Raw genomic sequence first — 43378 nt, forward strand, 5'->3', positions numbered from 1 at the left:
CGTCCCGGCCCAGTGCCGCACCCAGTTCCGCCCGGTCGAAGACATCGACCAGCGGCACACCCAGCGCCTGCGCCAAGGCATGCAACTTCGTCCGACCATCGTCGGATCCGTCGCACGCCTCCAACCACAACCCTACACTCTTTTGGCCCGCACCGCCCGCCCGGCCGATGAAACCGGAACGCAATGCAGCCTGTACCTTCTCGAAACCCGCAATGGCACCCCCGCCCTTGCGGGCGAGACCGATCAGGCCCAAACCCCGCCGACGGATCAGACGGCGCGTCAGCGCCAGCAGATCCGGGACGGGCTTCACGCCCTGCCGGGCGGCCTTGGAGAAAAGCCCCTTGGCCAGGGCCTTTTCAACCAAACCCACATCGGCCGTCAACCACAGCCCGCGACCGGGCAGGGTTTCGTCCACGTCGGGCACCACGCTTTGGTCCGGCCCGATGACAAAGCGGATCATCTCCGCCTTGTCCTGGACCTTCCCGCTGGCGATGCAGCGGCGCAGCGGACTTTTGCGGCCCGCCACGGCCTCGGGTTCATCGGCCTGGGCCTCGGCGTCGAGTTCCGGCGGATAGCCGGGCGTCGTGTCTGTGCCGGTGCTCATGCCTGTTCCCCAATCACTCAAAGGCAGGAAGCCTGAACCTCGCGGCTCAGCCCTCCGCCCCTTCCTCGTCGGCGAACCAATGCGCACGCGCGGCCATGATCAGCTCATTGGCCTCGTCCAGCGTCATCGCATCCTTGCCGATGATATCCAACAGCTCGTCACCGGCCAGGTCGGCCAGGTCGTCGAGCGTCTTCACGCCCTTCTCACCCAGCTTGACCAGCATGGCGGGGGTCAGCGCCTCGAAGGCGGCGACCACATCCTCCACGCCCAGTTCGCGGCGCTTGGTGTCCAGGATCTCGTTCTGCTGTTCCAGGAAGGTGACAGCGCGGTTCTGCAGCTCGGCGGCCACATCCTCGTCGAACGCCTCGATCCGGGTCAACTCGTCCAGGTCGACATAGGCGATCTCTTCCACCGAGGTGAAGCCTTCGTTCACCAGCAGATGGGCGATCATGTCGTCGACGTCCAGGGCCTCCATGAACAGGGCCGACCGCGACGAGAATTCCGTCTGGCGGCGCTCACGTTCCTCGGCCTCGGTCATGATGTCGATGGTCCAGCCAGTCAGCTGACTGGCCAGACGGACATTCTGGCCACGGCGGCCGATGGCCAGCGACAGCTGATCGTCGGGCACCACCACCTCGATCTTGTTACCCTCGTCATCCAGCACGACCTTGGCAACCTCTGCCGGGGCCAGCGCATTGACGACGAAGGTGGCCGGATCGGGCTTCCAGGGGATGATGTCGATCTTCTCGCCCTGCAGCTCGCCGACGACAGCCTGAACGCGGGAACCGCGCATACCGACGCAGGCGCCCACGGGGTCGATCGAGCTGTCCTTGGATATCACGGCGATCTTGGCGCGCGAACCCGGGTCACGAGCCACCGACTTGATCTCGATGATGCCGTCATAAATCTCCGGCACCTCGGCCTTGAACAGGCCGGCCATGAACATCGGATGGGTGCGCGACAGGAAGATCTGCGGCCCGCGCGGCTCCTTGCGTACATCATAGATGTAGGCGCGGACACGGTCGCCGGTCTTGAAATGCTCGCGCGGCAGGCACTCGTCCCGGCGCAGCACGGCTTCCGCGCGGCCCATATCGACGGTGACATTGCCATATTCGACGCGCTTGACCAGACCGTTCACGATCTCGCCCTTGCGGTCGATATACTCGTTGTACTGGCGCTCACGCTCCGCCTCGCGCACCTTCTGCACGATGACCTGCTTGGCGGTCTGGGCGGCGATGCGGCCGAAATCGATGGGCGGCAGCGGATCGACGATGAAATCACCGAGCTGCGCCTTGGGATTCTTGCGACGGGCCTTGGCCAGGGTCACCTGGACGGCCTCGTTCTCCACCTCTTCCACCACTTCCATGTGACGGGTGAGCTGGATGTCGCCCGACTTGCGGTCGATGCGCGCACGGATGTCATGCTCGTGGCCATATTTGGAGCGGCCAGCCTTCTTGATGGCCTCCTCCATGGCTTCGAGCACATGCTCCTTGTCGATGTTCTTCTCGCGGGCGACCGCGTCGGCTACCTGAAGCAGTTCCATCCTGGCGAACCCTGCCTTCTATTCCTGATCGTCAAACCGTACCAACGCCATCGGCGTCGGCATGGCCATCGGTGGTGTCAACATCCTGGTCGTCATTCTGATCCTTGCGGGCAAAACGCCCCGGACCTTTTGTCTTGGGAGCCTTGTCGGACTTCGGCCCCGGATGCGTTTGCTTGGGACGCTTCACCGGCCGGGCCGTGTCGTCCACATCCATCTGCCCGCCTTCGGTCCCGGCCACCAGCCCCTGTTCGGAGGCAGCGGCGGCAAGCAGATCGTCGGTCAGTTCCAGCTTGGCCTTGGCGATCTGGGCGAAGGGGATTTCCGCCACCTCCACCAAGCTGGGATCGATCTCCACCGGCTTGGCCTTGGCTGAAACCTTGGCCCCCGGCTTGCGCTTGGGCGGTTGGGAAGTCTTGGCGTCCAGTGCGATCAGCACATTCCCGCCCTCGACACCATAAAGGGTGCCACGGAAGCGCTTGCGCCCGTCCAGCGGGATATCGGTCTCGATCCGGGCATCCAGGCCCTTGAACCGCTCGAAATCCTTCAGGCGGGTCAGCGGCCGGTCGATGCCGGGGCTGGAAACCTCCAGCGTGTAGGCCGATGCGATCGGGTCTTCAACGTCCAGCAGGGCGGAAACGGCATGGGAGATGTCGGCGCAATCCTCCACCGTCATGGCATCGCCATCGGCGCGGTCAGCCATGATCTGAAGGGTCGGGCGCAGCCCGCCGGAAATCTGCAGGCGCACGATCTCATACCCCATGGCCTCGACCGAGGGGGTGATGATGCCGCCGATGCGTTCCAGCACGTCCATTCGCGTTCCCAACTCCGCCTGCCGCCGGCATGATCCGGATAAGCAAGGCCCAGATAAACAAAAAGGCGGGCCAAAGGCCCACCCGCAAAGCAGACCAGCCTGCCAACGACGTTCGCTGGCCGGTCCGTATGGGATAAAGATGAAGGCTATATAGACCCGTTCACTTCGGGAGGAAAGACTTAATCACACCCGGGGGCGCATCCCTGCCCCCCGGGGCGGATTTCCCGCAGTATCCGGCGGGTGTCAGCCCGCCGGCTTCTCCCCGTCCCCGTCCTTCTCGCTGGCCTGCTGCTGCTGTTCGGCCTTGGCCTGGGCGATCTGGGCCAGACGGTTGCGATAGGCGGTGACGGCGCCCCGCACCTCCCCCTCCACCGCCGACAGGTCGGCACGGCGCGCGGTCAGGGCGGCGATGCCGACGGCCGCGGCGCGTAACGGTTGCACGCCCACCAGCGGCTGGTCGGGCGCCGCCTTGAACTGTTCCACCGCCGCGCGGATGGTGGCGGCATAGGTGTCCGCCTGGCCGCGCAGGTCGCTGTCGGGCCGCAGCCTGCGCATCAGGTCGTCCAGCGCCGTGCCGGCCCGCAGCAGATGGTCGGCCGCCATACGGTCGCTCCCCGCCGCCAGGCCGGGACAGGCGAAGTCGATCAGGAAGGCCACCTGGAAGCCGTTGCGCACGATCTTCTGCACATTGATGGCTTCGTGGGCGTTGGCCAGGGCCTCGGCGGCGCGGCCACGGTCATACTGGCCCGCCGTCTTCATGCGCAGGGTGTTGGGCACGTCGAACAGCGGGATCTGGATGCCCTCGCGCGGCTGGCGGCGGCGGTCGGGGCCGATATAGTCGGCCGTGACCACGAAGCTCTTGCGCGCCTCGATCAGATTGACCAGCCGGTCCTGCACCTGTTTGGCACTGAACGGCTTCACCATCATGTCGTCGGCCCCGGTGGCGTTGAAGCGCAGCAGCAGGGGCTGCGTCGGCTGCCAGGTGGTGGCGATGACGCCCAGGAACGGATTGTGCGGCGGCTGGGCGTGGCGCAGGCCCTGCACGAATTTCAGCCCTTCCGGATCGGGCGCATCGGCATCGATGAACAGCAGGTCCGGCTGGATGGCGATCATGGCCGTGGGCACATCGGCCACGTTGGGAAAGTCCAGGATCCGGTCCACCCCCATGCGCGCCAGGATGCCGCGCAGTAATCGCCGCGTATTGACCTCCCGGTCCACGATGACGACGGCGAGGGAACGGAAATCATATTCAGCCATGAGCCGGCCCTCCCAGGCCGGAAGAAAGCGGCATGCCAGCGCCAGCATCCGCTTCGATCAGTTCATATAGCCAGCAAGTCCGGCCGGGCAAGGATACGGGCTTTCCGGTTACCAAAAGCTTGAAGCCGGGGGAAGCGGTCGGCCGCCCCTCCTCATCCCCCGTATCCAGCAGGCAGCGCCAGGCACCGCCCCCCGGCACGGCGGGCAGGATGAAGTCCGCCGCCGCGTCACCGGCATTGACGATCAGCAGCAGCACCCCGTCCAGGTCGGGCGTACCGTCGGCCGACAGATGCGGCCCGGCCTTGCCGTTCAGCAGCAGGCCCAGGCAGCGGGAATGCCCGTCGCGCCATTGCTCCGCCGCCTTCTCCACCCCCTGGGGGTTGATCCAGGTGATATCCTTCAACCCGTCGGCCGACACTTCCCGCCCATGCAGGAACCGCCCCCGGCGCAGCACGGGATGGGCGCGGCGCAGGCTTGTCAGGCGCGCCACGAACCGGCTGGCCGCCCGCTCATCCGGCCCCAGGCCCGGCCAGTCGATCCAGCTGACCTCGTTATCCTGGCAATAGGCGTTGTTGTTGCCCTGCTGGCTGCGCAGCAGCTCGTCCCCCGCCGTCAGCATGGGCGTGCCCTGCGACAGCAGCAGGGTGGCAAGCATGTTGCGGCCCTGCCGGCGACGCACCGCCTTGATGAACGGGTCGTCGGTCGGCCCCTCCACCCCATGGTTGAAGCTGAAATTGGCGTCGTGGCCGTCGCGGTTGTTCTCCTGGTTGGCCTCGTTGTGCTTGACGTTGTAGGCGGTCAGGTCGGCCAGCGTGAAACCGTCATGGCTGGTGACGAAATTGATGCTGGACCAGGGGCGGCGCCGCGCATTGTCGAAAATGTCCGCCGATCCGGTCAGGCGCGCAGCCAGCTCCGGCAGCATCCCCTCATCCCCGCGCCAGAATCGCCGCACCGTGTCGCGGTAGCGGTCGTTCCATTCGCTCCAGCCCGACGGGAACTGCCCCACGCGATAGCCGCCGGGGCCGATATCCCAAGGCTCCGCGATCATCTTCACACCCGCCAGCACCGGGTCCTGGCGCACCGCGTCCAGGAAGCCGGCCCCATTGTCATAGCCATGGCTTTCGCGCGCCAATGTCGTTGCCAGATCGAAACGAAACCCGTCGACATGCATGTCGACCACCCAGTGGCGCAGGCTGTCCATCACCATCTGCAACACGCGCGGATGAGCCAGGTTAAGAGTATTTCCGGTACCGGTATGATCCTGGTAGAAGCGTTTATCCTGCGGCTGCAGCAGATAATAGCTGGCATTGTCGATACCGCGGAAGGACAGGGTGGGGCCCAGATGGTTGCCCTCGCCCGTGTGGTTATAAACCACGTCCAGGATCACCTCGATCCCCGCATCATGCAGGCGGGCGACCATGTTCTTGAATTCCCGCGTCGACCGCCCCGTCATATAGCTGGGTTCGGGCGCGAAGAAGCAGATGCTGGCATAGCCCCAGTAATTATGCAGCGACCGTTCCACCAGATGCCGGTCGTCGGTAAAGCCATGGACGGGCAGCAGTTCCACCGCTGTCACGCCCAGCGTCTTCAGATGGTCGATCATCGGCTGGCTGGCCAGACCCGTGAAGGTGCCGCGCAGGCCGGGAGCGATGTCGGGATGGCGCAGCGTCTGGCCACGCACATGCGCCTCATAGATGATGGTGTCGGTCCAGGGCACGCGGGGCCGGCGTTCCAGCCCCCAGGTGAAGGCCGGATCGATCACCCGGCATTTGGGCATGCCGCGGGCATTGTCGCGCCGGTCGATGGACAGGTCCTCGCGCGCCGCCCCCATGCGATAGCCGAAATGGGCATCGGACCAGCGCAGCGGCCCTTCCAGCGCTTTGGCATAGGGGTCCAGCAGCAGCTTGTTGGCATTGAACCGGTGGCCCCTGGACGGATCATAGGGGCCATGGACGCGATAGCCGTACAGCAGGCCCGGCCGCGCCTCCGGCAGATAGGCGTGCCAGACATCGTCGGTGCATTCCGGCAGGGTGATACGCTCGATCTCCCGGCTGCCATCGCTGTCGAACAGGCAAAGCTCCACCTTCTCCGCATGGGCGGAGAACAGGGCGAAATTGACACCCAACCCGTCCCAGGTCGCCCCCAGGGGATCGGGGCGGCCGGGCCAGACGACGGTACGGGCGGCACCGGTGGATCGCATGGGGCTGGGGCTACCTTCCTTGCCGGATCAGACGGACAACAGCATGCCAAATTTGCATGGCCCGCGCCAAGAGGTTGCGAATGCTGAGAAACCGCTTGGTTAACGAATTACCCCGGCCCGGGCACCTGTGCATGCGCATCGGGTTCCAGATCACCCTCCTTGACGGCCATCAGAAGCCCCATGCAACTGGCAAAATGCAGGAAGTAGGATATGCCCAGTTCCTTGCGAAGCATGGGCAGCATCTCCTGGTACATTTCCGGCGTCACGTCCTTGAAGCCTGTTTCCGGAAAGTAAAGGAAGCGCATCAGCAGGACAGACCAGTTGAAACGGCCGGATATCTCATGGATCAGACCGGCCCTGTGCATCTCGTAGCACAGGGCCGGCTGCTCATAGAGGCGGGTCTGGCAGCTGTAATCCCGATAGGTTCTTGAAAACAGGTCACGATGATGGGCGGGGCTTACAACCATCACGCCGGTATTGTACATGATGACGTCCTCGTCGACCTTCATGTCCAAGGCACGCTCGAACTGATCCATATCCAGGCGAAGCGCCGCCCGCGGCCAAATTTCCGGCCGCAGCAACGCCCCCCGCATCCGTTCGCACAAGACCTGATAGGCCGGGGATTCGCGCTGGGCCTTGCCGCCCGCCACGCCGATCCGACCCACGTCCGGCACGCTTTCCAGGATGTCCGGGGCTGTGCGATTGATGATGATGTCCGAATCGATCCAGACGATCCGTTCATAAAGCGCCGACCAGGGCTGCTCCAGGATCAGCAGCTTCTGCCAGGCCGGGGAACGGCCCAACCCAAAATCCGACATATCGGGCAGGGCATTGACGAGGATGATATCGAAGCCGTGGGAGGCCGCGTAACTGGCCCAGCTGCTCTGGCAGGCTGTCACCCAGGTACCCACATAACGCTCGCCGATCAGAAGCGTTACAATGGCATTCTTGTTTTGGGGAACGTGGCCTGCCGTTATCTGGTTGGATAAGAAAATCATACCTGCCCCACCGTCACCCATCACAAACGGGTGGCAGGATAGTGGAACTGCAACCCGACGAGAAGCCGCGCCAAGGGGCGGCGAGGTTCCGGTGCGTTATACCATGTCCCGGTGATCGCAACCGATCACCGACCTCAATCGCCGGCACCCACATCCGTGGGCTTGGCTACGCCGCATAGGCGGCGCGGCGGCGGTCGCCGCCGAACCAGATCCCGGTGAGTAGAACTCACCGGGATCTGGTATTACCTGATCGGTTCCCCATCGGCGGCACTGGCCAGCGCCGCCTGGCGATGCAGCACGGTTTCACGGTGGATGATATAGAGGCCGGATGCCGCCACGATGGCGCATCCGGTCCAGATGGCGGCATCCGGCACTTCGGCAAAGAAGATATAGCCGAATCCGGCGGCCCAGATCATGGCGACATATTCGAATGGCGCCAGCAGCGAGGGCGCGGCCAGTCGGAAGGCCTGGGTGAAGATGATCTGCGCCACCCCGCCCACCACGCCGACCAGGGCCAGCAGCAGGAAACCCGTCATGTCGGGCGTCCGCCAGCCGGGGATCATGCACACGAAGCTGACCAGCCCCATGGTGGTGACGAAATAGAAGGTGATGGCACCGTTGCTTTCCGTCCGGGCCAGCGACCGGACGAACAGCATGGACAGCGCATAGAAGAAGGCCGCCCCCAGCGGGATCAAGGCCAGCAGGCTGAACATCCCCTGCCCCGGCCGCAGCATCACCATGACGCCGCCGAATCCGACCAGCACGGCCAGCCAGCGCCGCCAACCCACCTTTTCCTTCAGGATCGGCACGGACAGGGCCGTCATGAACAGGGGTGCGGCGAAGCCCAGGGCATAGACATCGGCCAGCGGCATGACGGAGAAGCCGTAGAAGAAGCCATAGGCCGCCGCCACGCCCATCAGCGACCGCGCGGCGTGCGCCGTCACGCTTTTCGTGCGCAAGCTTGCCGCCCCGCCCGTGCGCGCGATCAGGATGCCGATGGGCAGCAGGGAGAAGCTGGCCCGGAAGAACATGATCTGCCAGGTGCCGTAATCGGCGGTCAGATGCTTGATCAGCGCATCCATGATACCGAACAGCAGCGTGGCCGCGATGAAGAAGCCGATGCCGGCCAGCGCGCGCCCACCCATCACGCGCAATCCCGCTTGGTCGCCGCGGTGACCTGCCGGCCCAGCACCGTTTCGCGATAGAGGATGTAGAGCCCGCTGGAAATGACGATGGCGAGGCCAATGAACAGGGTACGGTCGGGCACATCGCCGAACACCAGCCAGCCGAACAGCACGCCCCAGATGATCTGGCTGTACTGGAACGGGGCGGCCACCGCCGCCGGCACCTTGCGGAAGGATGTCAGCAGACAGACGAAGGCCACGCCGCACAAGGTACCGCCGATCGCCGACAGGCCCAGATCATGCAGCGTCGGCATGCGGCCCAGCCAGGGGGTCATGGCGCCGAACACCGTGCCGCTGGCCAAGGTGGCGTAGAAGGCGAAGGAAACGCTGGTTTCCGTATTGCGGGCCCGGCGCGTCACCAGCATGCCCACCGAATAGAACAGGGCGCCGGCCAGCACGGCCAGCGACCCCGTATTGATCAGCCCGCTGCCCGGCCGCAGCATGATCAGCACGCCGATGAAGCCCACGCCGATCGCCGACCAGCGGCGCCAGCCCACGGGTTCCTTCAAGATGGGCACAGCCAGGGCGGTGATGAACAAGGGCGCCGTGAAGGCCAGCGCATAGGCATCGGCGATGGGCATGCGCGAATAGGCCCAGAAGGCGAAGAAGCTGCTGAACAGGCCGCAGGTGGCGCGGATGACATGATAGATCGGCCGGCGCGTGCGCAGATTATTGTAAAGCCCGCCGAACAGGGCGGCATAGGCCAGGATCGGCCCCAGCGCGAACAGGCTGTTCAGCGCGATGATCTGCGGCACCGCGTAATTCTTGGTCAGCAACTTGATGGTGACGTCCATCCCGCTATAGAGCGCGAAGGCCACGAAGGCGAGCGCGATGCCGGCCGGGAAGCTCTCTTCCCCCTGCTGGGCTTTGGGACGGGCGGTAATGGTGACCATGGGATCTGTATCGGCATCGCGACGGCGGGGGATGAACGGAATGGTACGGGGCCCGTGGGCAGGGGGATAGCCCCGTCCCGCGCATGTCGCCCCTGCTATCGCCCCATGGACATTGGAAAAGGCCGCGATATGGGCGAAAAGCGGAAAGTCCCCCTGTCCGGCAAAGGCGGTATGCGATGAGTGCCTTGACCATCACCCTTCCCCAACCCACCGATTTCGAGGATTGGCGGCGCCTGTGGACGGCGTACCTGGCCTTCTACGATACCAGCCGGGAAGAGGCGCTTTATCACCGCAACTGGGCGGAATTGCTGCGTCCCGAGGGTGTGGTGCGGGGCTTCGTGGCGCGCGGGGCCGATGGCCGGCTGCTGGGCCTGACCCATTACCTGTTCCAGGCCACGGCTTGGTCGGAGGCCCCCGTCTGCTATCTCCAGGACCTGTATGTCGACGAGGCCGCCCGTGGCCTGGGGGCCGGCCGCGCCCTAATCGAGGCCGTGGCACAGGTTGCGCAGGAAGCGGGGGCCGTCCGGCTCTACTGGCTGACGCACGAGACCAACAGCACCGCCCGCGCGCTCTATGACCGGGTGGCCAGCTACAAGGGCTTCGTGCGGTATGATTACGATCTGACGGCGAAACCGTAGGTCAGGTCGAGCGAAGCGAGCCCTGACGGAAAAGCTTTCAGCCTTTGCTGTCAGGGCTCCGGCATTCGCCCTCGACCTGACCTACCGGCTTACAGATCGTCGAAATCCGGCAGCTTCAGATCCTTGGCCCCGGCATGGCGCACATCGGTGGTGTTGGCGCCGTCCAGGGCCAGGGCGGTGCACACCGCCCCGCTCAGGTCGGCGCCGATCAGCACGGCACCGCCCAGATCGGCGCGGGTCAGGTTGGCCTGGGTGAAGACGGCCTGCGTGGCCTTGGCCTTGCGCATATTGGCTCCACCCAGGTCGGCCTTGTCGAAACGGGTGCGGCCCAGATTGGCCGGCCACAGGCGCGTGGCATTGCTCTGTATCTGCACCGGCCCCAGGTCGGCGCGCACCAGCACCGCCCCGGTGCAGGTCGCCCGTTCCAGGCTGGCGCCGCGCATGTCGGCGGCGGTCAGATCCACCTCGCGCAGGTCGGCCAGCGACAGGTCGGCCATGGCCAGGGTGGCACCCGACAGGTCGGCCCCGCGCAGCATGGTCCGGTGCATCAGGGCCGCCGACAGCACCAGCCCCGACAGGTCGCGCCCCGTCAGGTCCACACCCGACAGGTCGGCGCGCAAGCCTTCCCGCCCCTGGCTGTCCACCCAGATGCGGTGATCGGCCAGTATCTGGTCGAAGTCGCGCCCGTCGGTGGACAGGTCGCGCGACAGGATGGCCCCGTCCAGGTCGGCGGCGCGGCGCGTCACATCATCCATGATCACGCCGATCAGGTCCGCGCCCAGGAAACGGGTGGCGTTCAGTTCCGCCCCCGTCAGGTTGGCCCCCGACAGCTTGGCGCCGGACAGGTTCGCCTCCCGCAGGTCGGCGCCCTGCAGGTCGCAGCCCGTCAGGTTGGAATTGGACAGGTTGGCGCGCACGAACTTGGTGCCGCGCAGGATGGCGTCCGTCAGGTCGGTCTGCATGACGAAGGCGTTGGAGATTTTGGCCCGTGACAGGTCGGCCGCACGGATGGTGGCCACCGACAGTTCGGTATTTACCGATATCGCCTCGAACTCGTGCGCGGCGATGTCACCATTCTTGCGCACATGCATGATGGTGCCGTCGCGCAGGTCGCTGTCCGACATGATGGCTTCGGTCAGCACCGCCCCGCGCAGGCAGGCGCCGCGCAGATCGGCCCGGCGCAGGTCAGCCCCCTCCAGGTTGGCCAGACGCAGGTCGGCGGCATAGAAATTGGCCCCGGCAAGGTTCGCCCCCTCCAGCCGCGTGCCGAACAGCTTGGCCCCCGACAGGTCGGCATCGGACAGGTCGAAGCCCGACAGGTCCATATGCGACAGGTCGCGCAGCTTCAGGTTGGCGCGCGCCCCGCCGGCCTGCCGGCGCAGAAAGGCCTGGTGCCGGCTGTGCACCCCCTGCAATTCCGCAACCGTGATCCGCGACCGGTCCGGCCCGCGCCCCAGTTCGCCGCCCATGCCCCACCCTTAAACCTGGCTGAATATTCAGTGTGATCAAAGGACCCGTAAGGATCAGCCTAGCATTAAGATTATAAAAGTGAAAATTCCGTATAGACGGACAGGGTGACTATTACGGAAGAACGTGTCGTTCCTTACACACTCGCCCAAAGATGGCTATGCCCGGCCGGAAGCCCCGCCCCCCGGCCGGGCGCATTGACTCTCCGGGCCGGGGCTTGTATCAACCTGCCACCCTGCAACGGGTATCGAATTCGGCACCGAGGTGCCCCGCCAGTCCGCGAGTGTCGCGCACTGGCGCTTTTGCGTTTGGGCATACCCCATCCGCAAAGGCGGACGCGGGGTGGGTCGGGACCGGGATGGAAGGCTTGGGGTATGTTCGACGGACTGACGGGACGGCTTGGCGATATCTTCGACCGCCTGCGCAAGCGCGGGGCGTTGTCGGAGGATGACGTCAACGCCGCACTGCGCGAAGTACGCATCGCCCTGCTGGAAGCCGACGTGGCATTGCCCGCGGTGAAGGCCTTCGTCACCGGCGTGAAGGAAAAGGCCATCGGGGCGGAGGTGCTGCGCGGCATCAATCCCGGCCAGATGGTCATCAAGATCGTCCATGACCATCTGGTCGAACTGCTGGGCAGCCAGGTCGAGGATCTGAACTTCGACGCCGTGCCGCCGGTTCCCATCCTGATGCTGGGCCTGCAGGGGTCGGGCAAGACCACCACCTCGGCCAAGATCGCCGTCCGTCTGAAGAACCGCGACAAGAAGAAGGTGCTGCTGGCGTCGCTCGACACCCGCCGCCCCGCCGCACAGGAACAGTTGCGCATCCTGGGTGAGCAGACGGGTGTCGCCAGCCTGCCCATCGTCCCCGGCCAGCAGCCGGTGGAGATCGCCCGGCGCGCCATGGAAGTGGGCCGCCTGGAAGGGTTCGACGTCGTCATCCTGGACACCGCCGGCCGCTTGGCCATCGATGACGAGCTGATGGCCGAGGTCGTGGCCATCCGCGACGTGGCCAGGCCGGTGGAAAGCCTGCTGGTCGTCGATGCCATGACCGGCCAGGACGCCGTCACCGTCGCCACCAACTTCAATGAGAAGGTCGGGGTCACCGGCATCGTCATGACGCGCATCGACGGCGATGCGCGCGGCGGTGCCGCCCTGTCGATGCGTCACGTCACCGGCAAGCCCATCAAGCTGATGGGCATGGGCGAGAAGACGGACGCGCTGGAGCCGTTCCACCCCGACCGTATCGCCGGCCGCATCCTGGGCATGGGCGACGTCGTCAGCCTGGTGGAGAAGGCTGCCGAGAGTATCGACAAGGAAGAAGCCGAAAAGCTGGCCAAAAAGCTGGAAAAGGGCGGCTTCGACCTGGACGACATGCTGTCCCAGATGCGCCAGATTTCCAAGCTGGGTGGCATGGGCGGGATGCTGAACCTGCTGCCCGGCATGGGCAAGATCAAGGAACAGCTCAAGGGCGCCAATATCGACGACAAGGTCCTGAAGCGGCAGGAAGCCATCATCCTGTCGATGACCAAGAAAGAGCGCAAGAAGCCCGACATCCTGAACGCATCGCGCCGCCGGCGCATCGCGCTGGGTGCCGGCGTCACCGTTGCCGACGTGAACCGCCTGATCAAGCAGTATCAGGACATGTCGGAAATGATGAAGAAGATGCGCAAGCTGGGCCAGAAGGGCCTGATGCGCCAGGGCCTGGGTGCCCTGATGCCCAAGGGCATGCGCTGATGGCCGGGGCGCTGGACATGGACATGCAGTCCCTCTCGCTGGACAGCCTGTGGTTCGACGCCACGCTGGCGGCGTTGCTGCATGGGGTGAACAGCACGCTGTTCGCCGCTGTCCATCGCGACGGTCCGGTGCTGCGCCGTCTGGCCGGGCTGTTCGGCTTCGTGGCCCTGACGGTGGCGCTGTCGGCGCTGGCCGGGCGGGGCTGGGCCTTGGGCTTTCTGGCCGCATCCACCGCCTTCGTCTTCTATTTCCATGCCGTCTGGCTGCCCAACCATGGCATCAACGGCTGGACCGGGGAACCGCGGGAGCGGTTCCTGTCCCTGACCCGTCGGAAGAACCGGGCATGACCATACAGGTACGCAACCCCACCGCCCCCGAACACGCCACGCTGCTGACGCCGCGTCTGGTGCTGCGCCCCCTGTCCTGGGCCGATACCGACGCCATGCATGCGATTCTCAGCGACGCGGAGACCATGCGCTATTGGTCCCACCCGCCCGTCACCTCCGTCGAGGAGACGAAGGCGTCGATGGAGAAGGCGCTGGTCGATGATGATACCGTGCGGACCTGGGCCGTGACCACCGATGGCCGCGACTGCCTGGGCTGGGTCACCCTGTTCGGCGTGCGCGACGGCATCGGCTGGGTCGGCTATATCCTGTCGCCCACCGCGCGCGGCAAGGGCTATGGCGAGGAAGCGGTGGCCGGCGCGCTGAACCATGCGTTCGGCGCCTGGGGGCTGCACCGCGTCGCCGCCAATATCGATCCGCGCAACCATCGGTCCGCGGGATTGCTGCTGCGACTGGGCTTCACCTGGGAAGGCACGCAGCGCCAGGATTTCGTCTATGGCGGCACCTATCTGGATACCGGCGTCTTCGGCATCCTGGCGTCGGACTGGCAGAAGCGGCGGGAAAACCCGCCCGCGGCACTGCCCACGCTGCGCCACGGTCCGGCCGTTCTGCGCCCGCTGAAGGCCGGCGATGCCGACGCCCTGCACACCGCCTTCTGCGACCGGGAAAGCATGCGCTTCACGACCCTGTCCCATAACGAGGACATCGAGGTGACGCGGGACAAGATCCTGGCCACGGCATCGGGTGCCCGGGGCGGCATGCAATGGGCCATCACCAGCGATGGCGGCGAATGCCTGGGATGGGCCCTGCTGCTGAAGGATACCCCGGCCCAGATCAGCCTCGGCTATCTGCTGGTCCCCGCCGCGCGCGGCAAGGGCCTGGCCAAGGCTGCCACCGCCGCCATGCTGCACTTTGCCTTCACCGTGCTGAAGAAGAACCGGGTCGAGGCGGAGATCGATCCGCGCAACCAGGTCTCGGCCCGCGTGCTGGAGGTCAACGGCTTCACGCGCGAGGGCATCCGCCGCCAGGGCAACCTGCGCCCGGACGGCGAGACCGTGGATAATTGCCTTTACGGAATCCTGGCGTCCGAATGGACGGCAGCGAATGGCGGGGAGACATCATGACCCGCCGACAAGAACATCGTCGCACCGGTCCGATCTGAACCGCGACGGTTACCTTATCCCCCAGATCATCATCAATCGTTTAGCCAAGGAAGACTTCCATGTCCGTTAAGATCCGTCTGGCCCGTGGTGGCTCGAAGAAGCGTCCGTTCTACGCCATCGTCGTCGCCGACAGCCGCGCCCCGCGTGACGGCGCCTTCATCCAGAAGGTCGGCACCTACAACCCGATGCTGGCCAGCGACCATGCCGACCGCGTCGTCCTGAACGAAGAGGCCATCAAGGGCTGGCTGGCCAAGGGCGCCCAGCCCACCGACCGCGTCGTCAAGTTCCTGGCCAAGGCCAACCTGATCGCCGCCCCGGCCATCGTCGAGAGCCCGAAGAAGTCCGCCCCGAAGGCCAAGGCCCAGGAGCGCGCCAAGCTGGCCGCCAAGGCCGCCGCGGCGGAGTAATTCGCCCTCAGGCGCCGGGCGCCGCCGTCCGGCGGCTTGGCTTACGCGACCATGTGGTCGCGGGCCGGCCGTCGCCGGCCTCCAGCGGTCATGTCCCATGACCGCTGGTTTGCGTTTGGTGTTTGACGGGGCGGCCCATCCGGACCGCCCCGTTGTTGGAGTTTCAGGATGACCGATCGCGTTTGCGTGGCCCAGATCATCGGATCGCACGGGGTTCACGGCCGGCTGCGGGTGAAGAGCTTCACCGCCGATCCCGAGGCCGTGTTCGATTACAACCCCCTGACGGACGAGGCGGGCACGCGGAATTTCACCCTGCGCATGACCGGGATGGGCAAGGACCATTTCCTGGTGGAAGCCACGGGCGTGAAGGGCCGCGACGCCGCCGACGCGCTGAAGGGCGTCAAGCTGTTCGTGCCCCGCGACCGGCTGCCCACGCTGGATGACGAGGACGAGTTCTACCATGCCGATCTGATCGGCATGGGCACCGTCACCGAAGGTCCCGAGGGTGATGTGGATTTCGGCATCATCAAGGCCGTCCATGATTTCGGGGCCGGCGACGTGCTGGAACTGGCGCATGTTTCGGGCAAGACGGTGTTCGTGCCGTTCTCCCGCGCGGTCGTTCCCGTCGTGGACGTCAAGGCTGGCCGCATCGTCATCGAACCGCCCGTCAACCTCTTCACCCCGGCCAAGCCGGACGCGGAAGAGCTGGCGGCGATGGGCGGCAAGCTGTCGCTGGATGACGAGCCCGAGGGTGAAGAACCCGAAGGCGACGAGCAGCCCGAGGGTGAGGGCGAGGAGATCGGCGAAAGCCGTTGATCGCCATGTCGGAGTCCCGGCCCCCTTCCTGGCACGTGACCGTGCTGACCCTGTTCCCGGAGATGTTTCCCGGGCCGCTGGGGCTCAGCCTTGCGGGAAAAGCGCTGGAAAAGGGCACCTGGACGCTGGAAAAGCTGGACATCCGATCGTACACGCGCGATAAGCACCGCTCCGTGGACGATACCCCGTTCGGCGGCGGCCCTGGCATGGTCATGCGGCCGGATGTGCTTGATGAAGCCATCCGCGATGCGAAGACCAGGCAGGAGGCCGCAGGCCTGAAACCGGGCCGGATCGTCTACCTTTCACCGCGTGGACGCGTGTTGGACCAGGCGCTGGTGCGAGAGATCGCCAGCGAAGGGACCCTGACATTGCTGTGCGGGCGGTATGAGGGGATCGACGAACGGGTGATCGAGGAACATCGCCTGGAGGAGGTCTCCCTGGGCGATTTCGTGCTGTCCGGTGGTGAACCGGCGGCCCTCTGTCTGATCGACGCCGTGGTCCGGCTTCTGCCGGGCGTCATGGGCAATGTCGAGACGGCGGGGGAGGAGAGTTTTGAACGGGGGTTGCTGGAGTACCCCCATTATACGCGGCCACCCGTCTGGAATGGCCGTGCGGTGCCGGAGATCCTTTTGTCCGGTCACCATGAGAAGGTCCGGGCTTGGCGGCTCGAACAGGCGGAAAAGATCACGGAAGGGCGCAGACCCGACCTCTGGTCCGACTACCTGGCAAGCCGCCCGGCCCCAAAGGTGAAGAAACGCCGAGCCCGTCGGGCATCGGCCGAGCCAACCAAAACCACCGCGATCCCGGACGGGAACGGTGGCAGTAACGAAGGATGAGTACCATGAACATTCTGCAGAAGCTGGAAGCCGAGCAGGTCGCCAAGCTGTCCCAGGGCAAGAAGATCCCCACCTTCTCGCCCGGCGACACCGTCAAGGTGAACGTGAAGGTCACCGAAGGCACGCGTGAGCGTATCCAGGCCTATGAAGGCGTCGTGATCGCCCGCAAGAACGCCGGCATCAATTCCAGCTTCACCGTCCGCAAGATCTCCTACGGCGAAGGTGTGGAGCGCGTGTTCCCGCTGTTCAGCCCGCGCGTCGACAGCATCGAACTGGTCCGCAAGGGCCAGGTCCGCCGCGCCAAGCTGTATTACCTGCGTGGCCTGACCGGCAAGTCCGCTCGTATCGCCGAGCGCACGACCGGCCGTGGCATGAAGAACGGCCGCTCGATCCCCGAGTGATTGTTCCAGCCCCAGGGCTGACATGGAACACCCCGCCGGAGAAATCCGGCGGGGTGTTTTGTTTTGGGGAATGCGACATGCCGTAGGTCAGGTCGAAGGCAAAGCCTGAGCCCTGACAAGCGACGGTGCCAAAAACGTCAGGGCTCGCCTCTGGCTCGACCTGACCTACGGCTCTACCTCACACCTCCGCCGCACTCTTCTTCTCCGCCCAGCGCACGCCCTGGGTGATGGCGAAGGTCATGGCCAGATAGATGGCCCCGGCGATGATGAACATCTCCACCGGCTGGAAGCTGCGCGACGCGATGGTGCGGGCCGCCCCCGTCAGTTCCACCAGGGTGATGGCGCTGGCCAGCGATGTCGCCTGCACCATCTGGATCATCTCGTTGCCATAGGCCGGCAATATCTGGCGCAGCGCCTGGGGCAGGACGATGCGGCGATAGAGCAGCGGGCGGGACATGCCCAGCGCGCGCGCCGCCTCGATCTGGCCGAAGGGCACCGACTGGATGCCGCCGCGCATGATCTCGCCGGTATAGGCGGCCGTGTTCAGCGTCAGCGCGATGATGGCGCACCAGTACGCCTCGCGCAGGACGGGCCACAGGAAGCTTTCCCGGATGCCGGCGAACTGGCCCAGCCCGTAATAGATCAGGAATATCTGCACCAGCAGCGGGGTGGAGCGGAACAGGAAGACATAGGCCCCGGTGATGCCGGAGACCGCCTTGTTGGACGACATCCGGCCGAACGCCACGGCCAGGGCCAGCACGAAGCCCAGCGACAGCGACAGCACCACCAGCTGCACCGTTACCCAGGCGCCCGACAGCAGCGACGGCAGGGAGGAAAGGATCATGTCGATATTCATGCCCCCGCCCCCTCAGTTCGCCACGGCGCGGCGCACGCCGCGTTCGGCCCGCCGCGCCAGGGCGCGGAACAAAGCCTCCGAACAGGTGGTCATGACCATGTAGATCAGCGCCGCCGTCACATAGAACAGGAAGGGCTGGCGTGTCGACTGCATGCCCAGATAGGCCTGGCGCATCAGTTCGGCCAGCGAGACGACGGAAACCAGGGTGGTGTCCTTCAGGGTCATCTGCCAGACATTGCCCAGGCCCGGCAGCGCATAGCGCAGGGCCTGCGGCACCAGGATACGGCGCAGGATCAGGAACCGGCCCATGCCAAGCGCCCGCGCCGCCTCCAACTGCCCCTTGGGCACGGCCCGTACCGCCCCGCGGATCACCTCCGTCGCATAGGCGCCCGACACGATGCCGACGGCGGCCACGCCCACGGCGAAGGCCGACAAATCCACCCGCCCGCCATAGCCGAACAGGTGCGCCACCCAGGTGACCAGCCCCGACCCGCCGAAGAACAGCAGCCAGATGACCAGCAGGGCCGGCACGCCGCGCACCAATGTGGTGTAGAGGGCGGCCAGCCAGCGCAGGGGTGCCGGCCCCGACAGCTTGGCAGCCGCCGCACCGGACCCGACAACGATCCCGATGAGATAGGCGAAGACCGCGACCAGCAGGGTCATGACCGCACCGCTGGCGATCTCGTCACCCCAGCCGTCACTGCCGAAACGGAGAAGATCAAGCATGGGTGCGTTCCGGTCGCGGTTCAGCGGTTGCAGACATCGACGAATTCCGCAGCGAACTGATCCCAGCGGCGGTTGTTCAGCACCCAGTCGGAGCCCTTCAGCCCCCGGGCCCGCGCCTCGTCCCGGTTCTGATAGGCGTGCTCCATGGCCTCCAGTAGTTCCTCCACGTCGCTTTCACCCCAATAGCGGGTGTTGCCGCCATTATCCGGAACCGGGTTCTGCCGCCCCAGGACATAGGTGCGGTCATCGCCGATCAGGTCCAGATGACCGGTATTGGCCGACAGCACCAGCGGCACACCGCAAGCCATCGCCTCCATGGCCACCAGGTTGGTGCCGGGCTCGCACCGGTTGGGGAACACGGCCAGATCGCATTCCCGCAAGACCATGGAAATCCGGTCGCGCGACAGGAAGCCGACATCGATGAAGGAACCGTGCGGCAGGCCATTGTCCTGCAGCCAGCGCACCACATCCACGCCCCCGCCATCCTCCGTCAGTTCCAGGGGCACCAGGCCCAGGCGGCTCGTCCGCATGGTGATGGCGGTGGCCGGCCAGAAATTGCCCCAGACCGTGAGCAGCAGCGCCTCAGGGTGGCGCTGCTGGAAGGTGCGGAAGGCGGCCAGCACGATATCCTGTCCCTTGCGGAACTCGATCTTGCCGCCGGAAAAGATCACGAACCGGTCGGCAAACTGGCCCGATTTCGGGCCCGGCGACACCTCCGCGGGGTCCACGCCCTGGAAGACGCAATCCGACGCGATGCCGTAATCGGCCAGGACCCGCTGGTTGAAGGTGGAATGGATCACGACGCGGCCATAGGAACGGGCGTCGATCTGCGCCTGATCATACAGGTTGGTTTCGGTGAAGGCCCCCACCCCGACATTGCGGTCGCCGAAGATGGGCTGCCTCTCCAGACCCGGCTGCATATTGCCGTCCAGCGCGTAAAGCACCGTGGCGTCTTCCAGATAGAGCCGCCTGCCCTCCGACTGCACCTTCTCCAGATAGGCGCCCAGCCGTTGCGCCGGCTGCTCCAGCCCCTTCAGCCATTCCTGTGTCTGGGGACGCAGCATCATCGTGTCGGGCGGGCTCAGCAGCAGCGGCGAACCACCCGTTCTCAACAGATGCAGGCAGGTATGCAGGCCGACCAGCCCCCAGCCATGCAGTTCGGTCAGCTTCCAGTTCAGGACAAAGGCGCGGAAAGGCTGGTCGGTCACGATATGAACTCCCCCGGCGGCATGCCGTCGCGGATCAAGGCATGGAACTGTCGAAGCCGAACCACTGCACCGACAGGTTCTTCATGGCACCGTCGGCCTTCATGTCGGCAATGGCCTTGTTCAGGGCGGCCAGCAGTTCCGGACGGCCCTTGGCGATGGCGATGCCCTGGCCGCGCCCGAACAGGCCCCCGTCGAAGCCGGGGCCGAAATAGCTGAAATCCTTGCCCTCGGGGCGCTGCAGGAAGGCGTTCCAGGTGATGGCGTCGGCCAGGCCGATCTCCACCCGGCCCGTCTGCAGGTCCAGCGCCAGGTTCTCCTGCGTGTCGTAGCGACGGATATCCACCACGTCGGCCAGATACTTGTCGACGAAATTGGCGTGGATGGTGCTGGTCTGCACACCCAGCACCTTGCCCTTCAGCAGGCCCTTGATCTTGTCGATCGCGGCCTGTTCGTCGGCACTGATCTCGGTCAGGTCGATGCGCTCCAGCCCGTACTCCACATCCTGCAAAGGATTGGCGTTGGCGGAGACCAGATAGGCGGGGGTGGTGGTGTAACCGCTGGAGAAATCCACGGCGGCCAGGCGTTCATCGGTGATGGACATGCCGGCGACGATGGCGTCGAAGCGGCCGGCCTGCAAAGCCGGGATCATGCCGTCCCAGGCCTGGGCCTGGAACTGGCATTCCGTGCCTATCCGCTTGCAGATATCCTTCATCATGTCGATCTCGAACCCGACCAGATTGCCGCCGGCATCGACCATGTTATAGGGGGGATAGGCGCCTTCCGTGGCGACCCGCAGCGGGTTGGGCACGCCGCCCGCCGTCGCGGAAGCCGACGGCTCCTTCTTGGCCTCGTCCTTGCCGCAACCCGTCAGCGCCATCAGGCCGGCCAGCGCCAGCGTCGCCATCAGTTTCTTCATCACGTCCATACTCCCCCGGAACCTCTAAACCATGACCGGATTGCCCGGTTCATTCGGTACTTATGGATTGCCTCAACGCTGCCCCTCACGGGACAGGAACTGCCGGCAGCGTTCCGACCTGGGATTGCCGAACAGTTCCGCCGGCGTTCCCTGCTCTTCGATGCGGCCCTGGTGCAGGAAGACCACTTTGTTGGAAACCTCGCGCGCGAACGCCATCTCGTGGGTGACGATCAGCATGGTCGCCCCCTCCGTCGCCAGATCACGCATGACCTTCAGCACCTCGCCCACCAGTTCGGGGTCCAAGGCACTGGTCGGCTCGTCGAACAGCATGACCTTGGGTTCCATGGCCAGCATGCGGGCGATGGCGGCGCGCTGCTGCTGCCCGCCCGACATCTGCGAGGGATAGGCGTCGCGCTTGGCCGACAGGCCGACCTTGGCCAGCAGCGCCTCGGCCTTGGCGATGGCCTGGTCCCTGGGCTGCTTCAGCACATGTACCGGCGCCTCGATGATGTTCTCCAGCACCGTCATATGGGTCCAGAGATTGAAGCTCTGAAACACCATGCCGCAGCGCTGGCGGATGCGTTCCACCTGACGGGGATCGGCAGGCGCCGCGCCATGGCGGCCGCGCTTCATGGCGATTGCCTCCCCGCCGATGCGCACCAGCCCGTCGTCGGGTATCTCCAGCAGGTTGATACAGCGCAGCAGCGTGCTCTTGCCCGATCCCGACGACCCGATCAGGGCCACCACCTCCCCCTCCGCGGCGGTCAACGACACGCCCTTCAGCACCTCATTGTCGCCGAAGCGCTTGTGCAAAGCCTCCACCTCGACGGCGGGAACGGAACCGGAAACGACGGGAGCAGGCGGCATCGGCATCCATTAAGGGCAAGGCAATGATTTCGTGCCAAACTACCCCGCCAAGGCGTGGCGGCGAAAGGGGAAATCCTGGGTTTCGCACGTTCTTCGATTTGGGCGGCGCGGTGATGGCCCGCCCGTGCTATCTGTTGCACGAAGTTTCAGCAGACTGATCGGATCCGGCCCCGACATGAACCAAGGCATCCAGCCCAGCGCGAATCGCAGCACGCATTTCCTGTTCGACCACAAGGTCTTCACCGTCGATGGCTGCCGTTTCGTCTGGTCGAAATCATCGGATGAGGCGGTGATGCGCTTCATGCTGGGCAAGGTCCAGGCCGAGGTGGCGGTCGACAAGCTGTGCAACGAGTTCAAGATCGACCCCAAGAGCTTCGATGGCCAGCTGCTGGGCATGGTCACCAAGGGGCTGAAATATGTGCGCGAGATCCGCCCCGGCGACACGATCCCCAACGAGTTGATCGACGGGACCGCATCCTGGCGGGTGGATGAACGCCATTTCCTGATCGCCAAGGGCCGGCTGACGGTACAGATGGTCACCTGGCTGACCGGCGGCGAGACGGTGGTGTCCAGCCCGGAGCAGCTGGAACAGGTGGTGGAGGACCCCAACACCAAGGTGCGCGTGCGCGAGGCGTTCCAGATGATCGCCAACAAGCTGTCGCTGTCCGGCAATGCCGAGGAACAGGTGGAGACGCGCATCGACATGCTGGCCAAGGAGCTTTCCTATGTGGAGGCGCTGCGCGAGCGGGCGATGAAGCTGCACAAGATCAGGGACGGGCTGGAGAGCGCGCACCGCATCTACAAGAACGAGCGGAACCTGAAGGAAGAGATCGTGCGGATGCAGACCCTGTCGCTGCCGCCGATCACCGACCTGGAACAGCGATTCGCCCAGGTCGATGCCCAGACGGGCGAGATCCTGTCCATGCTGGCCAAGTTCGACAAGAACATCACCTATGTCCGCGAGATGCGCGACGACCTGCACCAGACGCTGCTGCCCTGGGACGAGGTGATGGAGGATTGGGAAGGCGTGCCGGCAGAGAAGAGCCAGCCGTTCGAGGCCGTGCTGAAAAAGACCTACCAGTTCCTGGCCAGGAACTATTCCCAGGCCAAGCACTGGCGCCTGGCGGCACGGCGGGCGCCCTGATATTCGCTGCGCCCTCAGGCGCCGCGGGCTCCAGCGGCACGACTGCCGCTGGTCTAACGGCGCCCCTCAATGGGTCGGCGGCCCCTTCGCCTCTGGCGCCACATAGCGGAAGCTGATGCTTTTCGCCTGGGTGCCCTGGCGTTCGGGCATGCGTGATTCGAACTTGGTGGACTGGTTGGGGAACAGGCGGCGCACGGGCGGCACGATGCGCCAGGCGTAAAGCTCCTTGCCATCCTCGCCCAGGGCCACGGCCTGGATGTCGGGCACATCGCGCTGGCTGCCCGACTTGTTGGCGATCTCCCCCGTCACGAACAGCAGGTTCACGCCCTCGACATCACGGACTTCCACCTTGGTGGATTTCGGATCGCCCAGTTCGGACAGGCCGGTGCCCGGCAGTTCCGCCAGCCCCGCCATCTCGTACAGCGGGAAGGCGGCGGGCCAGGCCTGGATCACCGCATCCTTGCCGTAATAGAGACCGGCGCCAATGCCGCCCACCACCAGCAACAGCCCGGCCCAGGCCATCATCGCGGCACGGCGCACCCCGCCCTGGCCGGGAATGGCCGGCAGGTTGCTGCCCTTGGGCAGAGGGCGTGGCCGGAAGGGCCGGGCCAGGCCCATATCATCGGCATCGGCATCGAATCGCGTGGATTCGAAACCGCCCTCATCCTTGCCCAGGTCGCCGAAGCCCGACAGATCGTCCGGCGGATCGTCGAACAGGTTGCCGCGCGGCTCCTCCACCGGCGGCGGCGGTGGGGGCGGCGGCGGGGAGACGGCGTTGCGGGCCGGCGGCCGGCTGGCGGGACTGCTGCTGCTAGCGCCACCGGGCCGTTCCACCGTGGCCAGCGGCGCCCTTGCCGGGGCGGCCGCTCGTTGTGGGGCGGGTGCACGGGGCGGCGGCGGGGGTGGCGGAGACACCGCCATATTGGGTTCGGCGAACCAGACATGGCCACACTGGCCGCATTTCACCTTGCGGCCCGCACCCAGAAGACGCCCGTCGAGCATGAAACGTTTGGCGCAGGACGGGCAGGAAAGGATCATCGGGTAGGGGCGCCGGGTGCGGGTGGGACCAATATCGCGGCGACGGGAACTGCATCCCATCGCCATCCTTCCTTATAGGCGGGCGCACGGGTCGGGCGCAAGGATGGGGGCGGAACAAACCGATACCTCCGTCGGACGGGGTCAGCCGGCTTTACGTTCGCGCCGCCGCATGCCATTCCTGTTCGCCGTCATCCGGCCGATGCATCCGGCCGCGTTTAACCGGATCGGGGAAGATGAGGCGCCGCGCCCATTTCGACATACCGCTGAGCCAGGACGCCACGGGCCGCTTCCTGCCCTGGATCATCGCGCTGATGGTCTATCTGGCGGCATTGGCGCTGGCCGTCTCGCTGATCCTGTCCGGCCTGGCCCGGCGCTGGGACAGCGAGCTGTCGTCCGGCATGACGGTGCAGGTCGCCCCCACCGGCACCAGCAATCCCCGTGAGCTGGACGAGCGCGTGCGCAAGGTGATGGACGCGCTGTCGGCCAGCGCCTTCGTCGCCGATGCCAGCCGCCTTTCCGACAATGACGCCCGCGCCCTGGTGGAACCCTGGCTGGGCGACGGGGCGCTGGTGGCGGAACTGCCGCTGCCGGTGCTGATCGACGTGCGTCTGGTCGATGGGGCCGATGTCGCCGACCTGGCCGAACAGCTGAACCGCGCCGCCCCGCATGTGACGGTGGAGGACCCGGCCCGCTGGCTGGGTGACCTGCGCCGGCTGGCGCGCACGGTACAGGTGATATCGGTCGGCATCATCGCCCTGATCGGCGGGGCTGGCGTCATCTCCATCATCTTCGCCGCCTCCGCCGGGTTCGCCGTGCACCGGCAGGAGGTGGAGTTGCTGCATGTCATGGGTGCCACCGACAGCTATGTCGCCGGGCAGTTCCAGCGCCACATGCTGCGCCAATCGCTGCTGGGTGGCGGCGTGGGCTTCCTGCTGGCGCTGCTGACCCTGTGGGGGCTGGAACAGGCGGGGCGGGGCCTGGGCGCGTCACTGCTGCCCGACATGGTCTTGTCACCCCGCGACTGGGCCTGGATGCCGCTGGTGCCCGTGGCGGCAGCCCTGCTGGCGGCGATCACCGCGCGGCTGACCGTCATGCGCGCGCTGGGCCGCCTGCCGTGAGCTGGCATATCGCGTCGCGTCAGTTACGGGGCCTGATCACGCTGGGCACCCTGCTGGCCCTGATCTGGGCGGCGGGCCTGTTCCTGTTCGCCTCCTCCCTGCCCCGTCAGGAACCCGACGACACCATCACCACCGACGGCATCGTCGTCCTGACCGGCGGCAGCGAGCGGCTGTCCGTGGCCTTCGACCTGCTGCGCGCCGGCAAGGGCCGGAAGCTGTTCATCAGCGGCGTCTATCGCGGGGTGGAGGTGCGGGAACTGCTGGCTTTGTCATCCAAGTCGGGCGACCTGGAATGCTGCGTCCAGCTGGGCTATGACGCCGACGACACCGAAGGCAATGCCGTGGAAACCGCGCGCTGGGTGGCCGAGCAGGGCCTGACCAGCCTGCGCCTGGTCACCGCCAATTATCACATGCCGCGCAGTCTGGTGGAATTCCGCCGGGCCCTGCCCGGCATCACCCTGGTCCCCCATCCGGTGATGCCACAGAAGGTGCGGCTGGACGGCTGGTGGAGCTGGCCGGGCACGGCGGAGCTGATCATCGGCGAATATAACAAGTACCTGCTGGCCGTGGCCCGTGCTGCTCTGACCGGGCCACGCCCGGCGGCTTCATAGCGTCCTCAGGCGCCGGGTGCCGCCATCCCTGGACACAGGTACGGCATTCCGGTTAATTGCCCCCGCACGCCGACCATCGGACCAGACGCGCATGATCTTCCTCCGCTCGCTCCTGTTCAACATCGTCTTCTTCTCCTGGACGGCGGTCTATTGCTTCGCCATCGCCTGGACGCTGCTGCTGCCACGCCCGTTCATTCGCGGCGCCGTGCGCTTCTACATGCGCAGCCTGTGCTTGCTGGAGCGCGCGATCATCGGCCTGCATTACGAGATCAAGGGGCGGGAACACCTGCCGACCGATGGCAGCTACCTGGTCGGTGCCAAGCACCAGTCGATGTGGGAGACGATGAAGCTGCACCTCATCTTCCGCGATCCAGCGATCGTGCTGAAGCATGAGCTGACCTATATCCCGCTCTGGGGCTGGTACGCCTGGAAGTCGCAGATGATCCCGGTGAAGCGCGGCAAGCGCGGGGCGGCCATCGCGTCGCTGGTGCGTGGTGCCCGCCGGATGAAGGAGATGGGGCGCGAGATCATCATCTTCCCCCAGGGGACGCGCGTCGGCGTGGGGGAATACCGGCCCTACAAGGTGGGGATCGGCGTGCTGTACGAGAACCTGGATGTGCCGCTGGTGCCCATGGCGCTGAACTCCGGCGTGTTCTGGGGCCGCAAGACCTTCATCAAGCGGCCCGGCCTGATCACCATCGAATTCCTGCCGCCCATCCCGCCGGGCCTGCCCAAGGATGTCGCCCTGTTCGAGCTGGAGGCGCGGCTGGAAAGCGCCAGCAACCGGCTGGCCATGGCCGTCGGCGGGCCCGCCACCCTGAACCCCAATACAGCCACGCCGGGTAGGGCGTCCGTCACGGAAGCCGAGACGGACTGATACCAGCGGCTGAAAATATTGACCGATGGTCAAGATTTTCAGCATCTCAGGCGCCGGCGCCAACATCCGTTGGCTCGGGCTCACGCAGCACGAGCGGCGCGGCGGCAGTCGCCGCCGTACCAACGGTCACACTCAGCTGCCGCCGCCGCTGAAACGGCCCGACGTTCCACCGAAGCCGCCACGGCTGGTGGTGCGGGCCGGCGCCGTCGCCTTGCGGGTGCCTGGAGCCGGCACAGAGGCACCAAAGCCGGTGCTGCTGTTGCGGAAGGTGTCACGGTCGACGCGGCCCAGATCCTGCTGGCCGCTGCGCATGAAGCCATCGCGATCCATATGCAGCGGGCGCGACTGATAATAGCTGCCGTCACGACCCCGGACATAGCCATTGGGGTTCATCGGCGGCTGCATCATGCGCGCCATCATGAAGCCCATCAGCATGGGCATGAAGAAGCTGCCCGTGGAACCGTTGGCCTGCTGCACGACCTGCTGCTGGCATGCCCCGGCGCCCATCTGCTGCTCGCATTCGGCCTGGTTGGTGAAGCGCGGCGCGCTCTGCCGGTGCAGTTGCTGGGCCTGCTGGAAGGCGGATTCGCACTGGCCGGGATCGAATTCCGCCCGGCAGGCCTCCAACCCGTTGAACAGCCGGGCCTCCGTCGTCGTCGGTTCCTCCTGGCCGCAGCCGGCGAGCGCCAGCATGGCGGCCCCCCCGACCAACAGGGTGGAGACATGGGCGGAACGGCGGCGCTTGCGCGGAATGTCGGTCATGGCCTCTTGGCTTCTTGGGTGTGGGCGGTCCTGGCTTTCAGATGGGGTGTCCCCCCTCAAACCGAAAGCGCCCCGGCGTTCAAAATGCCCATGGCGATGGAGAAAGCCGCCAGCGTGATGCCATAGCCGGTCCGGTCGGCCTCGATCCCCTGCCGGAAACCCGGCAGCTTGATGCAGACCAGCACGAACACCGCCAACTGCGACACCAACGCTACCCCGCCCCACAGGGCCAGTTCCAGCACCTCATAGGTGCCGGCTGCCACGGCGGAGAGCGCGATGGCCATGCCGATGGCGGTGCCGCCCAGGCTGATGGCGGCGGCACTGTTGCCCTGCCGGATCAGCGAATATTCATGATAGGGCGTGATCAGCGTGTAGATGGTCAATGCCGCCGCCATCAGCAGCACGCAGACGCCCAGGAAGCTGAAATAAAGCGGCAGCGTCTCGAACATGGTTCCTCCCGGGCTTTGTGTTGCTGGTGTTGACCGGGAAGGTAGGGCGTCGGGATCAGCCCCACAACGAAAAAGGCCGCCGGGTCGCCCCGACGGCCTTTCCTTACTCATATCCCGAAGCGGGAAGACGCGTCGGACTCAGCCCTCCGCACCCTCGGCCTTCTTGGACAGGTCGGCGCCGGTCACCTGATCGACGACCTTCATCGACAGCTTGACCTTGCCGCGATCGTCGAAGCCCAGGACCTTGACCTTGACGCTGTCGCCCTGCTTCACGACGTCGGTGACCTTGGCCACGCGCTCGTTCTTCAGTTCGGAGATATGGACCAGGCCGTCCTTGGAACCCAGGAAGTTCACGAAGGCGCCGAAATCCATGACCTTGACGACCTTGCCGTCATAGATCTCGCCAATTTCGGCCTCGGCGACGATGCCCTTGATCCACTTGATCGCGGCGTCGGAAGCCTTGCTGTCGGTGGCGGCGACCTTGATGGTGCCGTCATCCTCGATGTCGATCTTGGCGCCGGTCTGTTCCACGATCTCGCGGATGACCTTGCCGCCCGAACCGATGACGTCGCGGATCTTCTCCTTGGGGATGTTGATGACGGTGATGCGCGGGGCATTGCCCGACACTTCGCCGCGCGCCGTGTTCAGCGCCTTGTTCATCTCACCCAGGATGTGGATGCGACCCTTCTGGGCCTGCGCCAGCGCGATCTTCATGATCTCCTCGGTGATCGAGGTGATCTTGATGTCCATCTGCAGGGCGGTGATGCCCGCTTCGGTGCCGGCGACCTTGAAGTCCATGTCACCCAGGTGATCCTCGTCACCCAGGATGTCGGACAGGACGGCGAACTTGTCGCCTTCCTTGATCAGGCCCATGGCGATGCCGGCGATGGGGCGGGCCAGCGGGGCGCCGGCATCCATCAGCGACAGCGACGTGCCGCAAACCGTGGCCATGGAGGAGGAACCGTTGCTCTCGGTGATCTCCGACACGACGCGCAGCGTGTAGGGGAACTCTTCCTTGGTCGGCAGCAGCGGGTGGATGGCGCGCCAGGCCAGCTTGCCATGGCCGATCTCGCGACGGCCCGGGCTGCCCATGCGGCCGGCTTCACCCACGGAATACGGGGGGAAGTTGTAATGCAGCATGAAGTTTTCGCGATATTCGCCTTCCAGCGCGTCGATGATCTGCTCGTCCTGGTTGGTGCCCAGGGTGGCAACCACGAGGGCCTGCGTCTCGCCGCGGGTGAACAGGGCTGAACCATGGGCGCGGGGCAGGATGCCCACTTCGGCCACGATCTGGCGGATATCCACGGTGGAGCGGCCGTCGATGCGCTTGCCCGTCTCCAGCACGGCGCCGCGCAGCACGTCGGCTTCCACTTCCTTGAACATCTCGGAAATGGCTTCCGGCGCGAATTCTTCCTTCAGCGCGGTCTTGGCCTTGTCCTTGGCGGCGCCCACGGCGGCGTAGCGCTGCTGCTTCACCAGGATGGCATAGGCGGCCTTCACGTCGGCGCCGGCAACTTCCAGGATGCGGGCCTTGACGGCGGCCTTGTCGAAGGCCGGCGCCGGGATGTCGCGCGGCTCCTTGGCGGCATCTTCCGCCAGGGCGATGATCAGGTCGATCACCGGCTGGAACTGGGCATGGCCGAACGTGACGGCGCCCAGCATCACCTCTTCCGACAGCTCCTTGGCCTCGGACTCGACCATCAACACGCCTTCCTGCGTACCGGCGACCACCAGATCCAGCGTGGCATTTTCCATCTGGTCGGCGGTCGGGTTCAGGATGAACTTGCCATCTTCGTAACCGACGCGGGCGGCACCGATCGGGCCCAGGAAGGGCAGGCCGGAGATGGTCAGGGCGGCGGACGCACCGATCAGGGCGACGATGTCGGGATCGTTCTCAAGATCGTGGCTCAGCACGGTGCAGACGACCTGCGTCTCGCAACGGTAGCCATCGACGAACAGCGGACGGATGGGACGGTCGATCAGGCGGCTGACCAGGACTTCCTTTTCCGTCGGACGGCCTTCACGCTTGAAGAAGCCGCCGGGGATCTTGCCCGCGGCGAAGGCCTTTTCCTGATAGTTCACCGTCAGCGGGAAGAAGTCCACGCCCGGCTTCGGCGACTTGGCGCCAACGGCGGTGCAGAGCACGACCGTGTCGCCATAGCTCACCATGACGGCGCCATCGGCCTGACGGGCGACCTTGCCGGTCTCGATGACCAGCTTGCGCCCGCCCCAATCCATTTCCTTGCGGAACACCTTGAACATTTTCTCGATCCTTCCATCCGAAACCCGCATCACCCCGGATTGGGCGGCCGGGCCGGGGCCCGTTCGGACGGCCCCGCCTGTTTCTTGGCCCCTTCAGTACATCATTTCCGCGCAGCCTTGATAGCGCGCATGGGAAAACGGCCAGCCGGAAGGGGTCCCGGCTGGCCGCTCACCACTTAACTTGACCGCGGGCCACGATGGTCCTGCCCGACATCCCCACCGCCACCGCCGACACCCGTCCCACGGACGCAGGCGCGGCCCTGGGGGTGGGTGGATTTTACGGCTGGGCGGAATGTCACGGGGATGGTCACCCTGTCGATGGGGTTGGGGCTAAGACCGCTCGCGGCCGGCCACGCCTTAGCGGCGCAGGCCCAGGCGCTGGATCAGGCTCTCATAGCGAGCCTTGTCCTTGCCCTTGGTGTAATCCAGCAGACGGCGGCGCTGACCGACCATCACCAGCAGACCACGACGGGAATGGAAATCCTTCGAGTGGCTCTTCAGGTGTTCGGTCAGGTTGTTGATGCGCTCGGTCAGGATGGCGACCTGCACTTCGGGCGAACCGGTATCGCCTTCCTTGGTCTTGTACTCTTCGATCAGCGCGGTCTTGCGCTCAGCCGTGATCGACATCGGATGTCTCCATGGTGATATGTTGAGGAAAGCGCGCCCGACGCCGAAGCGCCCTATCGACCGGTTCCGGTGATCCGGAATGGGTACGCGCCCACAAACCTCGCGGGGCCGGGCCGGGATGTCGTCCAGCACGGTCCCGCGCGGGCGGGCGTCGATATGTCGGGGGTTGATGCGCCAAAGCCGGGGCCGGGTCAAGCGGAAAGCTTGGATTTCCGCGGCCTTTGCGGCATGGCAGACCCTAATTGCCGGTGGGCACCCACGGGATGCGCGCGATGGGTACCCCCTCCTCGCGCAATGCCTCGGCCTGCTCCACCGAGGTCTCGCCATAGATGGCGCGGCCTTCCGCCTCGCCATAATGGATCTTGCGGGCCTCCTCGGCGAACTGTTCGCCGACATAGTCGGCATTCTTCTCCACCTGGCTGCGCAATTCGCGCAACTGGCGCATGATCTCCCCCTGGGCTTCCTGGGCGGCATCGGGAACGGCAGGGGGCGCGGCGGACGCCTCCTCCCGGTCGCGGCTGCGCCCGCCCTTGGCGATGGCAGGCGCCATCGGGGCCTTGTCCACCTTGGCGTCGCCACACATGGGACAGGTGATGGCGTGCGAAGCCGCCTGCGCCTCGTACGCGGCGCCGTTGCGGAACCAGCCTTCGAACCGGTGGCCCTGGCTGCATTTCAGGTCGAACAGGATCATGGGACGGACAATGGATGTTGATGACAGATAGATGGCGCGCCGCGCCGTTCCCCGCAAGCCCGTTGCCCGTGCAGGGTGCCATGTCGGTGAAGCGCGGACCATCAAGGTTTGCATGGCGGGGTGATCGCCCTATGATCTGCCGCATGAGCCATGCCCTGCCATTCGCCCCGCCCTCGCCCTGGATCGCCCGCTTCGCGCCGCTGGTGCGTGCCGGGTCGTCACTGCTGGATGTGGCCTGCGGCGGCGGCCGGCATCTGCGCCATTTCCTGGACAAGGGGGTGCTGGTCACGGGGGTGGATATCGACCTGCGCGGGGTGGTCGATCTGGAGGGGCGGCCGCGTGTCACGCTGCTTCAGGCCGACCTGGAGGGGGCGGGAGGATGGCCCGCCGCCCTTGCCGGGTTCGATGCCATTGTGGTCACCAACTATCTGCACCGCCCGCTGCTGCCGGCCCTGGTCGGTGCGCTGAAGCCGGGCGGGTTGCTGCTCTATGAGACCTTCGCCAATGGCAACCAGCGCCATGGCCGCCCCTCCAGCCCCGCCTTCCTGCTGCGGGAGGGGGAGTTGCTGCGGCTGGCCATCGAACAGGGGATGAAGGTGGTGGCGTTCGAGCAGGGGGAGGTATCCACCCCCAAGGCCGCCATCGTGCAGCGGCTGGTGGCGGTGAAGCCGGCCGGCCCGGCGCCGGATCTAGGGGGCGATCCGGAGCCGACGCCGTTGCCGGTGGGGTGAAAGTCAGTACATCCGCCCGCCATTGGGCACCGGCTGGTCCGGCGACAGCAGAACGACCTCACCGTCGGCACTGGGCACGCCCAGCACCAACACTTCGGAGATGAACTTGCCGATCTGGCGGGGCGGGAAATTCACCACACCCATCACCTGCCGCCCCACCAGCGTCTCGGGCTGGTAATAGGCGGTGATCTGCGCGGATGAGCGGCGAATGCCGATGGGATCGCCGAAATCCACCCACAGCTTGATGGCGGGCTTGCGTGCCTCCGGATAGGGCTCCGCCTTCACGATGGTGCCGGCACGGATATCGGCCTTCTGGAAATCATCATAACTGATGCTGGGGGCGGGGTCCGCCATGATGCGTCGGCTCCGGTTCTGGCCTCGAACAAGGCCAGTATGTTGCGGCGCAGCAGGGCTGTGAAGACCATATCAAAACATCATCTCAAGCACCCGGTCGCGCGGTTGGTGGCCATCCACGAAGGTCTTGATGTTGACGATCACCTTTTCGCCCATGTCGATGCGGCCTTCCAGCGTGGCGGACGCCATGTGCGGCAGCAGCACGACATTGTCCAGCTTCAGCAGCTTGGGATCGACATTGGGCTCGTCCTCATACACGTCCAGGCCGGCGGCGCCGATTTCCCGGCGCTGGAGCATGCGGGCCAGCGTCGCCTCGTCCACCACTTGGCCACGACTGATATTGACCAGGATGGCGGTGGGTTTCAGCAGGGCCAGGCGCCGCGCGTTCAGCAGGTGATATGTCGCCGGCGTGCGCGGGCAGGTGATGGCGACGATATCCATGCGCGCCAGCATCTGGTCCAGGCTTTCCCAATAGGCCGCATCCAGTTCCGTTTCCACCTCCGGATGGACGGTCTTGCGGTTATGGTAATGGATGGACAGGCCGAAGGCCTTGGCGCGCCGGGCCAGCGCCTGGCCGATGCGGCCCATGCCGATGATGCCCAGCCGCTTGCCGGCCAGCCGCGATCCCAGCATGACGGTGGGGGCCCAGCCCGTCCATTGGCCCGAGCGCACCAGCCGCTCGCCTTCCGACAGGCGGCGTGCGGTGGCCAGGATCAGGGCCATGGTCATGTCGGCCGTATCCTCCGTCAGCACGCCGGGCGTGTTGGTGACCAGGATGCCCTTGGCGCGCGCCACGCGCAGGTCGATATGGTCGACGCCATTGCCGAAATTGGCGATCAGCTTCAGCTGCGGGCCGGCCTGGTTCAACAAGGCCTCATCCACGACGTCGGTGACGGTGGGGACCAGGATGTCGGCGGTCTTCACCGCCTCTTCCAGCTCCGCCCGGCTCATCGGGTGGTCGTCCAGGTTCAGGCGCGTGTTGAACAGCTCCATCATCCTGGTCTCGATGGCGTCCGGAAGCTTGCGCGTGACGATGACCAGGGGCTTCTTGCGTTCGGCCATTTCCCCATCCTCCCGTGGCGTGATCGGCCCATAGCAGTACAAGCGCCGGCCTGCCTTGTCCATGATGCCGGCAGGGCGACGGTCACGGGGGACCAATGGTCGCTGATGCTTGACCTGCCCGTCCGGGGTACGGCACAAAGGGGCGTTAACGAATGGGCGCCGGGCAGAAGCCGGGGCGCCAGCCACGAGGCCCCTGTTGCTGCGATCCCGGATGAAGAAGGTAAGCAAGGCTGTGAGGGCGGGCGGTTCCCGCCTGCTGCTGGCCGGCTTGCTGGCCACGGGCCTGCTGCATGGCGCCGCCGGGGGGCAGGAGACAGACCCGCGTTCCGACATGATCGTGCGCAGCGGCCTGCCCGTGCCGCGTTTCGTGTCGCTGCGGTCGGGCGAGGTGAATGTCCGCACCGGTCCCGGCCGGTCCTACCCGATCGAATGGGTGTTCGTGCGGCCCGGCATGCCGGTGGAGATCACGGCGGAATTCGATACCTGGCGGCGCATCCGCGATGTGGAGGGCACGCAGGGCTGGGTGCACCAGTCCATGCTGTCCGGCCGCCGCACCCTGGTGATTTCGGGCGAGCTGCGCACGGTGCGCGAACGGCCCAGCGCTTCGGCCGCCGCCGTGGCCCAGGCCGAACCCGGCGTCATGGGACGGCTGGTCTCCTGCAAGGGCCCCTGGTGCGAGGTGGAGATCCAGGGCTTCCACGGCTGGCTGGAACGCGGTGACTTCTGGGGCATCTACCCCAACGAGGAAGTCGAGGATTAGAAAACGGCCCCCCCGCGAACGGAGGGGCCGTAAACCACTCTCTTCAGAAGCTGGCGCGAGCGGTCAGCTTGACGATATGGCTGCTGACATTGTCCGCACCGTTGCCCTTGGAATTGATCCAGAGATAACGGTAGCCCGGCGCGATGGTCAGCCCTTCCCAGACGACCATGTTCAGCCCGGCTTCGGCGAAGGCCGCGGCATGCGCACCCTCATCGATCAGCAGCAGGTCGCTGTCGCTCTTCAGGTCGGCGATACCGCCACCGATGCCGACATAGGGCTGATAGGTCCGGGTGACGGGAATGTCGTAATAGGCGCCGGCCAGGGCCGTCCAGACGGTCAGGTCGCCATTGGCCTGGAAACCCGGCACCGTGGAAATGGCGGCCATATTGCCCGTCACATCGGCCAGACGACCGAACCCGCCCTCTAGTTCGAACCGGTAATCGTCGATCCGGTAACCGGCGGCGATGGACGCGTTGTACTTCTTCTCCGTCTCACCCTTCGCCGTCTTCCAGATGGCGGAATGGCTGAAATCATTGCCCATATAGGCACCGACGGAGGAGGCGACATAGGCACCATACTCGGCGCGGGCGGCGCCGACGGCGGTGAACAGCATGGCGGCGACCGCCAGCAGATATTTGGTCTTCACGAGATTATTCCCTGCAGCTTTTACGTGATCGCCCCTGCCGGCAGAAATAAGCGCTTCCGCCGGTCAGCGGAAGAGGGTGCGGCAACAGGTGTGAGGCGCATAATTGCCTTGCCTGCCGTGATTAAACATCCGGCGGGGTGATTATTTCTTAGGCAAAGGCGAAATGCATAGAATGTCGGATAATTTTATGATCATGAATTGAGGTGCCGGAGTAAAAAATATACCGATTTGTTACAGTTTTTAGCGCATAGCCTGCGCTGGTTGCGTTGCACAAAAGTAAAGACTCAATCTGTTGATTCCTACTGTGCATGTGTCATCGTCAATACACGGAGAAACCGAAAATCCTGCTGCGTTGCGGCATCAGAAGATGGAGACCGCGTATGCCGACCCTGACCCGTTCCGCCCTGCTGGCGGCCACCCTGACCCTGCTTCCTCTGCCGGTCTTCGCCGCTTGCAGCATCAACACCGCCCCTTCCGTGCCCGACGGCGCCGTCGCGGCCGCTGCGGAAATGACCGAGGCGCAGGGAGCGGTGAAGGCCTATATCGTGGAGACGCAGGAATATCTTTCCTGCCTGGAAGCGGAGGCCAAGGGCAATTTCACCCCGGAAATGACCGCCCGCTACAACGAGGCCACCAGCCGCATGAGCAGCCTGGCCATGCAGCTGAATGCGCAGTTGCGCAGCTTCAAGAGCCGGGGATAGTCTCTCCGCTCGTTCAGGTGCCGGGTGCCCCGAAAGCCACTCTACCTGGTCCGTCCTTTTCCAGGCAGGGTTCGTCATGAATCGCCAATCGCTTCGTCCCCGTCCCGATTGGCGGGCCCGGATGGAGGCACTGGGCTTCGACTTCCACACCATCCCCACGCAGGAGGACCCGAGCGGTCTCTATTGGGATGAAAGTGCCTGCTGGGTGTTTTCCGAGCAGGAGATCGACCTGCTGGACGATGCGGCGACGGAACTGCACCGCCTGTGTCTGGCGGCCGCGGGCCGTATCGTCGATGAACGGCTCTACCCGCTGCTGAACATACCGGATTTCGCCGTCCCGGCGATCGAAGCCTCCTGGCAGCGTCACAAGGCCGGGAAGGAATTCTCCCTCTATGGCCGTTTCGACCTGGCCTATGGCGGGCCGGGCCATGGCGACGGCAGCCCCAAGCTGCTGGAATACAACGCCGATACGCCCACCGGCCTCTATGAGGCGTCGGTGGCGCAATGGGCTTGGCTGGAGGAAGTCTTCCCCGAGGGCGACCAGTTCAATTCCATCCATGAAGGGCTGGTAGAGCAATGGCGCGCCCTGGCCGGCGGCGGCGGGACCCTGCACCTGACCTGCGCCATGCCGCATGCGGAGGATGAGGGCACGCTGCGCTATCTCCAGGACACGGCGATCGAGGCCGGGCTGGCCACGAAATCCATCGCGCTGTCCGATATCGGCTGGACCGTGGAGGAAGATGACCGCGACCGCCGCGGCTTCTTCACCGACCTGGAGGAACAGGAGATCCACAGCCTGTTCAAGCTGACACCCTGGGAATGGATGGTGGCGGACGAATTCGGCGGCAAACTGCTGGACCTGTCGCGCAGAGACGCTTTGCGGGTCGTGGAGCCGGCCTGGAAGATGCTGCTGTCCAACAAGGGGCTGCTGGCCGTGCTGTGGGAGATGTATCCCGGCCATCCCAACCTGGTGGAGGCGCATTTCGATCGCAGCCGCTTCGCACCCGGCACCCGGGTCGCGGCCAAGCCCCTGCTGGGCCGGGAAGGGGCGGGCATTAGCATCGCCACCCTGGGCGAGGGCGGCAGGGCCGAGCGGGTGGAGATGCAGGTGGCCGGCCCATACGGCGCCGAAGGCTATGTCTACCAGGCCTGGTCGCCCGTGGCATCGGCCCGCGCGCCGGATGCGGCCGGGCGGATGGCCGATCACCACGCCGTCATCGGCGCCTGGATGGTGGGGAACACGTGCCGCGGGATCGGCATCCGCGAGGACAGCACCGCCGTGACCCGCGACACCTCCCGTTTCGTGCCGCACCGGTTTGAGTGATACCAGCGGTCATAATTCGTGACCGTTGGTACGGCGGCGACTGCCGCCGCGCCCAAGCCCACGGATGTGGGCGCCGGCGATTGAGGGGTGGGAAAGATTGGCCGAAGGTCAATATTTCCCGCCGCTGGATCACAGCAGATCGCGCAGGATCGGGATCAGCGGGATATCGGCTGGCGGCATCGGATAATCGCCCATGCGCACGGGCTTCACCCAGGCCAGTTGCTGGCCTTCCAGCGGGGTCGGCGTGCCCTTCCAGACGCGCGCGGCATAGACCGGCATCAGCAGATGGAAGTCATCATAGCTATGGCTGGCGAAGGCGATGGGGGCGAGGCAGCTTTCCGCCATATCGATCCCCAGTTCCTCCTTCAGTTCCCGCACCAATGCGGCTTCCGGCGTCTCGCCCGCATCGACCTTGCCGCCGGGGAATTCCCACAGGCCGGCCATGGACTTGCCGGGCGGGCGCTGGGCCAGGAGGACGCGGCCATCGGCATCGACCAGGGCCACGGCCGCGACCAGGACGGTGCGGACCGGCCCTTTACGGGCCGGTTCCTGCCAGCAGGGCGTCTCTTCCCCGCTCACGACCGGTAGCTGCCATTGATGTCGATATAGCCGTGGGTCAGATCACAGGTCCAGACCGTGGCCGACCCGGAACCCAGGCCGATATCGACCTCGAACAGGATTTCCTGGCCCTTCATGTGGGCGACGACCGGCGTCTCGTCATAGCCCGGGACCTCCATCCCGTTGGCGCAGATCTGGACGCCACCCGCAGAGATCACCAGCAGGTCGCGGTCGGCGCGTTCGCCCGCGCGACCGACAGCCGCCACGATGCGGCCCCAGTTGGCATCCTCACCGGCCACGGCGGTCTTCACCAGAGGTGAATTGGCGATGGTCAGGGCGATACGCTTGGCGGCGGCATCGCTGTCGGCCCCCGTCACGCGCACTTCTACGAACTTGGTCGCCCCCTCGCCATCGCGCACGATCTGCTTGGCCAGGTCCAGGCAGACCGCATCCAGGGCCTTGGCGAAGGCGGCCAGGCGCGGATCGCCGGTCCCCTCGATCACCGCATGCGCCGCCTTGCGGGTGGCGCACAGGACCAGCGTATCCGACGTGGAGGTATCGCCATCGACGGTGATGGAATTGAAGCTGCGGTCGGTGGCCGACGACAGAGCCGCCTGCAAGGGGGCATGGGCGATATTGGCGTCGGTGAAGACATAGGCCAGCATCGTCGCCATGTCGGGCGCGATCATGCCGCTGCCCTTGGCGAAGCCGGCGACGGTGACGGTGACCCCGTCGATGGTGACGGTGGCGGACGCACCCTTGGGGAACGTGTCGGTGGTCATGATGGCGCGCGCCGCCACCTCCCACGCCTCACCCTCCGCCGGGGCCAGCTTGGTGAAGGCTTCGGGCAGCGAGCGGGATATCAGGTCGGCCGGCATGGGCTGACCGATGACGCCGGTGGATGCCGGGAACACTTCCGACGGCTTGCAGCCGACCAGGGCCACGGTGGCATCGACGGTGGCCTGCACGAACGCCTCACCCGCCTTGCCGGTGAAGGCATTGGAATTACCGGCATTGACCACCAGGGCGCGCACGGAACCGCCGGCCAGATTGGCGCGGCACAGATGCACCGGTGCCGAAGCCGTCAGCGACCGGGTCAGCACGGCGGCCACGCTGGAACCCTCATCCAGCACCGCCACCATCACGTCGTTGCGCGGCGTCTTGTATCGGATACCGGCGCGGTGGCCGGCCAGACGCACGCCCGCGACGGGCGGCAGCGACGGGAAGGAGGCGGGGGCGAGCGGGGAAACGGCGGTCGCCATGGGGCGGGCTCCGGTTGGCAAGGGATTGTTCCCGCGCATCAAGCCGATGCGGAGCCACCGGGTCAAGTGCAGCTTCGATGACAAACGCCGTGATCAGGATGAGGAAGGAGGCGGGCTGTCACGCCACCGCCCCCTCCCCCAACTCGCGCATCCGCCAATGCGCGGGCCCGGCCGCCACCTCCGCACCCAGGGCGGGGCGGGGCGCCATGCGGCGGAAGCGGGTATGCTGCTGGTCGGCGGGCCGGTCGACGATGCGCAGCACCGAGGTGCCGACCTCCCCACAGCCCTGGCAGGTGAAGGACCGGCTGAATTCCGCCACGGGCCAGTGATGCCCGTGCCGGCGCAGCAGCAGGTCGGTGCGCCATACGCACTCCTCCCCGCAGCAGACGCAATGCATCTCGAAATCATGGCCGCGGAAATTCGCCAGGCCAACATTGCCCGTCAGGGCGCTGTGTCGGATTGCCGGTTTCATCACACGCTCCTCGCTCGATCAATGTTCCCTTCTTGTTCTCATATAAAATGTTCTTATTTTGTTCTCAAGCAGAATTTTCGCCCCTTGCACGCAAGCCCCTGATGCGGTGATAAGCGAAGGGGAATCTGACAACGCTATCAGAACAGCGGATCACGGGAGGAAACATGCGCGGGAACTGGATGCGCGGCATGGCGGGGGCGCTGGCCCTGCTGCTGGGGACGGCCACCGGGGCCTGGGGCGGGGCCAACCCGCCCGTGCCGGATGCGAACATCGCGGTGCAGCTTTTCAGCCTGCACAAGGATCTGGCCCGGGATGCGGCCGGCACGCTGAAGGCGCTGCGGGCCAGCGGGGTGACCCAGGTGGAGGCGTTCAACACGCTGGGCCGGTCTCCAGCTGATTTCAAGGTGCTGCTGGATCAAGCCGGCCTAACGGCATCGGGCACCCATGTCTCGCTGAAGGACCTGCGTGAGAATGTGCCGGGCATCATCGAAACGGCGAAGATCGTCGGCTACCGCTATGTCGGCGTGGCTTGGCTGAAGCCGCAGGGGGCTGCTGCCAATCAGGGAATCGGCCCGGCCGAGGTGGATGCCACCATCGCCGCCTACAAGGCCGCCTGCCCGGCACTGAAGGCCGCCGGTCTGCGGGTCATGTACCATCTGCACGGGTACGAGTTCGCCGCCGATGGCAAGGGTACGCTGCTGGACCGGCTGCTGGCGGGGCTGGACCCGGCCTGCGTCGAATTGCAGATGGATGTGTTCTGGGTGCTGAAGGCCGGGGTCGATCCCGTCGCCCTGCTGGACAGGCTGGGCGGGCGGGTCAAGCTGCTGCATGTCAAGGACATGGCGCCGGGCGCCTCGTCGGGGGAGTTCACTGGGTCGGCCAAGCCCGGCGATTTCGCACCCATCGGCAGCGGCAGCGTCGATTGGACCGCCCTGTTGGCGGCCGCGCGCAAGGCCGGTGTGGACTGGTATGTGCTGGAGGACGAATCGCCGACGCCGATGGCGCATCTGGCGACGTCGCTGGCCTGGCTGCAGGGGAAGTGACGGGAAACCGGGGACGGTGCTGCCGTCCCCGGCCGGTTCCCTTACTTCTTCAGCCCGATCTCGCGCAGGCGCTGGTCCAGGAATTCACCCGCCGTCAGTTCGGCCGACAGGCGCACATCAGGGCGGGGGTGCAGGAACATCGGCATGGAATAGCGCGGCACATTATGTTCGGGCGGCGGGTTCACCACCCGGTGCGGCGTGGCCGGGATGAAATTGTTCGACGCCAGCTTCAGCATGTCGCCGCCATTGACGGCGATCATGCCGGCATCGCACGGCACATCGTACCAGGTGCCGGCCGTGTCCTGGGCCTGCAGCCCCGGCTCGCTGCCCGTCACCAGCAGGGTGATCAGGTTGATATCCTCGTGCGCGGCGGCGCGCACGGCGCCCGGCTCGTACCCCTCGCCCACGGGCGGGTAATGCAGGACGCGGAACAGGGTGCTGGTCGACCCGTCCATCATGCTGGGCAGCGGCTCGTAAAAGGCGTCGCGTACATTGGCCGGCACATTGTCCTGGATCCAGGCCAGCAGGGTGGAACCCATGGACAGTAGGTCGGCATACATGCGGTCCGTGGCCTCCTTCACCTGCGGCGGCAGGCGGCGGTTCGGATAGACATGGTAGAATTCCTTCAGGTCCTTGAGCGCACTGCCCTTGGCATTTTCCGACTTGAAGGGGAAGAAGCCGTCCTGGATTTCCGGATCGAACGTGTAGTCGAACTTGCCGTCCCAGGCGAAGAAGCCGGACCAGACCTTGTACAGTTCCTTGATCAGGCCGGTATCGATGGGATGGTTGCGCAGCACGGCGAAGCCCGTCTCGTGCATGGAACGCACGAATTGCTGGGCGGCGTCGGGGGCCTGGAAATCCACGGTGGCGATGTTGAACATGGGGCTTGCCTTCAAGGCTGGCGGTTCTTGTGTATGGTTTGACCTTCTATCATCACGCCCGGCGCCGTTCCGTCAATAGCCGGCCCCTTGCCGGGCACCCGGCCGCCCCCTATGGTGCGGTGCGATACACCCTTTGGAAACGGCTGCATCCCCATGAGTGCCAAGCCCCTGCGTTTCCTGGCCGGTCCGGAGGCCATGGCCCGCATCCGCCGCGACGGGCTGCATGAGGATCTGTTCGACGTGGTGGCGGGCGCCAGCGGCGGGGCCAAATGGCTGGCCCTGACCCGGCTGGATCAGGCGATGTCCGCCCGCTGGTTCCGCCACCGCGAACGCCCGCTGCATATGGTCGGCAGTTCCATCGGCACCTGGCGTTTCGCCTGTCTGGCCCAGCCCGACCCGGCTGCCGCCGCCAAGCGGTTCGAAACCGCCTATCTGGATTATGCGGTGGAAAGCCCGGTCAGCATGGCGGAACTGACCGAACATTGCCGGGAATTCCTGCGCCTGATCTTCAGGGAGGATGGGATCGGCCATGTCCTGACCCATCCTTTCATGCGCCAGTCGATCCTGGCCGTGCGCGGGCGGGGACCGATGGGGCCGCGCGCCGGCAGGCTGGGGCTGGGCCTGGGGCTGGGAGCCGCCGGCATCGCCAATCTGGCCAGCCGGCGCAGTCTGCCGCTGTTCTTCGAACGCACCGTCCTGCATGACGGGCGCGATGCGCCGCCCTTCGACCTGTCGGCCGAATTCCCCACCCAGGCCGTGGCCCTGACGGCGGGCAATCTGGTGCCGGCGCTGCTGGCCTCCTCCGCCGTGCCCTTCGTCTTTGAAGGGGTGGTCGATCCGGAAGGGGCGCGACCCGGCCTCTATATGGATGGCGGGATCATGGATTATCACCTGGATATGGGCTTCACCCCGCCCGGCCTGGTGCTCTATCCGCATTTCTCCCACCGCGTCGTGCCGGGCTGGTTCGACAAGGCCCTGCCCTGGCGCCGCGCACGCGCCGGCAGCCTGTCGCGCATGCTGGTACTCTGCCCGTCGGTGGAATTCGCCCGGGCCCTGCCCTTCGGCAAAATCCCCGATCGTGGTGATTTCAAACGTATGGACACCAAGACCCGCCAGAAATACTGGCGCACGGCGGTGGCTGAAACCGACAGGCTGGCCGACTACTGGCTGGAAGCGATGGAGAAGGACCGGATTCCCGATCTGCTGGAGCCACTCATTCCTTGATCCGTCACTTGGATCATCACCTTCTAACCTTTCGGTTAGGTTGTAGAAAGACCAAAATTATCATTGCATAATGCAATATAAATTGCATATTTCAACAAAAATGCCGTGATTTTGCATTATGCAATATGTCAACTGGACGTAAACACTCCTATCGCAGGCGCGGAATCCCTCAACTTCCAGGCTCATCCCGCACTTGGCATCCTCAGTGCACTCCTCCGTTCGTACGAAGGCGGCAACGCCTCACCATAACGAACCGGCAGATCACACCATGACCAAGTTCTTCGCCAAGACCGCCGCCGCCCTGGCCGTCATCGCCATCGCCGCTCCCGCCATGGCCCAGAACGCTTCCGGCACCATCCAGCTGAAGGGCACCGTTGCGCTGTCCTGCACCATCGCCGTCCAGGATCTGGGCCAGTCGCTGGCCCTGAAGGCCGGGGAGACGAACAAGACCGTCGGCTCCGTCACCGAAACCTGCAATTCCGGCAACGGCTATAAGATCACCCTGGCGTCGGCGAATGCCGGCAAGCTGAAGTCGGGTAATTTCACCATCAACTATTCGGTCGCCTATGACAGCTTCTCCGGCGCCCTGACCAGTCAGGCCGTCGTCGACCGCGCCACCGCGCAGTTCGGCAAGAAGTCCGACCTGAAGGTCACCGTCGCGGCGTCCGACCAGTATATCGCCGGCGATTATGCCGACACCGTCACCGTGACCATCGCCGCCAAGTAAGCATCACCGGCGATTTCAGTCATCAAGCCCCGTCCGGGAAACCGGGTGGGGCTTTTGCATTTCCAGCCCCTGGAAGCCTCGACGCTTCAGCTGTCTCCTGCACGGAAACACACCATCGCACCCCATACTTGCCGCACCCTAACCTTCCGGTTAGGTTGTAGCGCGTGACGGTGGCTTCGTTGCGAT

The 43378-nt window shown here is 65.6% G+C and carries 46 protein-coding genes (1 of these 46 running past the window's edge); 19 read left to right on the plus strand and 27 right to left on the minus strand.

What is annotated here, in order from left to right:
* The 8 genes from ACM9HJ_RS26345 to ACM9HJ_RS26380 all read right to left on the minus strand — a co-directional run.
* A protein-coding gene (locus ACM9HJ_RS26345; protein ID WP_416574769.1) for an RNA-binding protein crosses the window boundary here: on the minus strand, window positions 1-604 show its 5' portion. It extends 95 nt beyond the left edge of the window; the window shows 604 of its 699 coding nt (coding positions 1-604); it begins with the start codon at window positions 602-604; the stop codon falls past the left edge of the window.
* 46 nt (window positions 605-650) lie between these two features.
* Window positions 651-2147 carry a transcription termination factor NusA gene (gene nusA / locus ACM9HJ_RS26350; RefSeq protein WP_416574770.1) on the minus strand — a complete coding sequence of 499 codons (1497 nt, stop codon included), beginning with the start codon at window positions 2145-2147 and terminating at the stop codon, window positions 651-653.
* A gap of 31 nt (window positions 2148-2178) precedes the next feature.
* Entirely contained in the window at window positions 2179-2970 is a 792-nt protein-coding gene (gene rimP, locus ACM9HJ_RS26355; protein ID WP_416574771.1) for a ribosome maturation factor RimP, read from the minus strand.
* 231 nt (window positions 2971-3201) lie between these two features.
* Window positions 3202-4215: a response regulator gene (locus ACM9HJ_RS26360; RefSeq protein WP_416574772.1), complete on the minus strand. Its 1014-nt coding sequence runs from the start codon at window positions 4213-4215 to the stop codon at window positions 3202-3204.
* Window positions 4208-6415, minus strand: coding sequence for a glycogen debranching protein GlgX (gene glgX / locus ACM9HJ_RS26365; protein WP_416574773.1), 2208 nt, complete (start codon window positions 6413-6415; stop codon window positions 4208-4210). Before glgX ends, ACM9HJ_RS26360 begins: the two co-directional genes overlap by 8 nt.
* Before the next feature lie 107 nt (window positions 6416-6522).
* A complete protein-coding gene (locus ACM9HJ_RS26370; RefSeq protein WP_416574774.1) occupies window positions 6523-7434 on the minus strand; it encodes a hypothetical protein in 912 nt (303 codons plus the stop codon).
* Between the two features lie 221 nt (window positions 7435-7655).
* Window positions 7656-8558, minus strand: coding sequence for a DMT family transporter (locus ACM9HJ_RS26375; RefSeq protein ID WP_416574775.1), 903 nt, complete (start codon window positions 8556-8558; stop codon window positions 7656-7658).
* Entirely contained in the window at window positions 8558-9490 is a 933-nt protein-coding gene (locus ACM9HJ_RS26380) for a DMT family transporter (RefSeq protein ID WP_416574776.1), read from the minus strand. Before ACM9HJ_RS26380 ends, ACM9HJ_RS26375 begins: the two co-directional genes overlap by 1 nt.
* A gap of 176 nt (window positions 9491-9666) precedes the next feature.
* On the opposite strand from ACM9HJ_RS26380, the gene ACM9HJ_RS26385 reads away from it, so the two are divergent.
* Entirely contained in the window at window positions 9667-10128 is a 462-nt protein-coding gene (locus tag ACM9HJ_RS26385) for a GNAT family N-acetyltransferase (protein ID WP_416574777.1), read from the plus strand.
* 89 nt (window positions 10129-10217) lie between these two features.
* Here ACM9HJ_RS26385 and ACM9HJ_RS26390 read toward each other — a convergent pair whose 3' ends face one another.
* A complete protein-coding gene (locus ACM9HJ_RS26390; protein WP_416574778.1) occupies window positions 10218-11597 on the minus strand; it encodes a pentapeptide repeat-containing protein in 1380 nt (459 codons plus the stop codon).
* 372 nt (window positions 11598-11969) lie between these two features.
* Here ACM9HJ_RS26390 and ffh point away from each other — a divergent pair, with 372 nt between their 5' ends.
* The 7 genes from ffh to rplS all read left to right on the plus strand — a co-directional run bounded on the left by ffh (window position 11970) and on the right by rplS (window position 17295).
* A complete protein-coding gene (gene ffh / locus ACM9HJ_RS26395) occupies window positions 11970-13328 on the plus strand; it encodes a signal recognition particle protein (protein WP_416574779.1) in 1359 nt (452 codons plus the stop codon).
* Entirely contained in the window at window positions 13328-13675 is a 348-nt protein-coding gene (locus ACM9HJ_RS26400) for a hypothetical protein (RefSeq protein WP_416574780.1), read from the plus strand. The genes ffh and ACM9HJ_RS26400 overlap by 1 nt, the downstream gene beginning before the upstream one ends.
* Entirely contained in the window at window positions 13672-14796 is a 1125-nt protein-coding gene (locus ACM9HJ_RS26405; RefSeq protein ID WP_416574781.1) for a GNAT family N-acetyltransferase, read from the plus strand. The genes ACM9HJ_RS26400 and ACM9HJ_RS26405 overlap by 4 nt, the downstream gene beginning before the upstream one ends.
* Before the next feature lie 98 nt (window positions 14797-14894).
* The gene (rpsP, locus tag ACM9HJ_RS26410; RefSeq protein ID WP_416574782.1) at window positions 14895-15242 is read left to right on the plus strand and encodes a 30S ribosomal protein S16; all 348 of its coding nucleotides are present in this window, start codon (window positions 14895-14897) and stop codon (window positions 15240-15242) included.
* Between the two features lie 168 nt (window positions 15243-15410).
* Window positions 15411-16058: a ribosome maturation factor RimM gene (gene rimM / locus ACM9HJ_RS26415; protein WP_416574783.1), complete on the plus strand. Its 648-nt coding sequence runs from the start codon at window positions 15411-15413 to the stop codon at window positions 16056-16058.
* Window positions 16059-16063: 5 nt separating this feature from the next.
* Window positions 16064-16894, plus strand: a complete 831-nt coding sequence (gene trmD / locus ACM9HJ_RS26420) for a tRNA (guanosine(37)-N1)-methyltransferase TrmD (RefSeq protein ID WP_416574816.1) — start codon at window positions 16064-16066, stop codon at window positions 16892-16894.
* A gap of 5 nt (window positions 16895-16899) precedes the next feature.
* Window positions 16900-17295: a 50S ribosomal protein L19 gene (gene rplS, locus ACM9HJ_RS26425; protein ID WP_416574784.1), complete on the plus strand. Its 396-nt coding sequence runs from the start codon at window positions 16900-16902 to the stop codon at window positions 17293-17295.
* A 178-nt stretch (window positions 17296-17473) separates the two neighbouring features.
* Here rplS and ACM9HJ_RS26430 read toward each other — a convergent pair whose 3' ends face one another.
* The 5 genes from ACM9HJ_RS26430 to ACM9HJ_RS26450 all read right to left on the minus strand — a co-directional run bounded on the left by ACM9HJ_RS26430 (window position 17474) and on the right by ACM9HJ_RS26450 (window position 21868).
* Window positions 17474-18151: an ABC transporter permease gene (locus tag ACM9HJ_RS26430; RefSeq protein ID WP_416574785.1), complete on the minus strand. Its 678-nt coding sequence runs from the start codon at window positions 18149-18151 to the stop codon at window positions 17474-17476.
* 12 nt (window positions 18152-18163) lie between these two features.
* Window positions 18164-18877 carry an ABC transporter permease gene (locus ACM9HJ_RS26435; RefSeq protein ID WP_416574786.1) on the minus strand — a complete coding sequence of 238 codons (714 nt, stop codon included), beginning with the start codon at window positions 18875-18877 and terminating at the stop codon, window positions 18164-18166.
* A 20-nt stretch (window positions 18878-18897) separates the two neighbouring features.
* Window positions 18898-20085, minus strand: coding sequence for a glycosyltransferase family 4 protein (locus ACM9HJ_RS26440; protein WP_416574787.1), 1188 nt, complete (start codon window positions 20083-20085; stop codon window positions 18898-18900).
* A 34-nt stretch (window positions 20086-20119) separates the two neighbouring features.
* Window positions 20120-21001 carry a transporter substrate-binding domain-containing protein gene (locus ACM9HJ_RS26445; RefSeq protein WP_416574817.1) on the minus strand — a complete coding sequence of 294 codons (882 nt, stop codon included), beginning with the start codon at window positions 20999-21001 and terminating at the stop codon, window positions 20120-20122.
* Between the two features lie 72 nt (window positions 21002-21073).
* Window positions 21074-21868, minus strand: a complete 795-nt coding sequence (locus ACM9HJ_RS26450; RefSeq protein WP_416574788.1) for an ABC transporter ATP-binding protein — start codon at window positions 21866-21868, stop codon at window positions 21074-21076.
* A gap of 175 nt (window positions 21869-22043) precedes the next feature.
* Between ACM9HJ_RS26450 and ACM9HJ_RS26455 the strand changes: the two genes are divergently transcribed.
* Entirely contained in the window at window positions 22044-23012 is a 969-nt protein-coding gene (locus ACM9HJ_RS26455) for a hypothetical protein (protein WP_416574789.1), read from the plus strand.
* 66 nt (window positions 23013-23078) lie between these two features.
* Here ACM9HJ_RS26455 and ACM9HJ_RS26460 read toward each other — a convergent pair whose 3' ends face one another.
* Complete coding sequence (locus tag ACM9HJ_RS26460; RefSeq protein WP_416574790.1) at window positions 23079-24110, minus strand: DUF3426 domain-containing protein; 1032 nt, start codon at window positions 24108-24110, stop codon at window positions 23079-23081.
* 173 nt (window positions 24111-24283) lie between these two features.
* On the opposite strand from ACM9HJ_RS26460, the gene ACM9HJ_RS26465 reads away from it, so the two are divergent.
* From ACM9HJ_RS26465 to ACM9HJ_RS26475, 3 genes are all read left to right on the plus strand, one after another.
* Window positions 24284-25168: a cell division protein FtsX gene (locus ACM9HJ_RS26465; RefSeq protein ID WP_416574791.1), complete on the plus strand. Its 885-nt coding sequence runs from the start codon at window positions 24284-24286 to the stop codon at window positions 25166-25168.
* Complete coding sequence (locus ACM9HJ_RS26470; protein WP_416574792.1) at window positions 25165-25779, plus strand: YdcF family protein; 615 nt, start codon at window positions 25165-25167, stop codon at window positions 25777-25779. The genes ACM9HJ_RS26465 and ACM9HJ_RS26470 overlap by 4 nt, the downstream gene beginning before the upstream one ends.
* A 91-nt stretch (window positions 25780-25870) precedes the next feature.
* Window positions 25871-26656, plus strand: coding sequence for a lysophospholipid acyltransferase family protein (locus ACM9HJ_RS26475; protein ID WP_416574793.1), 786 nt, complete (start codon window positions 25871-25873; stop codon window positions 26654-26656).
* Between the two features lie 132 nt (window positions 26657-26788).
* On the opposite strand, the gene ACM9HJ_RS26480 is transcribed toward ACM9HJ_RS26475, so the two are convergent.
* The 5 genes from ACM9HJ_RS26480 to ACM9HJ_RS26500 form a co-directional block, all read right to left on the minus strand.
* Complete coding sequence (locus tag ACM9HJ_RS26480; protein WP_416574794.1) at window positions 26789-27418, minus strand: DUF1190 domain-containing protein; 630 nt, start codon at window positions 27416-27418, stop codon at window positions 26789-26791.
* 56 nt (window positions 27419-27474) lie between these two features.
* Window positions 27475-27867, minus strand: coding sequence for a DUF350 domain-containing protein (locus ACM9HJ_RS26485; RefSeq protein ID WP_416574795.1), 393 nt, complete (start codon window positions 27865-27867; stop codon window positions 27475-27477).
* A 138-nt stretch (window positions 27868-28005) separates the two neighbouring features.
* Window positions 28006-30129: a polyribonucleotide nucleotidyltransferase gene (pnp, locus tag ACM9HJ_RS26490; protein ID WP_416574796.1), complete on the minus strand. Its 2124-nt coding sequence runs from the start codon at window positions 30127-30129 to the stop codon at window positions 28006-28008.
* A 357-nt stretch (window positions 30130-30486) separates the two neighbouring features.
* On the minus strand, window positions 30487-30756 hold the full coding sequence (gene rpsO, locus ACM9HJ_RS26495; RefSeq protein WP_416574797.1) for a 30S ribosomal protein S15: 270 nt from the start codon (window positions 30754-30756) through the stop codon (window positions 30487-30489).
* 238 nt (window positions 30757-30994) lie between these two features.
* Complete coding sequence (locus tag ACM9HJ_RS26500; protein ID WP_416574798.1) at window positions 30995-31447, minus strand: DUF1178 family protein; 453 nt, start codon at window positions 31445-31447, stop codon at window positions 30995-30997.
* 143 nt (window positions 31448-31590) lie between these two features.
* On the opposite strand from ACM9HJ_RS26500, the gene ACM9HJ_RS26505 reads away from it, so the two are divergent.
* Entirely contained in the window at window positions 31591-32178 is a 588-nt protein-coding gene (locus tag ACM9HJ_RS26505; protein WP_416574799.1) for a class I SAM-dependent methyltransferase, read from the plus strand.
* A 3-nt stretch (window positions 32179-32181) separates the two neighbouring features.
* Here the strand turns inward: ACM9HJ_RS26505 and ACM9HJ_RS26510 are convergent, their stop codons facing one another.
* The gene (locus ACM9HJ_RS26510) at window positions 32182-32532 is read right to left on the minus strand and encodes a tRNA-binding protein (protein ID WP_416574800.1); all 351 of its coding nucleotides are present in this window, start codon (window positions 32530-32532) and stop codon (window positions 32182-32184) included.
* Between the two features lie 72 nt (window positions 32533-32604).
* Window positions 32605-33594: a 2-hydroxyacid dehydrogenase gene (locus ACM9HJ_RS26515; RefSeq protein WP_416574801.1), complete on the minus strand. Its 990-nt coding sequence runs from the start codon at window positions 33592-33594 to the stop codon at window positions 32605-32607.
* A gap of 211 nt (window positions 33595-33805) precedes the next feature.
* Between ACM9HJ_RS26515 and ACM9HJ_RS26520 the strand changes: the two genes are divergently transcribed.
* The gene (locus ACM9HJ_RS26520; protein ID WP_416574802.1) at window positions 33806-34354 is read left to right on the plus strand and encodes an SH3 domain-containing protein; all 549 of its coding nucleotides are present in this window, start codon (window positions 33806-33808) and stop codon (window positions 34352-34354) included.
* Between the two features lie 43 nt (window positions 34355-34397).
* On the opposite strand, the gene ACM9HJ_RS26525 is transcribed toward ACM9HJ_RS26520, so the two are convergent.
* The gene (locus ACM9HJ_RS26525) at window positions 34398-35000 is read right to left on the minus strand and encodes an outer membrane beta-barrel protein (RefSeq protein WP_416574803.1); all 603 of its coding nucleotides are present in this window, start codon (window positions 34998-35000) and stop codon (window positions 34398-34400) included.
* Between the two features lie 380 nt (window positions 35001-35380).
* Here ACM9HJ_RS26525 and ACM9HJ_RS26530 point away from each other — a divergent pair, with 380 nt between their 5' ends.
* Together ACM9HJ_RS26530 and ACM9HJ_RS26535 are read left to right on the plus strand one after the other, a co-directional pair.
* Entirely contained in the window at window positions 35381-35701 is a 321-nt protein-coding gene (locus ACM9HJ_RS26530; protein ID WP_416574804.1) for a hypothetical protein, read from the plus strand.
* Window positions 35702-35777: 76 nt separating this feature from the next.
* On the plus strand, window positions 35778-37025 hold the full coding sequence (locus ACM9HJ_RS26535) for a glutathionylspermidine synthase family protein (protein WP_416574805.1): 1248 nt from the start codon (window positions 35778-35780) through the stop codon (window positions 37023-37025).
* 129 nt (window positions 37026-37154) lie between these two features.
* Here ACM9HJ_RS26535 and ACM9HJ_RS26540 read toward each other — a convergent pair whose 3' ends face one another.
* The 3 genes from ACM9HJ_RS26540 to ACM9HJ_RS26550 all read right to left on the minus strand — a co-directional run bounded on the left by ACM9HJ_RS26540 (window position 37155) and on the right by ACM9HJ_RS26550 (window position 39317).
* Complete coding sequence (locus ACM9HJ_RS26540) at window positions 37155-37604, minus strand: (deoxy)nucleoside triphosphate pyrophosphohydrolase (RefSeq protein ID WP_416574806.1); 450 nt, start codon at window positions 37602-37604, stop codon at window positions 37155-37157.
* A complete protein-coding gene (gene argJ, locus ACM9HJ_RS26545) occupies window positions 37601-38845 on the minus strand; it encodes a bifunctional glutamate N-acetyltransferase/amino-acid acetyltransferase ArgJ (RefSeq protein WP_416574807.1) in 1245 nt (414 codons plus the stop codon). The genes ACM9HJ_RS26540 and argJ overlap by 4 nt, the downstream gene beginning before the upstream one ends.
* Before the next feature lie 118 nt (window positions 38846-38963).
* The gene (locus tag ACM9HJ_RS26550) at window positions 38964-39317 is read right to left on the minus strand and encodes a hypothetical protein (RefSeq protein WP_416574808.1); all 354 of its coding nucleotides are present in this window, start codon (window positions 39315-39317) and stop codon (window positions 38964-38966) included.
* 164 nt (window positions 39318-39481) lie between these two features.
* Here ACM9HJ_RS26550 and ACM9HJ_RS26555 point away from each other — a divergent pair, with 164 nt between their 5' ends.
* The gene (locus tag ACM9HJ_RS26555; RefSeq protein ID WP_416574809.1) at window positions 39482-40360 is read left to right on the plus strand and encodes a sugar phosphate isomerase/epimerase family protein; all 879 of its coding nucleotides are present in this window, start codon (window positions 39482-39484) and stop codon (window positions 40358-40360) included.
* Between the two features lie 41 nt (window positions 40361-40401).
* Here ACM9HJ_RS26555 and ACM9HJ_RS26560 read toward each other — a convergent pair whose 3' ends face one another.
* Window positions 40402-41241: an isopenicillin N synthase family dioxygenase gene (locus tag ACM9HJ_RS26560; RefSeq protein ID WP_416574810.1), complete on the minus strand. Its 840-nt coding sequence runs from the start codon at window positions 41239-41241 to the stop codon at window positions 40402-40404.
* Between the two features lie 153 nt (window positions 41242-41394).
* Here ACM9HJ_RS26560 and ACM9HJ_RS26565 point away from each other — a divergent pair, with 153 nt between their 5' ends.
* On the plus strand, window positions 41395-42465 hold the full coding sequence (locus ACM9HJ_RS26565; RefSeq protein WP_416574811.1) for a patatin-like phospholipase family protein: 1071 nt from the start codon (window positions 41395-41397) through the stop codon (window positions 42463-42465).
* Between the two features lie 268 nt (window positions 42466-42733).
* The gene (locus ACM9HJ_RS26570) at window positions 42734-43192 is read left to right on the plus strand and encodes a spore coat protein U domain-containing protein (RefSeq protein ID WP_416574812.1); all 459 of its coding nucleotides are present in this window, start codon (window positions 42734-42736) and stop codon (window positions 43190-43192) included.
* The last annotated feature ends 186 nt before the right edge of the window (window positions 43193-43378 follow it).

The organism is Niveispirillum sp. KHB5.9, assembly GCF_048066115.1.
GTDB lineage: Bacteria > Pseudomonadota > Alphaproteobacteria > Azospirillales > Azospirillaceae > Niveispirillum.

Bases quoted from the DNA above. Each gene is read 5' to 3' on its own strand.
- rpsO (WP_416574797.1), bottom strand. From the start codon at position 30,756: ATGTCGATCACGGCTGAGCGCAAGACCGCGCTGATCGAAGAGTACAAG.
- argJ (WP_416574807.1), bottom strand. From the start codon at position 38,845: ATGGCGACCGCCGTTTCCCCGCTCGCCCCCGCCTCCTTCCCGTCGCTG.
- rplS (WP_416574784.1), top strand. From the start codon at position 16,900: ATGAACATTCTGCAGAAGCTGGAAGCCGAGCAGGTCGCCAAGCTGTCC.
- pnp (WP_416574796.1), bottom strand. From the start codon at position 30,129: ATGTTCAAGGTGTTCCGCAAGGAAATGGATTGGGGCGGGCGCAAGCTG.
- ACM9HJ_RS26405 (WP_416574781.1), top strand. From the start codon at position 13,672: ATGACCATACAGGTACGCAACCCCACCGCCCCCGAACACGCCACGCTG.
- ACM9HJ_RS26400 (WP_416574780.1), top strand. From the start codon at position 13,328: ATGGCCGGGGCGCTGGACATGGACATGCAGTCCCTCTCGCTGGACAGC.
- ACM9HJ_RS26550 (WP_416574808.1), bottom strand. From the start codon at position 39,317: ATGAAACCGGCAATCCGACACAGCGCCCTGACGGGCAATGTTGGCCTG.
- rimM (WP_416574783.1), top strand. From the start codon at position 15,411: ATGACCGATCGCGTTTGCGTGGCCCAGATCATCGGATCGCACGGGGTT.
- ACM9HJ_RS26455 (WP_416574789.1), top strand. From the start codon at position 22,044: ATGAACCAAGGCATCCAGCCCAGCGCGAATCGCAGCACGCATTTCCTG.
- ACM9HJ_RS26375 (WP_416574775.1), bottom strand. From the start codon at position 8,558: ATGGGTGGGCGCGCGCTGGCCGGCATCGGCTTCTTCATCGCGGCCACG.
- rpsP (WP_416574782.1), top strand. From the start codon at position 14,895: ATGTCCGTTAAGATCCGTCTGGCCCGTGGTGGCTCGAAGAAGCGTCCG.
- nusA (WP_416574770.1), bottom strand. From the start codon at position 2,147: ATGGAACTGCTTCAGGTAGCCGACGCGGTCGCCCGCGAGAAGAACATC.
- ACM9HJ_RS26530 (WP_416574804.1), top strand. From the start codon at position 35,381: ATGCCGACCCTGACCCGTTCCGCCCTGCTGGCGGCCACCCTGACCCTG.
- ACM9HJ_RS26380 (WP_416574776.1), bottom strand. From the start codon at position 9,490: ATGGTCACCATTACCGCCCGTCCCAAAGCCCAGCAGGGGGAAGAGAGC.
- ACM9HJ_RS26430 (WP_416574785.1), bottom strand. From the start codon at position 18,151: ATGAATATCGACATGATCCTTTCCTCCCTGCCGTCGCTGCTGTCGGGC.
- ACM9HJ_RS26445 (WP_416574817.1), bottom strand. From the start codon at position 21,001: ATGAAGAAACTGATGGCGACGCTGGCGCTGGCCGGCCTGATGGCGCTG.
- ACM9HJ_RS26390 (WP_416574778.1), bottom strand. From the start codon at position 11,597: ATGGGCGGCGAACTGGGGCGCGGGCCGGACCGGTCGCGGATCACGGTT.
- ffh (WP_416574779.1), top strand. From the start codon at position 11,970: ATGTTCGACGGACTGACGGGACGGCTTGGCGATATCTTCGACCGCCTG.
- ACM9HJ_RS26460 (WP_416574790.1), bottom strand. From the start codon at position 24,110: ATGGGATGCAGTTCCCGTCGCCGCGATATTGGTCCCACCCGCACCCGG.
- ACM9HJ_RS26515 (WP_416574801.1), bottom strand. From the start codon at position 33,594: ATGGCCGAACGCAAGAAGCCCCTGGTCATCGTCACGCGCAAGCTTCCG.
- ACM9HJ_RS26555 (WP_416574809.1), top strand. From the start codon at position 39,482: ATGCGCGGGAACTGGATGCGCGGCATGGCGGGGGCGCTGGCCCTGCTG.
- ACM9HJ_RS26360 (WP_416574772.1), bottom strand. From the start codon at position 4,215: ATGGCTGAATATGATTTCCGTTCCCTCGCCGTCGTCATCGTGGACCGG.
- ACM9HJ_RS26500 (WP_416574798.1), bottom strand. From the start codon at position 31,447: ATGATCCTGTTCGACCTGAAATGCAGCCAGGGCCACCGGTTCGAAGGC.
- ACM9HJ_RS26450 (WP_416574788.1), bottom strand. From the start codon at position 21,868: ATGCCGCCTGCTCCCGTCGTTTCCGGTTCCGTTCCCGCCGTCGAGGTG.
- ACM9HJ_RS26570 (WP_416574812.1), top strand. From the start codon at position 42,734: ATGACCAAGTTCTTCGCCAAGACCGCCGCCGCCCTGGCCGTCATCGCC.
- ACM9HJ_RS26370 (WP_416574774.1), bottom strand. From the start codon at position 7,434: ATGGGTGACGGTGGGGCAGGTATGATTTTCTTATCCAACCAGATAACG.
- trmD (WP_416574816.1), top strand. From the start codon at position 16,064: ATGTCGGAGTCCCGGCCCCCTTCCTGGCACGTGACCGTGCTGACCCTG.
- ACM9HJ_RS26465 (WP_416574791.1), top strand. From the start codon at position 24,284: ATGAGGCGCCGCGCCCATTTCGACATACCGCTGAGCCAGGACGCCACG.
- ACM9HJ_RS26480 (WP_416574794.1), bottom strand. From the start codon at position 27,418: ATGACCGACATTCCGCGCAAGCGCCGCCGTTCCGCCCATGTCTCCACC.
- ACM9HJ_RS26510 (WP_416574800.1), bottom strand. From the start codon at position 32,532: ATGGCGGACCCCGCCCCCAGCATCAGTTATGATGATTTCCAGAAGGCC.
- ACM9HJ_RS26475 (WP_416574793.1), top strand. From the start codon at position 25,871: ATGATCTTCCTCCGCTCGCTCCTGTTCAACATCGTCTTCTTCTCCTGG.
- ACM9HJ_RS26520 (WP_416574802.1), top strand. From the start codon at position 33,806: ATGAAGAAGGTAAGCAAGGCTGTGAGGGCGGGCGGTTCCCGCCTGCTG.
- ACM9HJ_RS26485 (WP_416574795.1), bottom strand. From the start codon at position 27,867: ATGTTCGAGACGCTGCCGCTTTATTTCAGCTTCCTGGGCGTCTGCGTG.
- ACM9HJ_RS26435 (WP_416574786.1), bottom strand. From the start codon at position 18,877: ATGCTTGATCTTCTCCGTTTCGGCAGTGACGGCTGGGGTGACGAGATC.
- ACM9HJ_RS26565 (WP_416574811.1), top strand. From the start codon at position 41,395: ATGAGTGCCAAGCCCCTGCGTTTCCTGGCCGGTCCGGAGGCCATGGCC.
- ACM9HJ_RS26505 (WP_416574799.1), top strand. From the start codon at position 31,591: ATGAGCCATGCCCTGCCATTCGCCCCGCCCTCGCCCTGGATCGCCCGC.
- ACM9HJ_RS26535 (WP_416574805.1), top strand. From the start codon at position 35,778: ATGAATCGCCAATCGCTTCGTCCCCGTCCCGATTGGCGGGCCCGGATG.
- glgX (WP_416574773.1), bottom strand. From the start codon at position 6,415: ATGCGATCCACCGGTGCCGCCCGTACCGTCGTCTGGCCCGGCCGCCCC.
- ACM9HJ_RS26560 (WP_416574810.1), bottom strand. From the start codon at position 41,241: ATGTTCAACATCGCCACCGTGGATTTCCAGGCCCCCGACGCCGCCCAG.
- ACM9HJ_RS26385 (WP_416574777.1), top strand. From the start codon at position 9,667: ATGAGTGCCTTGACCATCACCCTTCCCCAACCCACCGATTTCGAGGAT.